Annotated in this window: 49 protein-coding genes (2 of these 49 cut by a window edge); 24 read left to right on the top strand and 25 right to left on the bottom strand. The window is 73.3% G+C overall.

Annotated features, from left to right (window positions below; translation table 11 throughout):
- Positions 1–507, top strand: the 3' portion of a protein-coding gene (locus ACZ47G_RS06480) for a cysteine dioxygenase family protein (protein ID WP_465740331.1). It extends 81 nt beyond the left edge of the window; only the last 507 of its 588 coding nucleotides appear in the window; the start codon falls outside the window, past its left edge; its stop codon occupies positions 505–507.
- A gap of 153 nt (positions 508–660) precedes the next feature.
- Here the strand turns inward: ACZ47G_RS06480 and ACZ47G_RS06475 are convergent, their stop codons facing one another.
- Positions 661–1,473, bottom strand: a complete 813-nt coding sequence (locus tag ACZ47G_RS06475; RefSeq protein ID WP_465740330.1) for a class I SAM-dependent methyltransferase — start codon at positions 1,471–1,473, stop codon at positions 661–663.
- Positions 1,474–1,773: 300 nt separating this feature from the next.
- Between ACZ47G_RS06475 and ACZ47G_RS06470 the strand changes: the two genes are divergently transcribed.
- A complete protein-coding gene (locus ACZ47G_RS06470; protein WP_465740329.1) occupies positions 1,774–2,283 on the top strand; it encodes a DinB family protein in 510 nt (169 codons plus the stop codon).
- Positions 2,284–2,302: 19 nt separating this feature from the next.
- Here ACZ47G_RS06470 and ACZ47G_RS06465 read toward each other — a convergent pair whose 3' ends face one another.
- Together ACZ47G_RS06465 and ACZ47G_RS06460 are read right to left on the bottom strand one after the other, a co-directional pair.
- A complete protein-coding gene (locus ACZ47G_RS06465) occupies positions 2,303–2,806 on the bottom strand; it encodes a hypothetical protein (RefSeq protein ID WP_465740328.1) in 504 nt (167 codons plus the stop codon).
- Positions 2,807–3,015: 209 nt separating this feature from the next.
- A complete protein-coding gene (locus tag ACZ47G_RS06460) occupies positions 3,016–4,749 on the bottom strand; it encodes a CehA/McbA family metallohydrolase (protein WP_465740327.1) in 1,734 nt (577 codons plus the stop codon).
- A gap of 210 nt (positions 4,750–4,959) precedes the next feature.
- Here ACZ47G_RS06460 and ACZ47G_RS06455 point away from each other — a divergent pair, with 210 nt between their 5' ends.
- Positions 4,960–5,898: a polysaccharide deacetylase family protein gene (locus tag ACZ47G_RS06455; RefSeq protein ID WP_465740326.1), complete on the top strand. Its 939-nt coding sequence runs from the start codon at positions 4,960–4,962 to the stop codon at positions 5,896–5,898.
- Positions 5,899–6,018: 120 nt separating this feature from the next.
- Here the strand turns inward: ACZ47G_RS06455 and ACZ47G_RS06450 are convergent, their stop codons facing one another.
- From ACZ47G_RS06450 to ACZ47G_RS06440, 3 genes are all read right to left on the bottom strand, one after another.
- Positions 6,019–6,402, bottom strand: a complete 384-nt coding sequence (locus tag ACZ47G_RS06450; RefSeq protein WP_465740325.1) for a barstar family protein — start codon at positions 6,400–6,402, stop codon at positions 6,019–6,021.
- 153 nt (positions 6,403–6,555) lie between these two features.
- Positions 6,556–7,209, bottom strand: coding sequence for a 4'-phosphopantetheinyl transferase family protein (locus tag ACZ47G_RS06445; protein ID WP_465740324.1), 654 nt, complete (start codon positions 7,207–7,209; stop codon positions 6,556–6,558).
- A gap of 111 nt (positions 7,210–7,320) precedes the next feature.
- Entirely contained in the window at positions 7,321–7,545 is a 225-nt protein-coding gene (locus ACZ47G_RS06440; RefSeq protein WP_465740323.1) for a hypothetical protein, read from the bottom strand.
- A 283-nt stretch (positions 7,546–7,828) separates the two neighbouring features.
- On the opposite strand from ACZ47G_RS06440, the gene ACZ47G_RS06435 reads away from it, so the two are divergent.
- The 7 genes from ACZ47G_RS06435 to ACZ47G_RS06405 all read left to right on the top strand — a co-directional run bounded on the left by ACZ47G_RS06435 (position 7,829) and on the right by ACZ47G_RS06405 (position 13,692).
- Complete coding sequence (locus ACZ47G_RS06435) at positions 7,829–8,314, top strand: cysteine/serine endopeptidase inhibitor (RefSeq protein ID WP_465740322.1); 486 nt, start codon at positions 7,829–7,831, stop codon at positions 8,312–8,314.
- A 194-nt stretch (positions 8,315–8,508) separates the two neighbouring features.
- Positions 8,509–9,990: a hypothetical protein gene (locus ACZ47G_RS06430; protein WP_465740321.1), complete on the top strand. Its 1,482-nt coding sequence runs from the start codon at positions 8,509–8,511 to the stop codon at positions 9,988–9,990.
- 244 nt (positions 9,991–10,234) lie between these two features.
- A complete protein-coding gene (locus tag ACZ47G_RS06425; protein ID WP_465740320.1) occupies positions 10,235–10,717 on the top strand; it encodes a flavoprotein in 483 nt (160 codons plus the stop codon).
- Positions 10,718–10,844: 127 nt separating this feature from the next.
- Positions 10,845–11,798 carry a DUF6528 family protein gene (locus tag ACZ47G_RS06420; protein ID WP_465740559.1) on the top strand — a complete coding sequence of 318 codons (954 nt, stop codon included), beginning with the start codon at positions 10,845–10,847 and terminating at the stop codon, positions 11,796–11,798.
- A 266-nt stretch (positions 11,799–12,064) separates the two neighbouring features.
- Positions 12,065–12,376 carry a hypothetical protein gene (locus ACZ47G_RS06415; RefSeq protein WP_465740319.1) on the top strand — a complete coding sequence of 104 codons (312 nt, stop codon included), beginning with the start codon at positions 12,065–12,067 and terminating at the stop codon, positions 12,374–12,376.
- Entirely contained in the window at positions 12,373–12,987 is a 615-nt protein-coding gene (locus ACZ47G_RS06410) for an acyl-CoA thioesterase (RefSeq protein WP_465740318.1), read from the top strand. The genes ACZ47G_RS06415 and ACZ47G_RS06410 overlap by 4 nt, the downstream gene beginning before the upstream one ends.
- Positions 12,988–13,296: 309 nt before the next feature.
- Positions 13,297–13,692 carry a DUF2267 domain-containing protein gene (locus ACZ47G_RS06405; protein ID WP_380460839.1) on the top strand — a complete coding sequence of 132 codons (396 nt, stop codon included), beginning with the start codon at positions 13,297–13,299 and terminating at the stop codon, positions 13,690–13,692.
- Between the two features lie 90 nt (positions 13,693–13,782).
- Here the strand turns inward: ACZ47G_RS06405 and manA are convergent, their stop codons facing one another.
- The 7 genes from manA to ACZ47G_RS06370 form a co-directional block, all read right to left on the bottom strand.
- Complete coding sequence (gene manA / locus ACZ47G_RS06400) at positions 13,783–15,045, bottom strand: mannose-6-phosphate isomerase, class I (RefSeq protein WP_465740317.1); 1,263 nt, start codon at positions 15,043–15,045, stop codon at positions 13,783–13,785.
- A gap of 27 nt (positions 15,046–15,072) precedes the next feature.
- Positions 15,073–15,999: an ROK family protein gene (locus tag ACZ47G_RS06395; protein WP_465740316.1), complete on the bottom strand. Its 927-nt coding sequence runs from the start codon at positions 15,997–15,999 to the stop codon at positions 15,073–15,075.
- Positions 16,000–16,074: 75 nt separating this feature from the next.
- Positions 16,075–19,188, bottom strand: a complete 3,114-nt coding sequence (locus ACZ47G_RS06390; protein ID WP_465740315.1) for an alpha-mannosidase — start codon at positions 19,186–19,188, stop codon at positions 16,075–16,077.
- 75 nt (positions 19,189–19,263) lie between these two features.
- Positions 19,264–20,541 carry a glycoside hydrolase 5 family protein gene (locus ACZ47G_RS06385; RefSeq protein ID WP_465740314.1) on the bottom strand — a complete coding sequence of 426 codons (1,278 nt, stop codon included), beginning with the start codon at positions 20,539–20,541 and terminating at the stop codon, positions 19,264–19,266.
- Positions 20,542–20,597: 56 nt separating this feature from the next.
- The gene (locus tag ACZ47G_RS06380; RefSeq protein ID WP_465740313.1) at positions 20,598–21,461 is read right to left on the bottom strand and encodes a carbohydrate ABC transporter permease; all 864 of its coding nucleotides are present in this window, start codon (positions 21,459–21,461) and stop codon (positions 20,598–20,600) included.
- A 4-nt stretch (positions 21,462–21,465) separates the two neighbouring features.
- Positions 21,466–22,338 carry a carbohydrate ABC transporter permease gene (locus ACZ47G_RS06375; RefSeq protein WP_380460827.1) on the bottom strand — a complete coding sequence of 291 codons (873 nt, stop codon included), beginning with the start codon at positions 22,336–22,338 and terminating at the stop codon, positions 21,466–21,468.
- 194 nt (positions 22,339–22,532) lie between these two features.
- On the bottom strand, positions 22,533–23,822 hold the full coding sequence (locus ACZ47G_RS06370; protein ID WP_465740312.1) for an ABC transporter substrate-binding protein: 1,290 nt from the start codon (positions 23,820–23,822) through the stop codon (positions 22,533–22,535).
- 219 nt (positions 23,823–24,041) lie between these two features.
- On the opposite strand from ACZ47G_RS06370, the gene ACZ47G_RS06365 reads away from it, so the two are divergent.
- The 4 genes from ACZ47G_RS06365 (at position 24,042) to ACZ47G_RS06350 (ending at position 32,805) form a co-directional block, all read left to right on the top strand.
- A complete protein-coding gene (locus tag ACZ47G_RS06365) occupies positions 24,042–25,091 on the top strand; it encodes a LacI family DNA-binding transcriptional regulator (RefSeq protein WP_465740311.1) in 1,050 nt (349 codons plus the stop codon).
- Positions 25,092–25,316: 225 nt separating this feature from the next.
- Positions 25,317–27,839, top strand: a complete 2,523-nt coding sequence (locus tag ACZ47G_RS06360; RefSeq protein ID WP_465740310.1) for an endo-beta-N-acetylglucosaminidase — start codon at positions 25,317–25,319, stop codon at positions 27,837–27,839.
- Between the two features lie 26 nt (positions 27,840–27,865).
- Positions 27,866–32,113, top strand: a complete 4,248-nt coding sequence (locus ACZ47G_RS06355) for a glycoside hydrolase family 38 N-terminal domain-containing protein (protein WP_465740309.1) — start codon at positions 27,866–27,868, stop codon at positions 32,111–32,113.
- The gene (locus ACZ47G_RS06350; protein WP_465740308.1) at positions 32,110–32,805 is read left to right on the top strand and encodes a DUF7158 domain-containing protein; all 696 of its coding nucleotides are present in this window, start codon (positions 32,110–32,112) and stop codon (positions 32,803–32,805) included. The genes ACZ47G_RS06355 and ACZ47G_RS06350 overlap by 4 nt, the downstream gene beginning before the upstream one ends.
- A gap of 71 nt (positions 32,806–32,876) precedes the next feature.
- On the opposite strand, the gene tgmC is transcribed toward ACZ47G_RS06350, so the two are convergent.
- From tgmC to tgmA, 3 genes are read right to left on the bottom strand one after another with little or no spacing between them, the layout of a single operon-like run.
- A complete protein-coding gene (gene tgmC, locus ACZ47G_RS06345; RefSeq protein ID WP_465740307.1) occupies positions 32,877–34,019 on the bottom strand; it encodes an ATP-grasp peptide maturase system methyltransferase in 1,143 nt (380 codons plus the stop codon).
- Positions 34,016–34,978 (bottom strand): ATP-grasp ribosomal peptide maturase, encoded by a 963-nt coding sequence (gene tgmB / locus ACZ47G_RS06340; RefSeq protein ID WP_465740306.1) that lies wholly within the window; start codon positions 34,976–34,978, stop codon positions 34,016–34,018. The genes tgmC and tgmB overlap by 4 nt, the downstream gene beginning before the upstream one ends.
- Entirely contained in the window at positions 34,978–35,304 is a 327-nt protein-coding gene (gene tgmA, locus ACZ47G_RS06335; protein ID WP_465740305.1) for a putative ATP-grasp-modified RiPP, read from the bottom strand. Before tgmA ends, tgmB begins: the two co-directional genes overlap by 1 nt.
- Before the next feature lie 154 nt (positions 35,305–35,458).
- Between tgmA and ACZ47G_RS06330 the strand changes: the two genes are divergently transcribed.
- The gene (locus tag ACZ47G_RS06330) at positions 35,459–36,802 is read left to right on the top strand and encodes a helix-turn-helix transcriptional regulator (protein WP_465740304.1); all 1,344 of its coding nucleotides are present in this window, start codon (positions 35,459–35,461) and stop codon (positions 36,800–36,802) included.
- Between the two features lie 41 nt (positions 36,803–36,843).
- On the top strand, positions 36,844–37,827 hold the full coding sequence (locus ACZ47G_RS06325; RefSeq protein WP_465740303.1) for a serine/threonine dehydratase: 984 nt from the start codon (positions 36,844–36,846) through the stop codon (positions 37,825–37,827).
- Here ACZ47G_RS06325 and ACZ47G_RS06320 read toward each other — a convergent pair.
- The 3 genes from ACZ47G_RS06320 to ACZ47G_RS06310 form a co-directional block, all read right to left on the bottom strand.
- Positions 37,819–38,346 (bottom strand): hypothetical protein, encoded by a 528-nt coding sequence (locus ACZ47G_RS06320; RefSeq protein WP_465740302.1) that lies wholly within the window; start codon positions 38,344–38,346, stop codon positions 37,819–37,821. The genes ACZ47G_RS06325 and ACZ47G_RS06320 overlap by 9 nt on opposite strands.
- Before the next feature lie 78 nt (positions 38,347–38,424).
- A complete protein-coding gene (locus tag ACZ47G_RS06315) occupies positions 38,425–39,099 on the bottom strand; it encodes a LuxR C-terminal-related transcriptional regulator (RefSeq protein WP_465740301.1) in 675 nt (224 codons plus the stop codon).
- Positions 39,087–40,343, bottom strand: coding sequence for a sensor histidine kinase (locus ACZ47G_RS06310; protein WP_465740300.1), 1,257 nt, complete (start codon positions 40,341–40,343; stop codon positions 39,087–39,089). The genes ACZ47G_RS06315 and ACZ47G_RS06310 overlap by 13 nt, the downstream gene beginning before the upstream one ends.
- A gap of 154 nt (positions 40,344–40,497) precedes the next feature.
- Here ACZ47G_RS06310 and ACZ47G_RS06305 point away from each other — a divergent pair, with 154 nt between their 5' ends.
- The gene (locus ACZ47G_RS06305; RefSeq protein ID WP_465740299.1) at positions 40,498–41,394 is read left to right on the top strand and encodes a CPBP family intramembrane glutamic endopeptidase; all 897 of its coding nucleotides are present in this window, start codon (positions 40,498–40,500) and stop codon (positions 41,392–41,394) included.
- Positions 41,395–41,427: 33 nt separating this feature from the next.
- Here the strand turns inward: ACZ47G_RS06305 and ACZ47G_RS06300 are convergent, their stop codons facing one another.
- The 3 genes from ACZ47G_RS06300 to ACZ47G_RS06290 form a co-directional block, all read right to left on the bottom strand.
- Complete coding sequence (locus ACZ47G_RS06300) at positions 41,428–42,495, bottom strand: HEAT repeat domain-containing protein (protein WP_465740298.1); 1,068 nt, start codon at positions 42,493–42,495, stop codon at positions 41,428–41,430.
- Complete coding sequence (locus ACZ47G_RS06295) at positions 42,489–43,160, bottom strand: HEAT repeat domain-containing protein (RefSeq protein ID WP_465740558.1); 672 nt, start codon at positions 43,158–43,160, stop codon at positions 42,489–42,491. Before ACZ47G_RS06295 ends, ACZ47G_RS06300 begins: the two co-directional genes overlap by 7 nt.
- Positions 43,161–43,402: 242 nt before the next feature.
- Positions 43,403–44,410, bottom strand: a complete 1,008-nt coding sequence (locus ACZ47G_RS06290; RefSeq protein WP_465740297.1) for a GlxA family transcriptional regulator — start codon at positions 44,408–44,410, stop codon at positions 43,403–43,405.
- A gap of 52 nt (positions 44,411–44,462) precedes the next feature.
- Between ACZ47G_RS06290 and ACZ47G_RS06285 the strand changes: the two genes are divergently transcribed.
- Complete coding sequence (locus ACZ47G_RS06285) at positions 44,463–44,858, top strand: cupin domain-containing protein (RefSeq protein ID WP_465740296.1); 396 nt, start codon at positions 44,463–44,465, stop codon at positions 44,856–44,858.
- Between the two features lie 20 nt (positions 44,859–44,878).
- Here the strand turns inward: ACZ47G_RS06285 and ACZ47G_RS06280 are convergent, their stop codons facing one another.
- A complete protein-coding gene (locus ACZ47G_RS06280; RefSeq protein ID WP_465740295.1) occupies positions 44,879–45,295 on the bottom strand; it encodes a nuclear transport factor 2 family protein in 417 nt (138 codons plus the stop codon).
- A gap of 453 nt (positions 45,296–45,748) precedes the next feature.
- Here ACZ47G_RS06280 and ACZ47G_RS06275 point away from each other — a divergent pair, with 453 nt between their 5' ends.
- On the top strand, positions 45,749–46,186 hold the full coding sequence (locus tag ACZ47G_RS06275) for an SSI family serine proteinase inhibitor (protein WP_465740294.1): 438 nt from the start codon (positions 45,749–45,751) through the stop codon (positions 46,184–46,186).
- Between the two features lie 55 nt (positions 46,187–46,241).
- Positions 46,242–46,445 carry a hypothetical protein gene (locus ACZ47G_RS06270; protein WP_465740293.1) on the top strand — a complete coding sequence of 68 codons (204 nt, stop codon included), beginning with the start codon at positions 46,242–46,244 and terminating at the stop codon, positions 46,443–46,445.
- A gap of 481 nt (positions 46,446–46,926) precedes the next feature.
- Here the strand turns inward: ACZ47G_RS06270 and ACZ47G_RS06265 are convergent, their stop codons facing one another.
- Complete coding sequence (locus ACZ47G_RS06265; RefSeq protein WP_465740292.1) at positions 46,927–48,171, bottom strand: cytochrome P450; 1,245 nt, start codon at positions 48,169–48,171, stop codon at positions 46,927–46,929.
- Positions 48,172–49,077: 906 nt separating this feature from the next.
- Between ACZ47G_RS06265 and ACZ47G_RS06260 the strand changes: the two genes are divergently transcribed.
- Positions 49,078–49,998, top strand: coding sequence for a hypothetical protein (locus ACZ47G_RS06260; RefSeq protein ID WP_465740291.1), 921 nt, complete (start codon positions 49,078–49,080; stop codon positions 49,996–49,998).
- Positions 49,999–50,085: 87 nt separating this feature from the next.
- On the opposite strand, the gene ACZ47G_RS06255 is transcribed toward ACZ47G_RS06260, so the two are convergent.
- Positions 50,086–53,292, bottom strand: coding sequence for a M28 family peptidase (locus tag ACZ47G_RS06255; RefSeq protein ID WP_465740290.1), 3,207 nt, complete (start codon positions 53,290–53,292; stop codon positions 50,086–50,088).
- A gap of 435 nt (positions 53,293–53,727) precedes the next feature.
- Between ACZ47G_RS06255 and ACZ47G_RS06250 the strand changes: the two genes are divergently transcribed.
- The 3 genes from ACZ47G_RS06250 to ACZ47G_RS06240 form a co-directional block, all read left to right on the top strand.
- Entirely contained in the window at positions 53,728–55,167 is a 1,440-nt protein-coding gene (locus ACZ47G_RS06250) for a helix-turn-helix domain-containing protein (RefSeq protein ID WP_465740289.1), read from the top strand.
- A gap of 217 nt (positions 55,168–55,384) precedes the next feature.
- Positions 55,385–56,284, top strand: coding sequence for a sterol desaturase family protein (locus ACZ47G_RS06245; protein ID WP_465740557.1), 900 nt, complete (start codon positions 55,385–55,387; stop codon positions 56,282–56,284).
- Positions 56,285–56,415: 131 nt separating this feature from the next.
- Positions 56,416–57,671: the beginning of a non-ribosomal peptide synthetase/type I polyketide synthase gene (locus ACZ47G_RS06240; RefSeq protein ID WP_465740288.1), read on the top strand. Its footprint extends 8,056 nt past the window's final position; 1,256 of the gene's 9,312 nt are visible here — the first part of the coding sequence; it begins with the start codon at positions 56,416–56,418; its stop codon lies beyond the right edge, outside the window.

Below are 57,671 nucleotides of genomic sequence, written 5' to 3'. Positions count from 1 at the left end.
ACCGCGGACACCCTGCGCAAGTACCTGCGCGCCGGGCTGATCGTCCCCGCGGACCTGTGCGCCGGTGACACCGCCGGCTACGCCCAGCGGCTGCTGCACGCCGGGCGGACCCACTCCGTGGTGGCCCTGACCTGGCTGCCCGGGCAGGCCACCCCGATCCACGACCACCTCGCCTGGTGCGTCTCCGGCGTGCTGGAGGGCGTGGAGGTGGACGAGGCGTACCGGCTGTGGCGGATGCCCCGCTCCGGCCGCCGGGTGCTGGTGCCGTCCGGCCGGACCACCTGCTCCGCGGGCCGGGTGCAGCTGCTCGTGCCGCCGGACGAGGACATCCACCGGGTGTCCAACGGCGGCACCGGGCGCGCGGTCTCGCTGCACGTCTACGGGGCCGACATCTCGCTGAACGGCGGCACCTCGATCAACCGGGTCTTCGGGCAGGACGTCCTGGACGCCCCGCCGGACGGGGCCCGCCTGGTGAGCTGGCGGCACCCGGACGGCCTGGCACCCTGACGGTCTGGCACGCTGACGGCTTGGCACCCTGACCGACGGCCCACCACGACCTGACCGACCCACCGCGACCTGACGGGCCGCTCACCTCCGGGCGGCCCGTCAGGTCGTGGTCGTCGCGCGCCGGGGCTCGGGCCTGTCCGACGGGTGGCCGGGTCAGGCGCGGGTGGCGGTGACGAGGTGGTAGTCGAGGAGGCCGTCGCGCCAGGCGGGGAGGAAGTTGCGGCTCCAGTGGGCGGGCGGGACGGTGTCGGTGAGGTAGCGGTCGAGGCCGGGCCAGACGTCGGCGCCGATGGAGCGGGTGGTGACGTCGGTGAAGCCGGCGCCGGTGAGGTCGCTGGTGAAGGTGCCGAGGGGGTGGGCGACGTCCAGGCCGTCGGCGAAGCTGGCGAGCAGGATCTTGAGGCGTTCGGCGATCTCGGGGCCGGGGGCGGCGAAGAAGGTGGTGACGGCGAGGCGGCCGCCGGGGCGCAGGACCCGGGCGGACTCGCGGGCGAAGGTGGTGAGTTCGCGGAAGTGCTGGGCGGCTTCGACGGAGTAGAGGCCGTCCAGGTGGCCGTCGGTGAAGGGGAGTCGGTCGGCCGAGCCGAGGGTGTAGGCGAGCCGGTCGGGATAGGTGGCCAGGGCGCGGGCGTTGACGGCGCGGGCGCGTTCGATCTGGTCGGGGTGGATGTCGACGCCGGTGACGGAGGCGAAGCGGAACTCCCGTAGCGCGAGGGCCGCGCCGAGCCCGCGGCCGCAGCCGACCTCGGCCAGGCGCAGCTGCTCGCGCGGCTCGGGGAAGGTGTTCAGCACCCGGCGGTAGAGCTGCTCCTGGCTGTGCACCCGGTCCTCGGGGGACGGGGCGGTGAGGTCGATCCCGTGCCAGTCACCGAAGTTGATGAATCCGCCGGCGAAGCTGGCAGCCTTGGCGAGGTCATCGGCGCCGTACGTCCGGCGGACCGTCGGGGGGATGTGGTTGTGGTCCATGGGTGGTCGGGTCTCCTGCTCGGTGGGCGCCCGGCGGTCGGGCGCGCCGAGGTACGTACCCAAACCGGTGGCGGTCCGAACACGGTACGTGACCGCCCGGGTTCGGGGTTGACGCGACGTGGCGGCGGGCGGTGGCAGCCGGGCGGCGGCCGGCCGGTGGCCGGCGGTCGCGCCGGAAAACGCGGTGTCCGGCCGGGCGCCGGTTCGCTACAGTCCGCCGGGTGTCCGAACCAGCCGGACATCCGAATCAGCCGGGAACCCGAACCAGCTGGGAACCCGAACCAGAGGAGCGACCGACCGATGAGCACCGACGACCGTCCCGTACCGTCACTGACCGGCGGCGAGCGCGACATGCTGCGCCAGTTCCTGGACTACCACCGGGCGACCCTCGCCATGAAGTGCGAGGGCCTCACCGACGAACAGCTGCGCCTGTGCTCCAGCCCGCCGTCCACGCTGAGCCTGCTCGGGCTGGTGCGCCACATGGCCGAGGTGGAGCGCACCTGGTTCCGCCGGGTGATCGACGGCGAGGACGTCCCGCTGGTCTGGTCCGAGGACGGCGACTACCAGGTGGCCTACGACACCACCGGCGCCACCCGCGCCGAGGCCTTCGCCGCCTGGCAGACCGAGGTCGAGCACTCCCGCCGCATCGAGCTGGCCGCCCCGTCGCTCGACGTGACCGGCTACCAGCCCCGCTGGCAGGCCGAGGTCTCGCTGCGCCTGGTGATGCTCCACCTGATCCACGAGTACGCCCGGCACAACGGCCACGCGGACTTCCTCCGCGAGGCCGTCGACGGCGTGGTGGGCGTCTGACACCACCCGCGGCGGCCCGCTACCAGCCGAGAAGGTGGGTGCGGGTGGTGAGGGCGGTGAGGAGGGACTCGGCGGTGGTTTCGGGGGTGAGGGGGGTGGTGTCGAGCTCGTGCGGGGTGGTGGGGGGTGTGGTGGTGAGGACGACGTGGTGGAGGGCGGCGCCGGTGGCGCGGCTCTCGCGGCGGAAGGTGTCGAGGGTGGCCGGGGGCTCGGTGCACTCGACGACGACCTGGTAGCCACCGGTGGCGTAGGCGAAGGCGGCCTGGGCGGTGGCCGCGAGGGCGGTGGCGTGCTGGCGGGCCGTCTCGGGGAGCCCGTCCGGCAGCCGGCCGTTGCGGATGACCTGGAGGAAGTCGTCCGTCCGCAGGTGGACGCTGGGGCGCAGCTCCTGGGCGAGCAGCGCCGCGACCGGGCTGCCGCCCCCTCGTTCGCCGGCGGCCCCGGTGGGGTCGACGAGGACGAGGACGCCCCCGGCCCCCCGGCCGCCCCCGAGCTCCGGCCCACCTACGGTCGTACGGTTCACAGCTGCTGATCCCTTCGCGGGCCGGGGACGGGACGGGTACGGACGGGCAGCCGGGGCGAGGCGGTGGGAGTGCGAAGGAGCCGGTCGGCCCGGATGCGGACAGCCGACCGCCTCGTCCCTACGACTGATGCGTTTCGGGGATCAACCTAGTCCAAACGGGTGCCCCGAGTCGTCCCCCTCCCGGCCCGTGGGCGGGTCGGCGGGCGTGCTCAGTGCTCGTCGGCGCGCAGCACGATCGGGTTGGTGAGGGCCGCCATCGGGCCCCAGGGGAGGTCCGCGCCCATGGTGTTGCCCTTGCCGGGCGTGCCGTCGGCCCTGGGGTGGCGCACCTCGGCACGGACGTAGCCGGCGAGCGAGGCGGTGGTGCGCCAGACGACCGTGCCGGAGCCGTCGGCGGACAGCGACTCCTGGTGCATCTGGCCCTCGTCGGTGATCAGGCGGACGGTGCCGCCGGGCACGCCGGAGACGGTGAGCCGGACGTCCACCGGGGCGTCGGCGGGGACGGTCAGCTCCTCGCCGATGCCCGCCTGGCGGCCGTGGCCGGTGGCGGTGAGGTCGAGCCGGACGGCGGCGGACTCGGCCAGCCAGCTGCGCCCGGCGCGCAGGCCGTCCAGGACGGCGTCCCGGGTGAGGTCCTCGGCGAGGACCACGTTGTGCGGCAGGCCGATGACCTGGGGCGCGCTGTGGGCGTCGCTGTTGCCCATCGCGGGCCGCCAGGAGCGCTCGCCGGATCCGCCGCCTGATCCGCGGCCGGATGCGCCGTTGGATCCGCCGTTGGACCCGCCGCCGGATCCGCCGCCCCGCAGGGCCGCGGCGAGCTGGGAGTCCCAGGTGTCGACGGCCGATTCGTCGTCGTACGTCCAGGGCCCGTTCCACACCTCGACGGCGTCGGCCTGCTCGTAGCCGAACTTCCACTGGCAGGCGACGTACGGGCAGTACGGGTGCGCGGGCACCACCAGGCCGCCGGAGCGGTGGACCTGGCGGACGAAGCGCGGGAACTCCTCGTCGCGGGAGCGGTAGCGCCAGTCGACGAACTGGCCCGCCTCCAGGCCGAGCGCCAGCCAGTGGCCGTTGCGGGTGGTGACCTCCTCGCCGGGGACGATCAGCAGGTCGGGGCCGGCCAGCGGGCCCCAGACGGCGTGCGAGGAACTGGTGTTGTGGTCGGTGGAGACGATGAAGTCCAGGCCGGCCGCGCGGGCCCCGGCGGCCACCTCCTCGGGCAGGCGGCGCCCGTCGGAGTGCACGGTGTGCAGGTGGCAGTCGCCGCGGTACCAGGCCCGGCCGCGGCCGCGGGCCCGCTCCGGCGGGTAGTGCGGGGTGAACTCCGGCCCGGGCTCGCCGAACCGGAGGGTGACCTGGACGCGGTACTCCAGGCCCTGCGGGGCGACCTGGTACGGGCCCAGGACGACGTGCCAGGTGCCGGGGTTGATCGGGCCGGGGAGGTAGCCGGGGGTGGCGGAGTCGCGGGCGAGCGCGAACTCGGTGCGGAAGCCGCCGGACCAGCCGCGGAAGCCGTCCCCGCCGAGGTCGGTGCCGCGCTCGTCGAAGATGCCGATGTCGCAGGAGTTGCCGGGGGTGCCGGCCGGGACCTGCGGCTTGTCGTAGCCGTAGGAGACGGCGATCTCGCGGACGCCCTCGGGGACCTCGACCGGGAGGTGGACGAAGTCGGGGGCGCCGGTGGGGAGGTGGCCGGTGAGGGTGAGGGTGCGGTCGCCGCGGTTCGGGCCCTGGCCTTCGCTGGGGCCTTGGCTGGGGCCTTGGCTCGGGGCGGCCGAGGCGGAGCCGGCGGTGGCGGCGCTCGCGGCCAGGCCGAGGGCGGTGGCGGCGCCGGTGGCGAGGCCCGTGCGGAGCAGGTCGCGGCGGGCGGGGTGCGGTGGCTCGGTGGGGCTCGATGGCTCGGCGGGGCGCTCGGGCTGGACGGGCGGGGTGGGGTCGGCGGGCATCGGGGCCTCCGGGCTGGGGTGGGCGGGTCCGTCGGCACGCCTACCCCGGGGGGTGAACCCGGGGTGAGGCAGGGCCCACCGGGGTGGGGCGGGTCGGTGAAAGGGGACCGGGGCACGGGCGGGGCAAGTTGCGCTGAGTGACGATCGGTCGGTTCATAGTCATGTGCCGATCGGCATGACAGGTGGCGACGGGTCGGTCTGGAGGCTGATGTGGCACTGAGTCGGCGGGTTCTGCTGACGGCGGTGGTGGCCGGGGGCGCGCTGGCGGGGTGCCGGGCGGGGCGGGAGGAGGCGGGGGGCGGGGCGGCCCCGGCGGCCGGGTCGGCCTCGCCGTCGGCCACTCCTTCGGCCAGTCCTTCGGGCACGCCGTCCGGCACGCCGTCAGCCGCGTCGTCGGCGGTGCCCTCCGCCGCCGGGTCCGCCGCCGGGTCCGCCGCCCCTCGGGAACCCGGCCGGGCGGAGCTGGTCCAGCGCTACGGGGCCGTGGCGCCGACCGCGTGGGGTCTGGACCTCCCCGGGGTGGTCACCGGGCTGCCGGAGGGCGAGCAGGCCATGGCGCTCACCTTCGACGCCTGCGGGGGGCCCGGCGGGAGCCGCTACGACGCCGACCTGATCGACTTCCTGCGCGCGCACTCCGTCCCGGCCACGCTGTTCCTGAACGCCCGCTGGATCGACGCCAATCCGCAGATCTTCGAGCAGCTCGCCGCCGACCGGCTGTTCGAGATCGGCAACCACGGCACCGTGCACCGTCCGCTCTCGGTGACCGGCCGCTCGGCGGAGGGGATCGCCGGTACGGGCGGGGTCGGCGAGGTGTACGACGAGGTGGCGGGCAACGCCCACAAGCTGACCGAGCTGCTCGGGCACCCGCCGCGGTTCTTCCGCTCCGGCACCGCGTACTACGACGACGTCGCCGTCCGGGTGGTCGCCGACCTGGGCGAACGCATCGCCGGGTTCACCGTGAACGGGGACGGCGGCGCGACGATGCCGGCCGCCGAGGTGCGGCGGGAGGTGGCGTCGGCGCCGCCGGGGGCGATCGTCATCGGGCACATGAACCAGCCGGGCCGGGGCACCGCCGCCGGGTTCACGGCGGCACTGCCGGGGCTGCTGGCGGCGGGGCGGCGGTTCGTCCGGCTGTCCGACGTGCTGTAGCCCCCGGGAGTCCGCTGGCCCCCGCCCGGCGCGTCACGCCGGGCGGGGGCCACCACGCGGGGTCGCGCCATGTGGGGCCACACCCCGCCCGGTCACACCACGCGGGTCAGAGCAGGCGGGTCAGACCAGGCGGAGGCCGCCCGGGTGCCGCTGCTCGATGATGTCGACCAGCCAGTCGTAGACCGTCGGCCCCTTGCCCGCTTTGGCCGCGGCCAGCTCGGCGGCGACGTACGCGCGGCTCTCGGGGTGGGCGCGGGCGAGCCGGCGCTCCAGCTGGCGGACCGTCTCCGGGTAGCCGAGGCTGCGGCGGGAGGCCTCGTGGTGGCGCCACTCGATGACGTAGTCGTCGTCCTCGGGCGTGCCGAAGCCGCCGCTCAGGCAGTCGGCGAAGGCGTCGAGGTTGCGGCCGAAGTAGCCGTCGACGCCGATCTCCCGCCCGACCACGTCCCAGAAGTCCTCCAGGCTGCCGATCTCGTTGCCGTCGATCACATAGGTCACCGTCACGCGGTCGAGGATATGCCCGGGCGGCGAACCGCCGGGTGACGAACGGTTACGGCGGGATGATCGACGGCTACGGTTCGACGGCTACGGCTACGGCTACGGCTTCGGCTACGGCTTCGGCTCCGCAGCTACGGCTACAGTTCGACGGCTCGACGCTCACGGCTCGACGGCGATCGCGGTGGCGAGCAGTCCGTCGCGCACCGCCCAGCGGCCGTCGAAGCCGTCCAGCCGGCGGCCGCCGACCACCGGGCCGGGGACCAGCAGCCGGGCGGTGAAGGTGCCGTCGGGGCAGAGGTCGAGTTCGGCCTCGTGGAAGTCCAGCCAGAGTTCGGTCAGCGGGAACCAGGCCTTGTAGACGGACTCCTTGGCGCTGAACAGGATGCGGTCCCACGGCGTGGCCGGCTGTGCGGCGGTGAGCGCGGCCAGCCGCTGCTGCTCGACGGGCAGGGCGACGGATTCGAGGACGCCCTCCGGGAGCGGCAGCGCGGGTTCGGCGTCGATGCCGAGCGAGGCCAGGGTGCCGGCCCGGGTGACGGCGGCCGCGCGGAAGCCGTCGCAGTGGGTGAGGCTGCCGACCACGCCCTCCGGCCAGCTCGGTGCGCCGCGCAGGCCCGGGACGAGCGGGCGGTACGGGACGCCGAGGCGGGTCAGGGCGGTGCGGGCGCAGTGGCGGACGGTGGTGAACTCGCGGCGGCGCTTGTCCACGGCCCGGGCGACGGCCGCCTCCTCGGCGGGCTCCAGCCGCGCCTCGGGCGGGTCGTCGTAGGCCACTTCGGTCACCACGACGTCCGGCAGCAGGTCCCCGATCACGCGTTCCCCCCTAGGTCGGCAGCGCGGGCGGCGGGCCGCGCGGGTCGAGCCTAACCCGGGTGGGCGGTCCCGGTCGGTGATCTTCGCCAACCGGGCCGGGGCCGGGGAGGGTTACTGGCCGAGCAGGTGGGCGAAGTCCAGTCCGAGGCTGCCGAGGACGGGCAGCGCGCCGAGGTCGGTGACGCCGCCGACCGGGATGCTGTAGCCCTGGTTCACCTCGCGCTGGGTCGCCTCGCGTCGGGTCGCCTCGCGCTGGGTCGCGGCGGCCGGCGCCGCAGCGGCGAGGGCCGGGGTCAGGACGGCGCCGAGGAGCAGGGCGGCGAGTGCGGTGCGCATGGGGCGGGCCTCCGGAGCGGGCGGGGGTGACGGCCTGTCAACACCCTGCGTGGCGGGACGGTCACGCATCTTCGCCCCTTCGGCCGCATTGGTAAAGATCCTTGACTTGTGTTCATGGCAACACCGAGGAGGTCTGGACCACGCCGAGGTGGAACGCATACGTTCCCTTCACCGGGTGGGCATCGGGTCGGATCGGACCGCCGAACTGCACTGCGGCTCCGGCGACTTCTGCCTGTCATGCCCATGACTATCCCCGGGATCGACGAACCGGAGGGAACGAACCATGCGCGCCATCGGCAAGAACCTCAGGATCCTCGCGGGCGCCCCGCTCGCCGCCGCCGCCCTCATCGCCCTCACGGCCGGCTCCGCCAGCGCCGCGATACCGCTCAACAAGCCGATCACCGGCAAGGCCACCTACTACAACGACGCCGGCTACGGCGCCTGCGGCACCCGGATCAACGCCGCCGACCAGCTGCTGGTCGCCGTCCCGCACTCCTGGTGGACCTCGGCCAACCCCAACAACGACCCGCTGTGCAAGGGCATTTCGGTCAAGGTGAGCTACCAGGGCAAGACCATCACCGTGCCGGTGAAGGACCAGTGTCCGTCCTGCGACTCCACCCACATCGACCTCAGCCAGCCCGCCTTCGCCAAGCTCGCCCCGCTGGACAAGGGCGTGATCAACGGCCTCACCTGGCAGTTCGTCAAGACCGGGGTGAACGGCAAGACCGTCGCGCTGTCCGAGCCGGTCGCCGGCTCGACCATCGGCTGACGCTCCCGACGCCTGCCCGCCCCGCCCGCCCCGCCCGCCCCCGGCCTCGACGCGCGGGGGCGGGCGCGGCGCGTTCGGGCCGGGGCGGGGCGGTCGATCCGACGATTCCTCGTGCGGGGTGCGGTCGGCCCTGACTAGACTCCCGCACCGTCGTTCGGTCATTGTGGACCGAATTCCAGCCCCACGGAGGAGTCTTGGCCTCGATCACCCTCGACGCCGAGCGCCGCGTCCGGGCCGATGCCGGACGTGTCCGGGTCGCCGCCGTGGAGGCGCTGCGCTCGCTCGGCTTCCAGGTCACCGCGGAGCTGGCCACCGTCGTGGAGGCCCGGCGCGGCTCGGCCGTCCGCTCGGCGATGCTGCTGCCCGACGAAGTCCCGCTGGCGGCGCGGCTGCGGTTCGCCGCGGACCCCGACCGCGGCACCACGGTGTCGCTGCACCTGACCGACCGCGCCGTCTCGGTGGTCGCCCTGGGCGTGCAGGCCCCGTACGTGACGGCCTACCAGAGCGCGCTGCTGGCCCTGGACCAGGCACTGACCGGCCTCGACCCCGACGCGGCGGCCGGCTTCCCCCAGCCCCGCTGGTGGGCCCGGGCGCCCCAGGCGGACGCGCTGGCCCGGCACCACCAGACCGGTCAGCGGGTGGTCGGCGGCGTCACCGCCCTCGTCAACGACCGACTCTCCGGCGCGCCCCGGGCCACCGGACCGTCCCTGTGGGGCGGGGTCCAGGGTGTTGTCTTCCACTCCCGGGAGGGCGCCGTCGCCCTGGACCGGGGTGCCCTCGTGGGCCTGCTGGCGATCCCGGTGCTGATGAGTCGCCGACCGGACGGCGTCCCGGAGCAACTCGGCTCCGAGGTGGCGCAGTTGGCCGCTTCGGTCGAGGGGAGCATATCGGCGGTCGGCGGCGGCATGGTGAACGTGCGGGTCGGCAGCGAACAGCGCCCGGCCTTCGAGTTCCTGTACCGGCAGTTCGCGATTCGCTCCCGACTGCCCGTACGGACCCTGTGCACCTGCCGGGACTGCCGACAGACCAAAGTCGTCAACCTGGACCTCCAGCGGATGCGGGAACGGCGACGGCGGCTGAAGATGATCACCTCCGTCATGCACGCGGCGCACGGCAAGGACGGCGAGGTCAGCCCCTTCCAGCTCTTCGGGGCGTTCCTCCAACACCGCAAGGTCGAACCCGACTTCATCTGCTCGCGCTGCGAGAGCACAGAGGCCGACGAGCACCCGGTGACGTTCTGCCCGGGCTGCGGGGAGATGCGGACGGAGGGGGCGCTGATCACCTGCGGGGAGTGCGGGTACGACTTCGAGGCGCTGGTGGCGGGGCTGGCGGTGTGGGGCGCGGTGCCGCCTCCGATGCCTCCGGTGCCGTCCGCGCCGCCGGTTGCGCCCGGGCCGCCCGCGCCGCCGGCCGCCCCGCCGATGCCGGCCATTCCGCCGATGCCGACCATCGCCCTGATGCCCGCGCCACCCGTCGTACCGCCAGGCTTCGGCCCAGCACCAGAGGGCTTCACCCCGCCACCGCCGCCGACCTGCGGGATCTGCGGCGGCAGCTACCCGGTGCTGTGGTCCGTCCAGGTCCTCGACGGCCTCAACCCCCGGCCGCTGACCGTCTGCCGCACCTCCCCGCGCTGCTCACCGTCCTCCGTGGTCACCCCGGCGCGGATACCGACCTGACGCCGCCCGTTCCTACGGGTGCACCGGGCCGTCGGGCCGGGCGATCCAGCACGCCGAACTCCTTCACGGCCAGGCGCACTTGCTCCCCGCCCGCGCCTGCGGTCCCGCAGGCGCGGGCGGTCCGGCGCGGTCAGAGGAGGTGCTCGACGGCCTCGAAGATGTCGGCGTCGGTCTGAGGCGTTCGGGAAGATCGTGCATGCGGCTCTGGTGGTGGGCCGCTGAGTGTAGAAGGGGAGTGCGGACGATGCCGATGCTGTATGTGGTGGTGTGTGCGGCGGGAGTGGCCGGCGGGGTGGGGGAGTTGATCTCGGCCGCGCAGGGGCGGGGGTGGGAGGTCGGTGTGGTGGCGACTCCTCTTGCCGTGGGGTTCCTGGATGTTGAGGCGATCGAGACGCGGACGGGGTATCCGATCCGCTCCGCCTGGCGGAAGCCGGGGGATCCTCGGCCGTTGCCGGATCCGGATGCCCTCGTGGTCTCGCCCGCCACGTTCAACACGATCAACAAGTGGAGCGCGGGGATCTCGGACACGCTCGCGCTGGGGATCCTGTGCGAGTCGTACGGGTGGGGGATCCCGGTGGCCGTTCAGCCGTGCCTGAGTGCGGCCCAGGCGGCGCATCCGGCGTACGAGGAGAGCCTGAACAGGCTGCGGCGGATGGGCGTGCGGATCGCGGAGTTCGTACCGGGGTCGTACGACTGGACGCGGGTGCTGGACCTGTTGGCGGTCTGACCGGGCGGCTGGTCGGTTGCTCGGATCCCGGCAGTGCGCGGGCACTGACGGCCGTACCGGGCGCGGCGCCGTTCGGCCGAGTCGTGGTGCGGGGTGGTGCCGGAGCGGCCACCGTGGGGGCGTGCCGATGCGAATGCTGTCCGCCCTGTGCCTGGCCCTGCTGTGCTGCGTGCCCGCCGGCCGGGCGGAGGCGGGGCGGCCGGGCTGGCAGGTGGTGGTCGCCGACCAGGGCTCCCGGCGGGTGTTCGTGCTGCAGAGTGCCGAGGAGCTGATGGCCTACCAGGGTCCGGACCGGCTTCCGGTGGTGTGGTCCTGGAGCGCGGACCGGGCGCCGGACCTCGCCGATCTCGCCGTGGACCGCAGCTGGTCGCTGGTGGACGAGGCGAAGAGCCGGATCCGGCAGGGCCGCCGCTACCTGCTGACCACGGCCAGTGGCGGGCTCGCCGCCGTGGTGGAGACCGCCACCGGCCGGACGTACTGGGCCGCGGACCTGGGCCCGGGGGTCAACCCGCACAGCATCGAGCTGCTGCCGGACGGCGATGTCGCGGTGGTGGCCGCGGCCGGCTGGGTGCGGCTGTACGCGGCCTCGCGGGGGCCGCGTGCCACGGCGTACGCGGAGTTCGGGCTGCCCGGCGCGCACGGGGTGCTCTGGGACGGCCGGTCCGGGCTGCTCTGGGTGCTCGGTGACGAGGCGCTGGTCGGGCTGCGGGTGGGCGGTTCGCCGGCCGCGCCGACGCTGACCGCGGTCCGCACCGCCCCGCTGCCGGGCCGGGGCGGCCACGACCTCGCGCCGGTGCTGGCGGAGCCGGGCCGGTTCTGGCTGAGCACCCTGCGGGGCCTGTGGCGCTACGACCCGGCCGCCGACCGCTTCACGGCCGTGCGGCTGGCCGATCCCGCCGCCGAGCGGGACGTCAAGAGCATCGGCGACGAGCCCGGGACGGGCCGGCTGCTCACGGTGGCGCCCGATCACTCCGCGGCCTGCGACTGGTGCACCTCGGTGATCCGGCTGCACCGGCCGGAGGGTGCGCGGACGCTGCGCGGCACCCACCTGTACAAGGCGCGCTGGTGGGGCGGCTGGTAGCAGATTCGTGACGGACCGTAGTCGATCTTGCTCGGCGGGTCGGCGATACCACCCGTTCTGCTTACCGCGTTCGGCTGATGGGGCATATTGTGTACCCCGGCAAACTACTCCAATGGAAGTCAGTTTCCCGTCGTGGTCCGAAAACCATCTGCGGACCCGCGCCGACTGGGATAGCGTCGAAGCCGTCGGGGGGCCGACACCGATCAGGGTGTATTCGAACGTCAGTTACCGGGCCGTAATGGCTCGAATTGGTCCTGGAGAAAAGCATGCGGAATTCCCCAGAGGAAAGCCGGTCGGACGTCATCGACGATCTGCAGCTCGCGGTCGACTCGCTGGCGGCCTTTCCGGCCCGGAATGCGGCCGGTGCGGCGGACGTCACCGAACGGCTCGCCGCGGTCGCCGAACTCTGCCGGTCGGTCGACATGATGCTCGACAGCCTGGTCGTCCAGGCGGCCGCCGAGGCCGCCGAGGAGGGTTGGACGGCGGCCCGGATGGCGGCCGAACAGTCCGGCTATTACGCCAGGTTGCAGCGGGCGCTGCTCCCCACCGGCGCCGGCGCCGGGCTGACGCAGCAGTGAGCGCGCTGCACCCGGGCGTGCACGTGCTGTCCTGCCCCACCCGGTGGAGCGACGTCGACGAGAACGGGCACATCAACAACGCCCGGCTGGTCGGCTACATCCAGGAGGGGATTCACGACCTGCTCCGGCACCACGCGACCGCCGTCCGGCAATCGCTGTTCCCGTCCGGATTCATTATCGCCCGGCACGAAATCGATTACCTGGAGCAGTTGCACCACCGCCCCGAGCCATTGTCGGTGCGGCTCACCGTGGAACACCTCGGACGGAGTTCCGCACACGTCGAGGTGAATGTCTGCCGCGATCCGCTGACCTTTATGCGGGCGCGGACCGTGGTGGTCGCGCGGGACCAGGAATCCGGTCGTTCGCGCAAACTCAGCCAGAACGAGCGGCGTTTTCTGTCGGCGTTTATGTCGGTCTCGTCGGTCTCGGAGGCCGGTGCGGCCTCGGACACGGGGCGTGGCGACGGCCGGGCCGTCGGCAGCGCCGCTGCCGCCGCTGCCGGCGCGAGGCCGACGGTGCCGGGGTCGGTGCCGCGCATGCCGGCCGGGTTCGGTGGCGGGGTGGGCTCGCCGCGGGGCCCGCGCCGCCGGTGTCGCACCTCGGCGGGCTGACCGCCCGCCCGTGGGCTCCCGTGCCGGTGACGGCGCGGGCCGGCGGCGTGATCGACAACGGCGTCGATCCGTCGGTCCGGCCTGGGCCCCCCTTTCGTGGTGTCCCCACCCCTTGGCCCCTGCCGTCAAGGTTGTGTTCGGGACCAGGCCCCCGCCCGGATTGCCGGGCATCGCCCCGGCCGGACCGCAGTACCCTGAGCAGCACGGGAGCCGGTACGTCCCCCGGCGGTCACGGGCTGCGATGAGGCGGCCCCTCCGGACCCATCGCCGCCGGCCCGGCCCGGCCCCGCAGGCCGGAAGGAGGACGCGATGACCATCTCCTCGGAGGACTTCCTCGCCCGCGTCGTGGAACGCGGCGAGTACCGGGGCGCGGCGGAGGCGGACCACGCCTCCCGGGTCGTGCTCGGCCTGCTCGGCGAGCACCTGGTGGGCGCGGAGCGGATGGAGATCGCCGACGCGCTGCCCGGGACGTACGCCTCGCTGCTCCGGGCCGCCGGACCCGCCGCGGAACCGCTGACCGCCGAGCGCTTCGTGGAGGCCGTGGTGGGCTGGATCGACGGCGCGACCACGGCGACGGCGCAGTGGGACATCGGGGCAGTGCTGAGCACCGTGGCCGACCTCGTCCCGGGGGACGTGGTCGACCGGGTCGTCGAGCAGCTGCCGGAAGGTTACGACCTGCTGTTCGGCCACCCGCTGCCCGCCTGAGAACGGTCCTCGCCTGAGGACGCTCCTCGCCTGAGGACGCTGCCCGCCTGAAGCTCGGACCGGGCCGCGAATCGGGCCGCGAATCGGGCCTCAGCCGCCCGTGGTGGCGCGGAACAGCTCCGCGCCCGGGCCGGTCAGTTCGACCGGTCCGGCCCCCGGGGGCAGGTAGGCGGAGGCACCCCTGGGCAGGTCCAGGCCGGGGTGGCCGGGGGAGTGCAGCCGGGCGTGGCCCGCGACGCACAGCAGGATCTGCGGGGTGGGCAGTTCGACGCGGTGCGGGGCCGCCGACGGCCGGAGCCGGGAAAGGCGGAACTCCCGTGCGGGGGAGCGGAATTCGGCCTCCACGTCGTTCAGCGGGCGGGCGGTGCGGCGGACCGGCCCGGCAGCGCGGAAGGACGTGACGGCCAGCAGTCCGTCCACGTCGACGTGCTTGTTGGTGAGCCCGCAGCGCAACACGTTGTCCGAGTTGGCCATCAACTCCACACCGGTGCCCCGGAGATAGGCGTGCGGCACCCCGGCGTCCAGGTACAGCGCCTGCCCGGCGCGGAGCCGGACGTGGTTGAGCAGCAGCGCGGCGAGCAGCCCCGGGTCGCCGGGGTGCTCCTCGGCCAGCCGGGCGTAGGCGGCGCAGGCCTTGGCGTAGCGGCCACCGGCGGCCGCCGTACGGTGCAGCGCCGCGGTGACGGCGGCCAGCCGGGGACCGTCGGCGGCGAGCCGGGAACCGTCGGCGGCCAGCTGAGAGCCGTCAGTGGCCAGTCGGGAACCATCGGCGGTCAGTCGGGAGCCGTCGGCGCCCAGCGCCTGCCGGAGCAGGGCGGGCAGCGCCTCGGCGGCGGGCCGCTCGCGCAGGGCGGCGGACCAGGGGGCCAGCACGCCGAGGGCGTCCAGCAGCCGGGCGGTGCCGGCCGCCGGGCGGAAGCCGCAGAGGGCCTCGAAGTCTCCCAGCGCGCACAGCAGTTCGGGCTTGGCGGAGCGGTCCTTGAACACCCGCTCCGGGGCGTCCACGGGGATGCCCCGGGCCTGCTCGTCGGCGTACCCGGCCTCGGCCTGGGCGCGGCTCGGGTGCACCTGGAGGGAGAGCGCCCGGTCGGCGGCCAGCACCTTGAACAGGAACGGCAGCGCCGGGCCGAACCGCCGTACCGTGTCGGGCCCGAGCAGGCCGTCCGGGTCGGCGGCGATCAGCGCGTCGAGCGGCCGTCCGTCCACCCGGGATGGCGCGGAGGGATGGGCGCCCATCCACAGTTCGGCCTGCGGGGTGCCGTCGGGTGCGGTACCGGTGAGGGCGGGGAGGGCGGTGCGGGAGCCCCAGTCGTAGCGGCGGACCGGGTTGTCGAGCAGGGCGTAGGGCGGCATGCCGGGGTCTCCGGGGGGGGGCAGGTGTCAGCGGCAGAGCGCGGCGGCGCCGATCAGCCCGGCGTCGGTGCCGAGTTCGGCGCGGCGCACGTCCAGGCCGCGGAGGTAGGACAGGGCGGCGTAGCGGTCCAGGTGGCGGGCGAGCGGGTCGAACAGCACTGCTCCGGCGGTGGCCACGCCGCCGCCGACGACCACCCTCTGGAGGTCGACCAGGGCGGCGGTGGCGGCGATCCCGGCGGCCAGCGCCTGGGCGGCCCGGTCGAAGGAGGCCAGCGCGACCGGGTCGCCCGCGGCGGCGGAGACGGCCACGGCGCGGGCCGTGCGGTCGGCGCCGGGCGGGCGCCAGCCATCGGCGAGGGCCCGGCGGGCGATCGCGGTGCCGCTGGCCAGGCCCTCCAGACAGCCGCGGGAGCCGCACGGGCAGGGATCGCCGTCCAGTTCGACGGTGATGTGGCCGAGGTGTCCGGCGTTGCCGCTGGGGCCGGGCCGGACGGCGCCGTCCAGCACCAGTCCGGCGCCGACGCCGGTGGACACCACCAGGCAGAGCGCGTTGTCGGCGCCCCGGGCCGCGCCCTGCCAGTGCTCGGCGGCGGCCATCGCGACGCCGTCCCCCGCCAGGCGGACCGGACGGCCGGCCACCGCCGGGTGCCCGGCCACCTCGGCGACCAGCGGGAAGCCGCGCCAGCCGGGGATGTTGACCGGGCTGACGGTGCCGTCGGCGAGGTCGACCGGGCCGGCGCTGCCGATGCCGACGGCCGTCACGGCGGCCCAGTCGGGGGTGCCGGCGAGCTGCTCCAGCACCTTGTGGACGACGGCGAGCACGGCCGCGCCCGGCTCCCGCGCCGGGGTGGGCAACTGGAGCCGGTGCCGCAGCCGCCCGGCGCCGTCGACCAGCGCCCCGGCGATCTTGGTGCCGCCGATGTCGACGGCGGCGAACAGCGGGGTGAACGGCATGGCGGGCTCCACGGGGGTCGGCGGCGCCCCGGCCGGGCGGGGCCGGGGCGCTCTCACGGTACGCGGGACGGTCGGTCAGCGGGCCGCGCTGAGCCGCAGGGTGACCAGCTCGAACGGCCGCAGTGCCAGCCGGACCGCGCCGTCCGCCACCGTCACCTCGCCGCGGGTACCGTCCCAGGGCCGCTCCAGCAGGTCGCAGGGGACGGCGCCGGCCAGCGGGAAGGAGGTGCTCAGCCGGCCGCGGACCCGGCCGCCGCCCGCCTCGTAGACCCGCACGATCAGGTCGCCGCTGCGGTCGTCGGCGAGCTTGACGGCGCTGACCACCAGGGCGTCGTCGTCCACCTCGACCAGCGGTGCCACCCGCTCGGCGCTGCCGGTGACCCGCCGCTCGGGCAGGCCGATCCGGTAGCCCTCGCGGACGGCGTCGCCGATCGCCGCGCCCGGGACGAGCGCGTGCCGGAAGCGGTGCAGGCCCTGGTCGGTCTTCGGGTCGGGGAAGCGCGGGGCGCGCAGCAGCGAGAAGCGGACGGTCGTGGTGGTGCCGCCGTCGGCCGGGCGCACGGTGCGGGTGACGTCGTGGCCGTAGGTGGAGGCGGTCACCAGGGCGACGCCCCAGCCGGGTTCGTCCAGGTGGACGAAGCGGTGGTTGCAGGCCTCGAACTTGGCGGCGTCCCAGCTGGTGTTGGTGTGGGTGGGCCGGTAGAGGTGGCCGAACTGGGTCTCGGCGGCGTAGCGCTCGGTGTGGACGTCCAGCGGGAAGGCGGCCTTGAGGAACTTCTCGGTCTCGTGCCAGTCGACCTCGGTGTCGATGTCGAGCCGCTGCTCGCCCGCGCGCAGGGTGAGGGTCTGGACGACGGTGGAGGAGCCGAAGGAGCGGGCGATCCGGACCTCGGCCCGGTCGTCGCCGGCCGAGGCGGTGAGCGAGTCCACGCCGGTCAGGTCGGTGACGGTGTTGCGGTAGAACTGGTCGACGTCCCAAGCGTCCCACATGTTGGGGAAGTCGGGGTGCAACTGCAGCAGGTTGGCCCGACTGCCGGGGGCGACGGTCTCCCGGCCGCTCGCCGTCTCCACCACCGAGGTGATCAGGCCGTCGGCGTCGACCACCACCTCCAGCAGGCCGTTGCGCAGGGTGAAGCCGCCGCCGTCGAGCGGGGTCGCCGTGCAGGCCGGACCGGCCGTGACGGCGACGGCCGCGCCGCCCGCCGGGACGGCCGAGCGCGGGTGCGGCGCGGCGTTGAACACCAGCTCGCGCCCGCCCTCCGCCGGACCGGCCAGTGCCTGCTGGGCCGCGCCGATCAGGGCCTCCAGCTCCCGGGCCAGCGCCGCGTAGGTGGCCTCGGCCTCGCGGTGCACCCAGGCGATCGAGGAGCCGGGCAGGATGTCGTGGAACTGGTGCAGCAGCACCGTCTTCCAGATCCGGTCCAGCTGCTCGTACGGGTACTCGTACGGCTCCTCGGTGCCGGTGCCGGTGCCGGTGCCGGTGGCGGTGCCGGTGGCGGTTGCGGTGCCGGTGGCGGTCCCGGTGCGCAACGCGGCGGTGGCGCACCAGAGTTCGGCCTCGCGCAGCAGGTTCTCGCTGCGCCGGTTGCCCTGCTTGGTCCTGGCCTGGCTGGTCAGGGTGGCCCGGTGCAGCTCCAGGTAGAGCTCGCCGACCCAGACCGGCGGGTTCGGGTACTCGGCCTCGGCCTTGGCGAAGAACTCGGCGGGGTTCTCCCAGCGGACGGTGGCCGAGCCCTCCAAGTCCCGCAGCCGGGCCGCCTTGGCGACCATCTCGCGGGTCGTGCCGCCGCCGCCGTCGCCCCAGCCGGTCGGGGCGATCGAGTGCCGGGCCACCCCCTTGTCCTTGAAGTTCCTTGCCGCGTGGGCGATTTCGCTGCCCTTCATGGAGCAGTTGTAGGTGTCCACGGGCGGGAAGTGGGTGAAGATGCGGGTCCCGTCGATGCCCTCCCAGAGGAAGGTGTGGTGCGGGAACTTATTGACCTGGCTCCAGGAGATCTTCTGGGTCAGCAGCCACTTGGATCCGGCGTTGCGGATGATCTGCGGCAGGCCGCCGGTGAAGCCGAAGGTGTCCGGCAGCCAGGCCTCGTGGTTCTCGATCCCGAACTCCTCCAGGAAGAACCGCTTGCCGTGCACGAACTGCCGGGCCATCGCCTCCGAGCTGGGCATGTTGGTGTCGGACTCGACCCACATGCCGCCGGCCGGGATGAACCGGCCCTCGGCCACCGCCTTGCGCACCCGGGCGTACACCTCGGGCCGGTGCTCCTTGATCCAGGCGTACTGCTGCGCCTGGGACATGGTGTAGCGGAACTCCGGCTCGTCCTCCAGCAGCGCGGTCATGTTGGCGGTGGTGCGGGCCACCTTGCGCACCGTCTCGCGCAGCGGCCACAGCCAGGCGGAGTCGATGTGGGCGTGGCCGATCGCGCTGATCCGGTGCGCGGACGGCGCGGCGGGCGCGGCCAGCACCGCCGTCAGCTCCGAACGGGCCCGCGCGGCCGTCCCGTTGACGTCCTGGAGGTCGATCGCGTCCAGGCAGCGCTCGACCGCGCGCAGCACCTCCCAGCGGCGGGCGCCGTCCACCGGCAGCTCGGCCATCAGCTCGCCGAGCACCTCCAGGTCCAGCGCCAGCTGCCAGACGGTGTCGTCGAAGACCGCGAGGTCCAGCCGGGCCAGCTTGTACTGGGGCTGGTCGCCGGCCGTCTCCTTGTCGCCCAACTCGGTGGGCAGGAAGGGGTGGTAGTCCAGGATGACCGGGTTGGCGGCGGCCTCGACGTGCAGCAGCACCTGCTCGCCGCCGGCCGCCGGGGCGGCGATCCGCACCCACTGGTTGCGCGGGTTGAGGCCCTTCACCGGGCTGCCGTCCGAGCGGTAGACCAGGCCCTCGCACTGGAAGCCGGGCATGTTGGCGTCGAAGCCGAGGTCGATCAGCGCCTCGACCGTCCGGCCGGCCCAGGCCTCGGGCACGGTGCCGGACACGGTCAGCCAACTGGTGCCCCAGGGCGCGCCCCAGGCGTCGCCGGCCGCGATCGGGGTGCGCGGCGCGGCCAGCCCCTCGGCCACCGGCACGGGCTCGCCCGGGGCGGTCCAGATGCCGGCCTCCAGCGGGACGGACTCGGGGTAGACGGCGGGGAGGATGCGCTCCTCCAGGACGCGCTTGAGGCGGGACTCGACGAGGGTGCGGTCATCGTGCATGTCGGCAGGCTCCGTTGCGTGCTGGGGTACTGATAGCTGGGGTACTGACAGCTGGGGTACTGACGGCTGGGGTGCTTACAGGGGACGTACGTCGGAGGGGTGGACCACCTCGGTGATGCCGCGCGCGGCCAGGTGCGGCGCGTCCTCCGCGCGTTCGGCGAGCACGGTGGTCGGCCGGGCGCCGGCCTCGGCGAGGCGCATGAAGGCCTCGTACACCGGGCCGCCGGGGCCGCAGTCCGCGCGGCGGGGGGAGGTGACCTCGTCGCCGGTGGCGACCACCACGGCGGTGCTGCGCGGCTCGGGCGGCTGCCAGCTCCGGCGGGCCTCGGCGGCGGCCTCGGCGAGCCGGGCGCCGGCCGGTTTGACCCTCCGCTCGGTGGTCAACAGGCCGAGGCTGTACTCGAGTTCGGGGAAGTCGGCGAGCGAGCGGTCCACGTCGTGGGAGCACCACCAGGTGACACCCCAGACGTCCGGGCAGTCCAGTACGGCCTCGACGGTGGCGCCGGTGAACCGGGCCGCGTCCGCGGCGGTGATGTGCGGGGCGGGCGCGCCGACCTCTTGCAGCCAGACCGGGCGGGCCGGGTCGTCGGCCCAGGCCTTGGACAGCTCGACCAGGTAGGCGGCGTGCTGGGCGGTGGCGGTGGAGTGGGCGCCGTAGCGCTGGGCGGTGCCGTTGAACACCCAGGAGTGCACAGCGGTGGCGGCGCCGAGGCGGGCCGAGTGCCAGGGCGTGAACGGGTGTTCGTCCAGGTACCACGCGGCGTCGTAGGAGGCGTGCAGGTGCAGCCGGCCGGGCGCGCCCTGCTCGCAGGCGGCGAGCATCCGGCGCAGCCAGGCCTCCGCCTCGGCGGGGGTGCAGCGGTCCGGATCGGGGTGCGGGGCGCCGGAGAACTGGTTGATCTCGTTGCCGAGCGTCATCCCGAGGAAGTTCGCCCGCTCGCTCAGCGCCCCGGCGAGGGTGCGCAGGTACTCCGCCTGGCCGTCCAGCACCTCGGGGTCGGTGAAGAGGTTGCGGCGGTGCCAGGTCTGGGTCCAGGACGGCAGGAAGTCGAAGCTCGACAGGTGGCCCTGGAGGCCGTCCACCGCGACGTCCAGGCCGCGTTCGCCGGCCGCGTCCACCAGGGCGGTCAGCTGCTCGACGGCGCGCGGGCGGATCAGGGTGCGGTTGGGCTGGAACAGCGGCCACAGCGGGAAGACCCGGACGTGGTCCAGGCCGAGGGCGGCGACGGAGTCGAAGTCGGCGCGCACGGCTTCCAGGTCGAAGTCGAGCCAGTGGTGGAACCAGCCGGAGCTGGGGGTGTAGTTGACGCCGAAGCGCGGGGGCTGCGGGGTGGCGGTCACGGGGGTTGGCACGGGGGCTACCTCAACTGGTTCGGGGCGTACGGACGGTGTTCCCGCCCTTGGAGGGCTCAGCCCTTGACGGCTCCCTCCTCGACGCCCTTGAAGAAGAAGCGCTGGCAGACGGCGAACACCACGACGATCGGCAGGAAGGCGATCATGGTGCCGGCCGCGATCAGCCGGGGGTTGGCGGAGAAGGTGCCGTTGAGGTACTGGAGCCCGACGGTCAGGGTGTACTTCTGCGGGTCGTTGAGCACGATCAGCGGCCAGAGGAAGTCGTCCCAGGCGCCGATGAAGGTGAAGATGACGATCACGCTGAGCATGCCGCGCACGTTCGGCAGACCGATGTACCACAGCCGCTGCCAGACGTTGGCGCCGTCCACCAGCGCGGCCTGGTCCAGTTCCAGTGGTACGGCGGCGAAGGCGGTGCGCATCAGCAGCACGTTGAGCATGGCGATCGCCCCGGGCAGGGCCACGCCGGCCAGGCTGTCGGCCAGGCCGAGACCGCGCACCAGTACGTACTGGGAGACGATGGTGACCTCGCCGGGCAGCACCAGGGTGGCCAGGAAGAGTCCGAGCACCAGCCTGGCGCCGCGGAAGCGCAGCCGGGCCAGGGCGTAGCCGGCCAGGGTGCAGCCGACCACGTTGCCGGTGATGCAGACGGCCGCGACGGTCAGCGAGTTGAGGGCGTACGTCCACACCGGGATGGTGTCGGCGACCTTGCCGAAGTTGCCGAGGGTCGGCTGCTCGGGCAGGAAGGCCGGGGTGCGGGTGTAGACGTCCTCGGTGGGGCCCTTGAGGGCGGTGGACAGCTGCCACAGGAAGGGGCCGATGACCAGCAGCAGGACGAGCAGGAGCAGCAGGTAGCGGGCGGCGGTCCGGGCGGGGGACGACGTGTTGAAGCCGCGGGCCGTCTTCGGGCGGAGGGTGGTCACGGGGTCAGGCCGCCTTCCGGTTCAGCCGCATCAGGAACAGCATCGGGCCGAGGGTGATGACGAACAGCAGCAGGCTCAGCGCGGAGGCGTAGCCCAGGTGGCCGTTGAAGCCGCGGCTGTACATCTGGATCAGCATCACCACCGACATGTCGCGGCCGCCGGGGCCGCCCTGTCCGTTGGAGAGTACGTACAGCTCGGAGAAGACGCGCAGCGAACTCACCGAGATCAGCGCGGAGATCAGCACCATGGTCGGCCGCACCCCGGGCAGGGTGACGTGCCAGAAGCGGCGCAGCGAGCTCGCGCCGTCCACGGCCGCCGCCTCGTGCAGCTCGCGCGGGACGTTGGCGAGGGCGGACAGGTAGATGACCATGTAGTAGCCCAGGCCCTTCCAGACGGTCAGGGCGATCGCGCTGAACAGCAGCAGCCAGCGGTCGGTGAGGAAGGAGACGGGGGAGTCGGCCAGGCCGGTCTGCTGGAGCAGGCCGTTGACCAGGCCCCGGTCGTCCAGCACCCAGCCCCAGATCAGCGCCACCACGACGGCGGAGGCGATCACCGGGGTGTAGAAGGCGGTGCGGAAGAAGGTGATGCCGGGGATCCGGCGCTGGACGAGCAGGGCGAGCAGCAGCGGCAGGACGGTCAGCAGCGGGAGGCAGACCAGCATGAAGACGATGCTGTTCAGCAGGGCGTCGGCGAGCTGGGCGTCGTCCAGCAGGCGGCCGTAGTTCTCCAGGCCGGTGAAGTGCCCGCCGCCGATGGGCTTGGCGTTGGTGAAGGACAGGATCACCGTGTTGACGGCCGGCCAGAGGTTGAAGACGGCCAGCCAGAGTATCGCGGGGCCGGCGAGCAGCCAGGGGGTGAACCAACGCCGGTGGGTCATGCGGGGCCTTCCTGGGGCTGGGCCCTGGGCCTTCCGGGGGCCGGGGCGGTACGGGTCATTCCCGGGGCGGCGGGCGTGGGGGAGGCCCGCCGCTGCGCCGGTACGGGAGTCACCGGGGGGGGTGTGGTGTGGGGTGGGGTGGTGCGGGGTGGTGCCGGTGCGGGGTGGTGCGGGGTGGTGCCGGGGTGGGTGGGTCAGCCCTTGAGCAGCTTGTCGCACTGCTCGACGGCCGTGTCCAGCGCCTGCTTGGAGCTGGCCTGGCCGCCGATGGCGAGGGCGAACTGCTGCTTGACGATGGTGCCCATCGCGTCGTCCACCTCGACCGGCTGGATCAGCTGGGCCTTGGCGAGCGAGTTGAAGGCGATCACCTTCGCGTCGCCCGCGTTGGTGCCGTCGCTCTTGCTGAAGAAGGGGTCGTTCGCGGAGGCCTTGGTGGACGGGAAGACACTGGTCAGGTGGGCGAAGGCGGCCTGGTTCTCCGGGCTGGTCACCCAGCGGGCGAGCGCCACCGCGGCGGCCGGGTTCTTGGTGTTCTTGGGGATGGACAGGCCCTGGACGTACAGCGGCGGGGTGCCCATCGCGGGGGAGGGGACGACCTTCGGCGCCAGCGAGGGGTTGTCGGTGGCGAGGCTGGTGATGAAGTTGCCGCCGCCGGTGGTCCAGGCCGCGGTGCCGGCGCTGAACAGCTTGGAGTTGCCGGCGTAGGTGTCGGTGAGCACCCCGTTCGGCATCAGGCCGTCCTTGAAGGCTGCCCGGTACTTGTCGAGCAGGGCGGCGGCCTCGGGGGTGTTGAAGGTGAAGGACTTGCCGTCGTCGGCCATGATCTTCACGCCGATGTTGTAGAGGTCGCCGAGGCCCGGCTTGCGGCTCATCAGGTAGGTCTGGCCGCCGGACTTCTCCTTCATCACCCGGGCCTGGGCGATGAGTTCGTCCAGGTTGGCCGGGGGCTTCTTCGGGTCCAGTCCGTTCTTGTCGAGGAGGTCCGAACTCCAGTAGTTCACATCGGTGTTGAGGTACCAGGGGTAGCCGAAGGTGCCCTGGTAGCCGTGGTAGCGGTAGGCGTCCACGCCGCCGGCCACGTACTCGTTGGCGAGCTTGGGGTCGGCCTTGGCGACGTCCAGCAGGACGTCCTTCCTGGCCAGCGGGAAGGCGAAGTCCGGCGGGAGGTTGACCACGTCGGGCAAGGTGCCGGAGGCGGCCTGGCTGAGCACCTTGTCGGCGTAGCCCTCGCCGGGCTGGTCCAGCCAGTCGACCTCGACGCCGGGGTACTTCTTCTTGAAGCCGTCGATCACGCCCTGCATGTAGTCGGTGAACTTCGGCTTGAGTGACCAGGTCTGGATCGAGACCTTGCCCTTGACCTCACCGGTGGCGGCCGCACTCGCCACGTTGTCGCTGCTCTTGGTGTCTCCGGAGCCGAGTCCGCAGCCGGTGAGGGCCGCCGCGGTGAGGGCCGTCGTGGTCAGTGCCGCCCAGATTCTTCGCATGAGGGTCTCCCGGTCCTGGGGTGGGTGGGGGATCGCGGCGAGCTCGGGTGGGTGTCCGGGGTGATGCGTCCGGGGTGGGTGCACGTGGACGGTGAGCTCGCGGGTTTGCGCGTTCTTGGGTTGTGTCGAGTTCCAGAAACTGACTAACTAAACCGGTCTAGCTCTGGCAGGGACTATGCTCCCGCCTAAACTTGGCTGTCAAGAGAGGAGTCGGGTTCTGTGGGCAGACCGACGATCGCCGACATCGCGCGCCAGGCCGGTGTCTCCAAGGGCGCGGTCTCCTTCGCGCTCAACGGCCGCCCGGGTGTCAGCGAGGCGACCAGGGACCGGATCCTGCGGGTCGCCGAGGAGATGAACTGGCGCCCGCACAGCGCCGCCCGCGCCCTCGGCGGGGCCCGGTCCGACGCCGTCGGCCTGGTGATCGCCCGCCCCGCCCGCACCATCGGCGTCGAGCCGTTCTTCAGCCAACTGCTGTCCGGCCTGCAGGCGGTGCTCTCGGCCAGCTCGATCGCCCTGCACCTGATGGTGGTCGAGGACACCGCCGCCGAGATCGAGGTCTACCGGCGCTGGGCCTCCGAACACCGGGTGGACGGCTTCATCGTGGTGGACCTCCAGGTCAAGGACCCCCGACTGCCCGTCCTGGACGAACTCGGGCTGCCCGCCGTCGTGCTGGGCGGCCCCGGCAAGGGCGGCAACCAGCTGCGGATCTGGGCCGACGACCGGGAGGCGATGCTCTCCATCGTCGACTACCTCGCCGCCATCGGACACCGCCGGATCGCCCACCTCGCCGGGCTGCCGCACTTCCAGCACACCCAGCGCCGGATCCGCGCGCTGCGCGACGCCTCGCGCCGGCTCGGCCTGGAGGAGGCCCTGTCGGTGCCCACCGACTTCAGCGACGCCGAGGGCGCGGCGGCCACCCGTACCCTGCTCTCCCGGCCCCGGCGGCCCACCGCGATCGTCTACGACAGCGACGTGATGGCCGTCGCCGGGCTCGGCGTGGCCGGGGAGATGGGCGTCGCGGTGCCCGGGGAGCTGTCCATCGTCTCCTTCGACGACTCGGTGCTCGCCCGGATCGTCCACCCGCCGCTGACCGCGCTCAGCCGGGACACCTTCGCGCTCGGCGAGCAGGTCGCCCGCAGCCTGCTGGAGGCGCTGGACGGGGCGGGAGCCGGGCGGGACCTGCAGATGCCGACGCCCCGGCTGACGGTGCGGGAGTCGACCTCGCCGCCGGGGGGCGCGTCGTACGGCGGTCAGCGCGGCGCGTCGTAGCTCCGTGGAGTGGTTGCTGCGCGAGCCGTTGACAGTCGTTCTGAACCGGTTTAGCCTCGCTGCGCCGAGCGGGCTCCGCCCTGGGTGCGTACCGGTCCCGGCCCCCCGGGAGGTCCGCTCGTTGCGACTCCACCGCTCAGTACCGGCACGCCCACATGCAGCCGGGCCCCCGTCCGCGACGGCGGCGGCCCGCCCCCACTCCCTCCGCTCGATCGGAGCCACCGCATGTCACGACGCCTCCCCCTGCTGCTCAGCGCCGCGCTCGCGACGGCCGCGCTGACGGCCGCCCCCTCGGCCGGGGCAGCCCCCTCGGCCGGGGCCGCACCGAGACCGGCCCCGGCGCCCGCCGCCGCGACCGGGCCCGCCGCCGCTCCCGCAGCCGCGACCGCCCCCGCCGCCACGACCGCGACAGCCGGTTCGGGCAGCCAGCCGTACGCCTCCTACTGGTACCCCAGCTCGATCCTCAACTGGGACCCGGCCACCGACCCGGACGCCCGGTTCAACCGCTCCCGCGTCCCGCTCCAGCCCCGCACCAGCGACCCGGCCCTGGCCGCCAACCCCAACGCCAGGGCGGGTGAGGGGAAGATCGCCTCGCTGGTCTCCTTCGGCCCCACCTCCAACAACCCCTCCCAGGGCTCCGCCGACCCCAACTACTACGCCTTCGGCTACTGGCAGTACGTCGACAAGCTGGTGTTCTGGGGCGGCTCGGCCGGCGAGGGCCTGGTCCTCGCGCCGAACCCGACCGTGATCGACGCCGCCCACCGCAACGGCGTCAAGGTCTACGGCACCGTCTTCTTCCCGCCCGCCGCGTACGGCGGCCAGCTCCAGTGGGTGCGCGACTTCGTCCAGAAGTCCGGCGGCCGCTACCCCGTCGCCGACAAGCTCACCCAGGCCGCCCAGTACTACGGCTTCGACGGCTGGTTCATCAACCAGGAGACCAGCGGCGGCGACGCGGGCCTCGCCACCGACCTGCGCGACCTGATGCAGTACACCAAGGCGCAGAGCGGCACCGAGTTCATGTGGTACGACGCGATGACCACCTCGGGCGCGGTGGACTGGCAGAACGCCCTCACCTCCGCCAACTCGCCGTTCCTGCAGGACGGTCCGAAGCGCACCTCGGACTCGATGTTCCTCAACTTCGGCTGGACGTCCGACGGTCTGGACTCCTCCCGCACCCTGGCCCGGAAACTCGGCCGCAGTGAGTACGAGTTGTACTCCGGCATCGACACCGAGGCGAACGGCTACAACACCTCCGTCGACTGGAACACCCTCTTCCCGTCCGGGCAGCCGCACACCACCTCGCTCGGCCTCTACCGCCCCGAGTGGACCTGGAAGTCCGCCACCGACCGGGCCGACTTCTACGCCAAGGACGCCCGCTACTGGGTCGGCGCCAAGAACGACCCGTCGAACACCGACCTCTCCAGCAGCTGGCCCGGTCTGGCCGGCTACGTCGCCGAGTCCTCGCCGATCACCGCCAAACCCTTCGTCACCAACTTCGACACCGGCCAGGGCGACTTCTACAACGCGGCCGGCACCCGGGTCGCCACCGGCGGCTGGAACAACCTCTCACTGCAGGACGTCCCGCCGACCTACCGCTGGGTGGTCGACTCCAGCGGCAGCAAGCTGAGGCCGTCGGTCGACTTCACCGACGCCTACCAGGGCGGCTCCTCGCTGCGGCTGACCGGCACCCTGGACGCCACCAACACCGTACGGCTGTACCAGACCAAGCTGCCGGTCGCCGCGAACACCAAGCTCGACCTGGTGGTCAAGACCCCGGCCGCCGGCCCGACCAGGCTCAAGGCCGCGGTTTCCTTCACCGACGCCCCGGGCAGCTTCACCACCGTGGACGTCGGGGACAACTCCGGGACCGGCTGGGAGCGGCACACCCTCGACCTCTCCCGGTACGCGGGCCGCACCATCTCCCAGCTCGCCCTCCAGGCGGCCGGATCGGATCCCTCGTACGACCTGCGAGTCGGCCAAGTCGCCCTCTACGACGGCGCGGTGGAGACCCCGGCGGCGCCGGGCGGGCTGACCGTGCTCGGCGCGAGCGACGTGACGGCCGGCGCCAGCCAGTCGCTGCGGCTCTCCTGGACGGCGGCGCCCGGCGGCAACGTCCACCACTACGAGGTGTACCGGCGCAACCCGGACGGCACCCGCACCTTCCTGGGGGCCACGCCCAACGACGCGTACTTCGTCGGGAAGCTCGACCGGGCGGGTACAGAGGCCACCACCACGCTGGACGTCGAGGCGGTGTCCACCACCTACGGGCATTCCAACGTCGCTTCCACCACGGTCGGTTGGGACGGCTCGCCGCCCTCGACGTCGACCAACCTGGCGCTGAAGCGCCCCGCCACCGCCTCCGGCCAGTGCAACGCCAACGAGGGCCCGGCCAAGGCCGTCAACGGCAGCGTCAACGGCGGTACCAGCGACAAGTGGTGCACCCTGAGCGGGTCCAAGTGGCTCGAGGTGGACCTCGGTTCGGCGAAGAAGCTGGACAAGTTCGTGGTCAAGCACGCCCAGGCGGGCGGCGAGAGCGCCTCGTACAACACCCGGGACTTCTCCATCCAGACCCGCTCCAGGACCACCGACCCGTGGACGACCGTCGCCACCGTGACCGGCAACACCGCGGGCACCACCACCCACCCGGTGGACACCACCGCCCGCTACGTCCGGCTGGTCGTCACCAAGCCCACCCAGAACAGCGATCCGGCCGCCCGTATCTACGAGTTCGAGGCCTGGGGCCAGTAGGCCTCCGTACCGAAAGGACCACCCCCGTGCCGGTCACCACCATCACCGCCGTCGAGAGCACCGACCTCTTCACCGGTCCCGAGGACGCCCCGCGCCAGCTGCTGCGGGTCACGGTCGAGGGGCCGGCCGCCCGGATCACCGTCAGCGGGGCGGGTGTTCGCGGCGAGGCGACCGGCACGGGGCTGGTCGAAGTCCCGCTGGAGATCACCGGAGCGGCCGTCGGCTCCCAACTGCCCGTCAAGGTGAGGGCGTTGTCCAGTGAGGCTGCCGGTGTGGTGGAGGTCGCGGAGCCCGGCTGGACGATGTTCCTGGTCTCCCACTTCCACTACGACCCGGTCTGGTGGAACACCCAGGCCGCCTACACCTCCCCGTGGGAGCTGCTCTCCGCCGACGCCACCACCCGGCCGCTGTGGGAGCGCAACGGCTTCGCCCTGGTCGACGCCCACCTGGACCTCGCCCTACGGGACCCGGTGTACAAGTTCGTACTCGCCGAAGTCGACTACCTGAAGCCGTACTTCGACCAGCACCCGGAGCGGCGCTCGGTGCTCCGGACGCTGCTGGAGCGCGGGCAGGTCGAACTCGTCGGCGGCACCTACAACGAGCCCAACACCAACCTCACCGGCGCCGAGACCACCATCCGCAACATCGTCTACGGCATCGGCTACCAGCGCGACATCCTCGGAGGCGACCCGCAAACCGCCTGGCAGCTCGACGTGTTCGGGCACGACCCGCAGTTCCCCGGCCACCTCGCCGCGGCCGGGCTCACCGGCAGCGCCTGGGCCCGCGGGCCGTTCCACCAGTGGGGCCCGATCCAGAAGAACTTCCGCCAGGGCAAGGACGACGCCCGGGTGATGCAGTTTCCCAGCGAGTTCGAGTGGATCGCCCCCGGCGGCGAGGGCGTGCTCACCCACTACATGCCGCACCACTACTCGGCCGGCTGGTGGATGGACTCCTCGCCCGACCTCGCCACCGCCGAGCAGGCCGTGTACGAGCTGTACCGGAAGCTCAAGCCGGTCGGGGCGACGAAGAACCTGCTGCTGCCGGTGGGGACGGACTACACCCCGCCGAACAAGTGGGTCACCGCGATCCACCGCTCCTGGGCCGACAAGTACCTGTGGCCGCGCTTCGTCTGCGCCACCCCGCGCGACTTCCTGGACGCCGTCCGGGCCGAACTCGCCGCCACCGGCCGCCGGCCCAGCCCGCAGACCCGCGACATGAACCCGGTGTACACCGGCAAGGACGTCTCCTACATCGACACCAAGCAGGCCCAACGGGCGGGCGAGGTCGCGGCGGTGGACGCGGAGAAGCTCGCCGCGCTGGCCGTCGTCAACGGGCTCGGCAGCTACCCGGCCGCCGCGCTCGACAAAGTGTGGCGCCAACTCGCCTACGGCGCGCACCACGACGCGATCACGGGCAGCGAGTCGGACCAGGTGTACCTCGACCTGCTCGGCGGCTGGCGGGAGGCGTACGACCTCGCCGCGGCCGTCCGGGACGCGGCGCTGGACGCGCTGACGGCCCGGATCTCCACGGTGGGGATGTCCGCGGTGGGGGGCTCCACGGCCGGCCCCGGTTCGGCGGTGGGCCCCGGTTCGGTGGTGGGCGTGGGTGCGGCGGTGGTGGTGACCAACACGCTGTCCTTCGACCGGACGGGCCTGGTCACGGTTGAACTGCCGTCCGGCGTCGAGTCGGTGCGCGTGCTGGACGAGACGGGCGCGCCGGTGCCGAGCGCCGTCGACCGGGGGATGCTGCGGTTCCTGGCGGCGGACGTGCCCGCGCTCGGGTGGCGCACCTGGCGGCTGGTTCCCGGGGAGCCCGAGCCGGCCTGGGTCGAGGCGCCCGGTGGGGTGATCACCAACGGCCGGTACCGGGTGACGGCCGACCCGGCGCGGGGCGGCGGGCTGTCCTCCGTCTACGACCTGCTGCACGGACGGGAGTTGATCCAGGACGGCCTGATCGGCAACGAACTGCGGGTGTACCAGGAGTACCCCCAGCACCCCGACTTCGGCGAGGGCCCGTGGCACCTGGTGCCGAGCGGGCCGGTGGCCGGCTCCGGGGCCGCCGCCGGCTCCGTCCGCCGCGAGACCGGCCCGCTCGGCGAGCGGCTGGTGATCGGCGGCACGGTCGACGGCCTCCGCTACGAGCAGACGGTGACGCTCTGGCGCGGCCTGGACCGGGTCGACTGCCGGACCAGGGTCCTCGACTACTCCGGCGCCGACCGGCTGCTGCGGCTGCGCTTCCCGGTGGACGTCCCCGGCGGGCTGCCGGTCAGCGAGGTCGCCGGGGCGGTCGTCGGGCGCGGCTTCGCGATGCCCGACGTCGACTCGGCGGAGGCGCCGTGGACGCTGGACAACCCGGCCAACACCTGGTTCGGCCTCGGCGCCACAGCGCGCGCCGTGCTCACCTCCGCCACCGGCGAGGTCACCGGCGCACGGGCACTCGGCGTGGCCGAGGTGGTGGTCCCCGCGCTGGACGACGCCGCCGACGCCCGCCCGCTGGTGGTCGCCCTCGCCCGGGTCGGCGTCACCGCCACCACCTCGGGGGCGGACTGGGCGCGGTACGGCTGGCTGGACGTCGACTCCAACCTGCCGGACTTCCGGATCGTCGTCGGCGGCTCGGAAGTCAACGACGCGGCACGGGAGTTGATCGATCAGGCGGGAGAGGAGTACGCGGCCGCGCTGAAGGCGCACGGCGCGGTGTGGGTGCCCGCGCTCACCCCGCTCGCCGAGGTCTGGCGGCCGGACGCCGACCTGCGCGACCTGCGCGCCCTGCCGGCCCTGGTGGTCGCCGATGTGCCGGCCCTGGTGGACGACCTCGCGGACGCCCGGATCACCGCCGTCTGCCCGGCGGTCGTGACCGATCAACTCGCCGACCACACCGTGGCGTTGCTCAGCTTCGGGCTGCCCGGCTTCGCCGTGGACACCACCGGCGCGCTGCACCTGTCGCTGATGCGCTCCTGCACCGGCTGGCCGTCCGGCGTCTGGATCGACCCGCCCCGGCGCACCCTGCCGGACGGCGCCTCCTTCCAACTCCAGCACTGGACCCATGAGTTCAGCTATGCGCTGGTCGGTGGTGACGGCGACTGGCGGGCCCAGACGCTGCCTGCGCAGGGGCAGGAGTTCAACCACCCGCTGTACGCGCGGTTCGTGTCCGCGCCGCAGGACGGGCCGCTGCCCGGGACCCTCTCCTGGCTGCGGGTCGAGCCGCAGCGCGAGGTGCTGCTCGGCGCGCTCAAGCCGGTGGGGAACCCGATCGCCCACGGCTCGGCGTCCCCCGGGGGCGACGACCTCACCGTCCGGCTGGTCGAGTCGACCGGCCTCGGACGGACGGCACGGCTCGGCGGCGCGCTCGGCCTGACCGACCTGCGCTCCGCCGACCTGCTGGAACGCCCCCAGGGCCCGGCCGACTTGGACCTGGCCGGCTCGCAGATCGTCACCCTGCTCGGGGTTCCCGGCGTCGTGGCCCGTTCCGAGGGTCCGGTACTCGGCCCGGTGGCCGAACCCGCCCAGCCCGTCCACGCCCGCTACTGGCTGCACAACCGGGGCCCGGCACCGCTCGGCTACCTGCCGGTGTCGGTCGGTGCCTCGCCCGGGCTGCTGCGGACGGCGGGGGAGACGGTGACGCTCTCGGTCGCGCTCTCCTCGCAGCTGCGGGACGCCGCCGTCGAGGGCACGGCGGTGGTGCTGCCGCCGGAGGGCTGGGCGAGCAGCGTCGGCAGCCGCCCGTACCGGCTGACGGCCGGCGGTCACCTGCGGTTCCCGGTGACCCTGACGCCGCCGTCGGACGTCGAACCCGGGCTGCACTTCGCCGCTGTCCGGATCGAGCACGACGGGCAGCAGATCGAGGACGTGGTGTCGATCGCCGTCGGCGAGCTGCCCGGGCTGCTGCCCGTCGTCGGGGACGCCCCCGAGGACTGGACGGCCGCCCAGGGCACCAAGGCGACGACCGGACGGGACACCGGACTGTCCGTGGACGTCTCCGACGAGCTCCTGCGGGTCGCCCCCGGCGGGCGTGCCGTTCTCAGCCTCACCCTCACCAACCGCACGCGCGGGGAGATCCGCGGTGAGCTGCAACTGGTGTCCCCGTGGGGCACCTGGGAGGCGATCGCCGACCCGGTGCGCGGCTTCGCCGTCCCGGCCGGTTCCGCCGTCACCGTCGACTTCGCGGTCACCGCCCCCGAGTCCGCCGACCCCGGCGCGTACTGGGCCCTGGCCAAGGTGATGTGGTTCGGCCGCTGCCAGTACGCCCCGACCGTCGCCCTGGTGGTGGAGGCATGACCCTCGGCCTGCTCGACGGGCGCCCGATCCCGCGCACCGCCCTCGACGTGCGCCTCGCCGCCCTGCGGACCGGCCCGCGCTCCACCGCCCTGCCGCAGCCCGGCAGTTCGGAGGATCGGCAACTCACGCGGTGGGTCGCGCAGGTGCTGCTGACCGAGGCCCTCTGTGAGGTGGTCGCCGCCGAGCGGGGGCTGCCGGTCGCGTCTTCCGGCCCCGCCCGCCTGGACCAACAAGCGGCCGTCGAGCTCGGCTCCATCACGGCGGCGGCCTACGAGGGCAGCGCGGCCGTCCGGGCCGTCTATCAATCCGTGACCGCCGACATCGAGCCCGCACCCGAGGACATCGCCCACTACCGGGGCATGACCGCCCGCCCACCGGCCACCCGCTGGCACCTCGCCCTCCCCGACGGCGGCTTCGAAGCCGACCCCGACACCCTCCCGGAGGCCCTCGCCGAGGCCCTCCGCGAGGCCCCGCCGGGCGAGTGGGTCACCGTAGGCCCCTGGACGGCGATGCTCCTCGCCACCCTCACCATCCCGCAGAACCCCGACCCCACCCCGGTCCTTCGGGAGGCTGCCCGCAGAGCGGAGTTCGTCCGCTGGCTCGACCACCAACGCGCCCAACGCCTCACCCTGGTCGAGGGATTGGAACACCCCGGCGACCCGGCCCAGCCCGACAACCAGCACCGCCACTGAGCAGCCCGGCACTCCGCCCGCCGCGCCCGGCCCCCGGGCGCGGCGGGCAGAGTGGCCAGGACCGCTGTGCGTCAGATCGGCAGGTTCCAGCCGGGCCCGTCCTCGGTACGGAGCCACACCCGCTGTCCGGCGGCGGAGACCGTGATGCCGAACTCCTGCTGGTGGGGTTCGCCGGCGGCCTGCCAGTGCTGCATCGCCCGCTCGACCTGATCCCACAGACGGACGGGACCGCGCTGCACGACGGTCCACCCGCCCTTCGGGTCGGGTGCCGTCCGGGCCTGCGAGCCGGTGGACACGTCCAAGAGGATCTGTTCCGCTCCCGCTCCCATGCGTTCCGCCGAGGGCGCCGCGAGCTGCGCGACCCAGCTGCCGGTCCAGTCGTCGAGCTTCGCGGGGTCGATCCGGCTCAGGCTCTCCTCTCCCGGCAGCAGGGCCAGCGTCGATCGGGGCGGCCGGTCATGGGGCCGGGCGATCATGAAGCTGGTGTAGCCGGGCAGGAAACGGCCGGTGGCCTCACCGGGGCCGGTCACATCGAGCAGTGCGAGGGCGTTGGCGTAGCCCCACCCGGACAGGGTGGCCAGGATCTTGCCTCCCGGCCTCACCTGGTGCAGCCACGGGAGCGGGACGTACCGGACCGAGCAGGTGGCGATGAGGCGGTCGTACTGCCCGCCGTCCGGATCCCCGCGCAGCCCGTCCCCGATGATCAGCCGTGGCGCGAGCCCGGCTGCCTTGAGTGCTGCCGCCGCTGCCGCGCCCACCACCGGGTCGTACTCGATGCTGGTGAGACGGGTGTCCCCGAGGCGGTGGGTGCCGAGCGCGGTCGAATAGCCGGTTCCGGTGCCGATCTCCAGCACCCGGTGTCCGGCTTCGACGTCGAGCTGATGCCACATGCGCAGCACCAGCGAGGGCAGGGTGGACGAGGACGACGGGGAGCCGGGCACGGTGCCCTCGGTCACGTCGTCGGGCCGGGTGCGGCCGTCGAGTTGAGTGATCAGCGTTTCGTCGGAGTAGACCCCCTCCAGCCAGCCGGGCTCGCCCTCCCGGACGGGGCGGTAGCGGGTGGGGACGCTGCCTGCCACCGGCCGGAAGTAGGACCGCGTGAACAGCTCGCGGGGCACCGCCCTGGCAGCGCTGCTCCACTCGGGATCCGTGAGGATGCCGTCCTCGGTGAGTCCGTCCGCCAGGGCAGCGCGGAGCTGAGTTGCCGTGCTCACGTGTCGGGGCCTTTCTCCAGTTGGTCGGCGATGGCGTGGGCGATCGCGGCAGTGGTCTGGGCAGGCTGCCACGCCCACTGGCCGTTCGGGTTGCACTCAAGGAAGTACCACTCGCCGGCGGCGGTTACGGCGAAGTCGAACGCACCGTGGACCAAAAGGAGTTCAGCGAGGTAGGCGACGACCGAACGGGCGATCGGCTCCGGTACCTCGACCGGTGTGCACGTCATGAGGTCCTGGCGGTGACGCCAGTCCAGATCAGGGCTGTCGATCCGGACCCCGAACGCCCGACCGCCCACGACGGTCACCCGTGCGTCGAACGCCTTGTCCACCTTGGCCTGGAACATGTGCGGGCAGACGGACACGGCGTCGGTGATCTCGTCCGCCCGCACATCCCGGACCCACACGCTGTGCGGCTGGTCGTCCACGAGGTAGGGCGTGTTCCACAGCGGTTTGTAGACCACGCCACCGTGCTGACGAGCGGCGAACCTCCGTGCCTCGTGCGGCTCGTTGGTGATCACGGTGTCGGGCGCCAGGAGTCCGCAGCGTCGTGCGGTCGAGAGTTGCACGGGTTTGAACTCGGCGGCCCGGTTCCGCCACGGATGGTTGACGTAGTGCGCGCCGGGCAGGGACGCGAGGATGCCTCCCGTGCCCCAGAGCGCTTGCTCTGCGGCGAACCGGCGATCCTGGTGACTCAACCCGGGCGGTCCCTCGTACGGGGACGGCCTGCGGACCCAGACGGAGCGGATCCGGGTGGTGTCGAGCTCCCGGCTCGCCGTGCGCAGGATGCCCCGCTGCTCGCCAGTGCGGTACCTGGCGGTCAGCGAGGCACCCGCGTGCAGGTCGGTGCCGGGATCGAGGCGGACCACGGGAACCCGGCGTTCGGCGAGCAGCCGCAACACCACGTCCGCCGTCACGTCATGGGGGTTGGTCAGTACCAGCACCGACCTGCTGTCACCCATCAGCCGGAACTCTGGTCCTGGTCGTACGACTCGGTGCTGTCCGCGTCGGTCGCACCGCCCGGACCGGCCCCGTCACCGGGGGTGGTCGTGGTGGGCGTCAGGCCACTCGTGCTGGTGCCGTGGCTGCCCAGCTCGACCGAGCGGCCGTGCTCGTCCACGATGACCGCGATCTGGGTTTCGGGGTCGATCACGGGCGTGAACCGGGGGACCGTGGTGGTGGCCGAGTACGGTCCCATGCGCCGGGTGCCCCACGGCACGGGCGTCGTCGTCTCTTCTTCTTCGGCGGCCTGATGCCCGGGGCCGGTGATTGCGGCGCATCGCTTCATGCGCGGACTCCTTCCATTCGTGGAGGAAGTTCTTCGGTGTAGTGCGAGTACAGCCCAACTTGTCGTCGCCGAACAGGCATTGTCGGTGGTCCCGGGGTTGTCCCGCCCTTGTCGGCGGTAGGCTCGCGGGCACTGTCGATGATGGGATTGGCCCGTGGACGACCCGATCCGGCACCCCCTCGCCTACGCGCGTGAACTGCGCGGTTGGTCGCAGGGCGAACTCGCCGCCCTGATGGACCGGGCCGCTCGTGGGCACGGGCTGCGCTCGGGGGCCGACAAGGCGGCCGTGAGCCGGTGGGAGAACGGGCGCAAGACGCCGAACCTCGACTCCCAGTTGCTGATCGCCGAGGTCTTCGGCGTCACGGTGTCGGAACTGGAGGCGTACGGCTGGCCGTACTGGCTGCCCGGGCGGGACGAGCCGCTGCCGCTGGGCTCCGCCCATACCGTTCGAACACTCCACGACGCACAGAGGGCTCTCATGGACCGTCGCAGCTTCATGACGTACAGCGCCGTCGCACTGGCAGGGCTCGCCGCGCAGTGGGCCGCGATCGAGCCCGACCGGCTCGGGTCGGCGCTCGGCGGGAGGCAGGTGGACTCCGGGCTGGTGGACTGGTTGGAGGAGACCAGCCGGCAGTTGACGGCCATGCCGACCGAACGGCGGCAGCACACCATCAAGTTGATGGACGCTCAGTTGACCACGGTGACCGACCTGATGGCGGAGGGCCGTTACGGTGACACCATCGGTCGACGGCTCCACCTGCTGGCGGCCGCGCTCGCGACCGCCTGCGGCTGGTACCGCTTCGACCACGGGCGGCACTGGGCCGCCGGCAAGCTCTGGGGTGCCGCCCTGCACTCCGCCCATGCGGCGGGCGACCGCGACCACGGCGCCGGGGTGCTCTCCGACTTCGCCTACCAGTCGAACTGGCTGGGCGAGCCGAAGGTGTCCGTCGACCAGCTCGGGTACGCCCTGTCCGGGACGCGGCACCCGACCGCCAGGTCGCTCCTGCTGCTGCGCCGCGCCAGGGCGCACGCCGCCCTCGGGGACCGTGCCGCCTGCTACCGCGATCTGGCGGAGGCCGAGGCCGCGCTCGGGGCGGGGTCCGTCGACCCGGCGCCGGACTGGTGTGCGTGGATGGGCCCGGCGGACCTGGCCGTGGACTCGGGCCGGTGCCTGCTCGACCTCGGCCGCACCGGCGAGGCCCACGCCCGCATCGCCGAGGGGGTGGCCCTCCTGCCCCGGGCCCGGGACAAGACGCGCGGGGTGTTCCTGACCTACCAGGCCAACGGGTACCTGCAGTCCGGGGACGTCGAGCAGGCGCTCGCCGTCACCCGGGAGTCGCTGGACCTGGCCACCCGGATCGGTGCCCCGCGGTGCGTCGCCCTGGTGCGCGATCTCGGGCCGGCGTTCGCGCCGTACCGTCGGGTCGACGGCGTCCGGGAGTTCTTGGACCGGCTCGAACCGGCGGCCCTTTCCCCGGCCCGGCCGGCCCGGGCATGATCGTCGCCTGGTCGTGATCCCCCATCGGCAGGAGCAGCGAAGTGCACCACCTCACGTACGGCGACATCGAGGCCGCCACCGAGCGGATCGCGGGGCGCGTCCGCCCGGTCGCCCTGACGGCGGTCGATCCGTCTCCCGAGCGGTCCGGCGAGCTGTGGCTGGCGTTGGAGTTCATGCAGCACACCGGGTCGTTCAAGGCCCGTGGTGCGCAGAACTTCCTCCAGGCGCACCGTGAGGCCGGAACCCTGCCCGCTGTGGGGGTGACCATCGCCTCCGGGGGGAACGCCGGGCTGGCGTGCGCCTGGGCGGCGCGGCAACAGGACGTGCGGGCAACGGTGTTCGTGCCGGCCACGGCGCCGGCGGTGAAGGTGTCCAAGCTCCGCGGCCTCGGCGCCGACGTGCGGCTGGTGGGCACGGAGTACGCCGAGGCGCTGGCCGCGTGCGAGGAGTTCGCGGCCGAGGCCGGGGCTCTCGCGGCGCACGCGTACGACCATCCGCTGATCGCGGCCGGGGCGGGCACGCTGCTGGAGGAGATCCACCACCGCATCCCGGACCTGGACACCGTGGTGGTCGCGGTCGGCGGCGGCGGGCTGTTCGCGGGCGTAGCCACCGCCGCCCGGGAGCACGGCGTCCGGACGGTGGCGGTGGAGCCGGAGCACAGCCGCGCGCTGAATGCCGCCCTGGCGGCGGGCCGCCCGGTCGATGTGACGGTGGACTCGGTCGCGGGCGACTCGCTCGGCGCCCGACGGGTCTCCGCCACGGCCCTGGGCGTCGCCCAACTGGACGGTGTCCATTCGGTGTTGGTGCCGGACGCGGAGATCGTCCGCGCGCGCCGGGACCTCTGGGACGACCGCCGGGTGGTCGTCGAGCACGGCGCCGCCACCGCCCTGGCGGCGCTGAACGGCACGTCCGGTCAGCCGGGCGGCTACCGGCCCGAGCCCGGGGAGAAGGTCTGCGTGGTGCTCTGCGGCGCCAACACCGACCCGTCCGACCTGGTCGAGGAGGTTCGCGGCCGGTCAGTCTGACGTGGAGTGGCCGACGCCGGCCGCACCTTGCGCCACGAAGGCGCGGGCGGCTTCGACGATCTCACCTTTGATCTGCTCCAGCGGGATGTTCCAGTTCTCGTTCCAGTCGTCGCCGTTGATGGCCCCGTGGACGAGGCTCTGGAGCTCCTCGGGATATCCCAGTTCCATCGCGACACGCCACCAGATCAGATCGGCGCCCGTCAGTGGATCGAGCTTCCCGTCCACGATCAGGCCGGCCCACCAACGGGCCATCGCCCAGAGCGCCTGATCACGGTCGGTGGGCAGGTCGGGCAGGAGGCCGAGCTCTTCGAGGACCTTGGCGAACAGCTCAGGGGCCTCCGGTTCCTCGTTGCGCCCGAGACCGGCCAGCAGCGCCAGCGAGGGCGAGTCCACCCCACGGAGAAGGGCGTCGAGGCCGGCTGCGATCAGGCGGTCCGACCCGGCGGGATTGCCGGAAGCGCGCTCGATGGCCAGCCAGCGCAAGCTGCTCAGTACGTCCTCGGGGTCGGTCTCGGTCACAGCCACCTGCCTTTCACCTGCAGCATGCCGCATCCGCCGCACCCGGCGCCAAGTGATTCCGGGGCGGACAGGTGCCGGCTAGTCACCGTCCGGTCCCGTCTGCCGGGGGCGGCGCTGGGGGGCTCCGAGATGGGTGAGGACGGCGAGGACGCGGCGGTCGCCGCTGTCCTCGGGTGGGAGGTCGAGCTTCACGAAGATGTTTCCGATGTGCTTGTGCACGGCCCGCTCGGTGACCACGAGGCGGTCGGCGATCTCGGTGTTCCCGTAGCCCTGGGCCATCATCGCGAGGACTTCGCGTTCGCGTTCGGTGAGTCGTGACAGCGGGTTGCCGCGCATCGCGAGCAGCTGCCGGACCACGTCCGGGTCCAGTGCGGTGCCGCCGGCCGCGACGCGGTGGAGGGCGTCGAGGAAGTCGTCGACGCGGGCGACCCGGTCCTTGAGCAGGTAGCCGACGCCGGTGCCGTCGGCGAGGAGTTCTCGGGCGTAGGTGTCCTCGACGTACTGGGAGAGGACGAGGATCGGCAGGCCGGGGACGTGTTCCCGGGCGCGCAGTGCGGCCCTGATGCCCTCGTCGGTGAAGGACGGCGGGAGGCGGACGTCCACCACGGCCACGTCCGGCCGGTGGGTGACGGCGGCCGTCACGAAGGATTCGGCGTCCTCGGTGGTGGCGAGCACCTGGTTGCCCAGGGCCTCCAGCAGTGCGGTGAGTCCCTGCGCGAGCAGGGCGTTGTCCTCGGCGATCACGATCCGCACGGGCACTCCACGGTGATCACGGTGGGTCCGCCGGGCGGGCTCTGGATCCGCAGCGCTCCGTCGACCGCCTCGATGCGCTGCCGCATGCCGCGCAGTCCGGTGCCGCCGCCCTCGGCCGCCCCGCCGCGGCCGTCGTCGGTGATCTCCGCGCGGAGGGAGCCGCCGGTCCTGGCCAGGGTGACCGCCACGGAGCCGGCGTGGGCGTGCTTGGCCGCGTTGGTGAGCGCCTCGGTGATGGCGAAGTACACGGCGACCTCGATGCGCGCCGGTACGTCGCCGAGTTCGCCGAGTTCGCTGGGTCTGCCGGGTTCGCCGAGTTCCAGGGTGGCCGGCACCGGGCAGCGGGCGACGACCGCCGAGACCGCGCCGGCGAGGCCCCGGTCGGCGAGGATCGGCGGGTAGACGGAGCGCAGCACGTCGCGCAGCTCGGCCATCGCCTCCTCGGCGCCCTCCCGTGCCCGGGTCAGCAGCGGGCCGACCGCAGCGGGGTCGGAGCCGAATGTCCGCTCGGCGAGCCCGAGTTGCATGGCAAGGGACACGAGCCGGGCCTGGGTGCCGTCGTGCAGGTCCCGTTCGATGCGGCGCAGCTCGTCGCCGTGCGCGTCGATCGCCCCGGTGCGGGTCCGGTCCAGCGTCGACACGCGTTCGGCGAGCACCGTGGCGGCCGAGGGGGCGAGCAGCCACCTGCTCAGGGACGCCGCCAGCCTGGCGACCAGCGGCGGGCCGAACTGGGCGAGCAGCACGCTCAGCAGGAACTGGGGCAGCCCGGCGTAGACCGCCGACCCCCAGCTGTCGATCGGGATGTTCAGGATCAGCCTGATCGGATCGTCCGTGGGGAACAGCCACCACAGGCCGACGAGTACGAGCACGGCCGCCGGGAACAGGAACAGGGCCGCGCCGATCAGCCCGAGCGCGGGGCCGGCGACCGCCATGGCGGCCGCCCACCGCAGGTCGCGGCCGGTCGCCGGGTCCGACAGCACCGCCATCAGTCGCCGTCGTGCGTGCGGTCCGGCCGGCGCCGTGGAGCTCGCCGCCCACTGTCCCAGCCGGTCGCGCTCGCGGTCGGCCAGCCGGCGCAGCAGCCGGAGCTCGTGCGGCAGGACGAGCAGACCCACGCCGACCAGGCAGAGCACGGCCGAGTAGAGGAGGACGGGCACCAGGACGACCAGGGCCAAGCCGCGGGCGAACACCGCCGTGCAGTACCCGGCGGCACGGGCCGAGCGTGCCGCGCCCGCTCGTGTCATCGATACGTCTTTCACGGCGGACAGTCTTCCGTTCCTCGTCCTCCCGGCGCAGTGGAGCCTGCTACACCATCGGCCGACGAGCCTGCACGATCGCCCGGGCCACCCCACGATTCGTAGCGTCACCGCCATGAAACTCATGAATCGCACGAAACGCATGAAACGAACGGACACTTCGGGCGGCTCGCGCTCCGATCTCGTCCTCTTCCTGTCGATCAGTTTCGTCGGCGCGTGGATCACCATGATCCCGCTCTGGGTGGACGGCCTCCGCCGGACGAGCGCCGCGCAGGGGACGCCGCGGCTCGCGGCGCTGTGCATGATCCTGATGATGCTGGTGCCGGCGCTGACCGCCTTCGGACTGACCGCGCGCCGCCGGGGGCCGCGCCAGGCGCTACGGGTCCTCGGGCTCGCCAGGGCCACCCCGTGGCGGCGTGAAGTCCGGTCCGTCGCGGTCGCGTTGACGATCCCGCTCGGCCTCACCGCGGCCGGCCTGACGCTGGCCACACTGGTCGGCTGGTACACCCCCGCGCACCTGCCCGGGCCCGCCACCGTCCTGCCGCTCGTGCTGAGCGCGCTGCTGTCCGTGCCGCTGTACTTCGGCGAGGAACTCGGCTGGCAGGGCTACCTGTTGCCCCGGCTGCTGCGTTACGGCAGGACCCGCGGCCTGCTGATCGGCGGCGCGATCTGGGGGGCGTGGCACGTCCCGATGACCGCGCTCGGGGGGAGCTACCCGGGCCATTCGGTCCTGCTGGGCGTACCCGTCGCCGTGGTGACCGCCATGCTGCTCGGAACGGTGATCGCCACCGTCCGGTTGTCCACCGGGTCGGTGTGGGCGGCCGTCGCGGCGCACCTGTCGCTCAACGAGTTCACGCTGCCGCTGACCCGCGAGGTCTCGGGCCGTCTCGTCGATCCGCTGCTCGCCGGCCCGTTGAGCATCTCCACCTGGCCGGTGACCGCGCTGGCCGTGCTGGGTAGCTGGCTCGCCTACCGAGGGCGTGCCGGGCGGGACCAGTCCCTGCCGGTGGCGGAGGAGCGGCTGACGGCGTCCCGGTAGCGGCCCCCGGGGGGGTGCCGCCGGCGGGGGACCTCAGGGGCCGTCGCCGTCACCGTCACCGCCCACGGGGGAGTGCTCTTCGGGGACTCCTTCGGGGACTCCTTCGAGGACTCCGAGGAAGGCCGAGGCGACGAGGGCGACGGTGTGGTCCTCGTCCCGCGCCAGTCGGTGCAGGAGGGCGTGCGCGGTCGGTCCCGGCAGTTCGACCAGGGCCTGGGTGAGGCGGATCCGGGCCGCGGAATCCACGGTGTGGGCGGCGAGTCGGTCGGCCAGCGCGGTGGTGATCCGGTCCTCGGCGTCACCGTCCCGGGCCAGGGCTCCCAGGACCTCCGCCGCGTCGACGTCGTGGGAGCCCTCGACCACCATGGCGACCAGCGTCGGTACGGCCGCGGGCACGCCGCGCCGGCCCAGCGCCAGCGCGGCGTGCTCGCGCACCGTCGGGTCCTCGTCCCCGAGGGCGTCCGCGAGGGCCGTGGCCGCGCCCGGGGCCTCGGGCATCCCGGCGAGCGCCCGTGCCGCGCGCCGCCGGACGTCGACGTCCTCCGAGCGCAGGCCGGCGGCCAGTTCCGGCACGCCGTCGCCGCCGGCCCGGGCGAGCGCCCAGCGCAGGGCGCCCGCGACGTTGGGGTCGGATTCGGACAGGACCGCCCCGGCCAGCAGCTCGGCCGGAACGGGCACGCCCTCCGGCCGGGCCAGTACGGCCTGCTGCCGGCGCGCGGCGCTGGTGGAGCCGAGCCCCTGGAGCAGCTCGACGATGCGCAGCACGTCCTGCCAGCCGGTGGGCGCCGAGGCGTCGACCGCGCGGAGCCGCCCGAGCAGCTCCTGGTCCTGCGCCAGGCGGTCCTCCGTCCACCGGATCAGGTCGCCGACCAGCTCGGACGGCGTGAAGGCGGGATCCTCCAGCGCGCGGCCGATCTGCTTGAGCGAGAGTCCGAGGGAGCGTAGGCACTCCACGTGGAAGATCCGGCGGACGTCCTCGTCGGAGTACTCGCGGTAGCCGCCGACGGTGCGGCCGGTCGGCCGGACCAGGCCGAGGGCGTCGTAGTGCCGGAGCATCCGGGTGCTCACGCCCGAGCGGCGGGCGACATCACCGATCAGCACTCCGGGGCCTCCGGGCCTCCCACCGCAGCCTCGACGGCAGCCGCTCGTTCCGGGCCCAGCGCGGTGAGCCGCTGCGCCTCGAAGACGGCCGCGTCGAACCCGGTCTCCGGGTCCCGCAGGAGCAGCACGGTGGCGCGGGCGTGTGCCGCCACGGCCGGGTCGGGGTCGGCCGCTGCCTTCTCCAGGGCGGTCTCGGTCACCGGGCCGAGGTCGACGAAGGCCCGGCTCAGGCTCAGCCGTACGGTGCGGTCGCCGCGGCCGAGCTGTCGGACCAGTTCGTCGGCGAGGTCCTCCCTCCCGTCCTCCGGGACGAGGACGACCGCGACACGCCAAGCGGTGCGTGCCACCTCGTCGTCGGCGTCCCGGAGCAGGTCGCGGGTGATCCAGGGCCAGGCGCTCCGGTCGCCGATCTTGGAGAGCGTGTGCAGCGCCTGACTGCGGGCCTGGGGGCGCTCGGAGTCGAGTTCCCGGCGGATCCGGGGCAGGGTGAGTTCCGACGGTAGGCGGGTCAGCGCCCAGGACAGCATGTCCCGTACGAAGAAGTCCGGCTCGACCGAGCACCGCTGGACCAGCGGCTCCACCAACCCGGGGTCGGGGTTCGAGCCGACCGCCAGGGCGGCCTGGAGCCGGACCGACGCGTCCTCCGCGCCCAGGGCGCTGATCATGCGGGTGTGCTGCTCGTTCTCGTTCTCGTTCGCGATCGCGTTCGTGGCGTTGATCGGGACCACCTCCTGCACCCAAGTGGACACCTTGTCACGGTGACAAGGTCAAAACCATTTGGGTGCCCCGGTGCCTGCTGAGGCGGGGCAGATGATCCGAAGAACGGGAAGGAGGTCTCGCGGCGCCGAGCCGCTGCGCCCGCTGTCAGCTCACCTCCCCCGGCGATCAGCTCACCCCCGTCGTCGGCTCATCCCGCCGTCAGCTCGCCCCCCGGCCCGAACCGCTGCCGGTACGCCGACGGGGAGATGCCCGTCTCGCGCTGCATCAGCGCGCGCAGGTTGGTCGCCGTGCCGAGCCCGCTGCGCCGGGCGACCGCCTCCAGTCGGGGCTCGCCGCGCTCGATCAACCGGCAGGCCAGGGCGAGCCGTTCGCCGGTGAGCCAGGCCAGCGGGGTGGTGCCCAACTGGGCGCGGAAGCGGCGGTGCAGGGTCGCCGGGCTGACGGCCCCGTGCGCCGCGAGGTCGGCGACGGTGAGGGGCGCGTCCAGCCGTTCCTGGGCCCAGGCCAGCAGTGGGGCCAGCGACTCGTCGGGCCGCTCGGGCACCGGACGTTCCACGAACTGCCGCTGGCCGCCGTCCCGGTGGGCCGCGAACACCAGCCGCCGGCTCACCGCGTTGGCCACCTCGGCGCCGTGGTCGCGGCGCACCAGGTGCAGTCCGAGGTCGAGCGCGGCCGCACTGCCCGCAGCGGTCAGGATGTCGCCGTCGTCCACGAACAGCACGTCCGGTTCGAGCCGGACGGACGGGAACCGGGCCCGGAAGGAATCCGCCCACTGCCAGTGCGCGGTGGCCCGGCGCCCGTCCAGGACCCCGGCCTCGGCCAGGGTGAACGCGCCGCTGCAGAAGCCGACCAGGCGCGCGCCGCGCGCGTGCGCCCGACGGACGGCGTCCAGTACGGCGGGCCGGCGGGGCACCTCGACGTCGGGGCGGTTGGGCACGATGAGGGTGTCGGCGGTGTCGGCCGCCTCCAGTCCGGCGACCCCGGTCAGGGTGAAGAACCCGTCCCGCATCAGGACGCCCGGCTCGGGGGAGCAGAGCCGGAAGTCGTAGAGGTCCCGGCCGACCTCCGGCCTGCGCAGCCCGAACACCTCGGTGGCACAGCCGAGTTCGAACGGGTTCGAGTTCTCGTCGACGATCACGACGACCCGGTGCACGCCACCCGCCGGGCGCGCGGACTGCGAGGATCCTTGCGACATGTGCCATTTCTAGCACTCACCCCGAGCGCCCGCGACGGCCCAGGATGGGTCCATGAGCAACCGACCCATCGCCCTCGACCAGGCCCTGGCCACCTTCGACGCCCTGTGGAGCCCCCGCATCGTCACCCGTGTCAACGACTACGACGTCCGCATCGCCAAGGTCGAGGGCGAGTACCTCTGGCACGCCCACGACGACACCGACGAGTTCTTCCTCGTCCTCGACGGCGAACTGCGCATCTCCCTGCGCGAACCCGCCGGCGAACGCACCGTGGTGCTCCCGAAGGGCGCCGTCTTCACCGTCCCGCGCGGTACGGAGCACAAGCCGCACGCCCCGACCGGCGCCGCGATCCTCATGTTCGAACCCACCGGCACCCCGAGCGTCGGTGACCGCCACGACCCCGTCCCGTCCCACGTCGACGCGACGACCGGGCACGCCCTGAACCCCTGACGGCCCTCCACCGCCCGCGATCAGTCGGACCGGGTCATCCCGCCCAGGGGAGCGCGCCGTGCCGACACCGTGCGGTGGCCGATCCGCCAGCCCTCCGCCGTGCGCACCACGATGTCGTCGTAGGAGACGGACCCGCAGGAGCCGTCCGCCCGGATGCCGAGCCCCTTCGACCGGACGTGCACCCGGCCGTCGTCCGCCTCCGTGACGACGACATTGGTGACGTGGTGCGCGACGGGGTTGGCCGCCCCCAGCGCCCACGCCGCCTCCCGGACGGCCGGGAGCCCGTTCAGCGGCTCCTGGCCGAAGTCGGTGAGGTCGTAGACGACATCGGAGGTGAACACCTCCGCCAACCGGTCGAGGCTCCCGTCGTCGACCACGTGGCCGTGCAGGGACACCAACTCGGTGATGGCCAGCCGGTCTTCCAGGGCGAGTGACACGCGCGTCCTCTCCGGCCGGCCGTGGAAGGCCGAGCCGAGCATCGATCCCCCGTGACGGGTTCGGCGGAGCCGAGCGCAGCAAGGGCCGTACCCCGCGATCCTTCCGCACCACCGGGCGCTCTGTCACCGATTTCCCCGGGAGCGAAGGCCCGCTGCCGCGACAGCGACGGCAGTAGCGTCGGGTGGATGAGTGAACTCAGCGACTGGACGTACGTGGTGACGGACATCGAGGTCGACGGCCCGTGGGCGGGGGTCGTCCTCGATCCGCTCCTCGGGGCTGTGCAGGTGATCTCCTCGGGTGAGTGAGTCCGGTGGTGGAAGCGTGGTGTTGACGTGAGCCTGACATGAATGTTCATGTGAGCGTAACGCATCGCTCGCTTTCAGTTGATTGCGTGGCGCACACAGCTGCCCGGACACACAAGGTCCGGGCAACGCGGAGGAAAGGCATCACAAATGCGACGCATGACGATGGCGGTCACCAGCCTCCTGGCGACCGGCGCGGCCTCGATGATCCTCATGGCCGGCACCGCCCAGGCCGCCACCACGGTCACCACCCAGCTCGGCTCGATCCACCTGACCAAGACCGATCAGGCGGGCAACACCACCTCGGCGGACCTGTCCTGTTCCGCCACCCACGACGGCTCCGGCTTAACCACCGTCACCGGCACCGGAACCGTCACCAACCCGAACGCCGCCTGCACCGAACTGGCCGCCGTCAACGGTGACTTCAGCAGGCTGCTGGTGCACCCGACCTGGATGGTCATGGCCCTCCAGGCGCCGATCGCCGCCACCGCCCAGGGCAACTGGGGCGCGGCCTCCGCCGACTGGTCGCACACCTACGTCAACGGCAGCGAGCTGACCAAGTTCACCGGCGACGTCCTCGGCTTCTGAGGCCCCTGCGGCCTCGGAGGCCCCTGAGGTCGACGCCGACCCTCGCACACAGGGCGTGGCCGCTCCCGGCGCCGGGAGCGGCCACGCCCGCGTGGTCACCCGCCGGGCGGGCGGTCAGGCCTTGGTGGTGCCGTGGCTGCACAGCGAATCGTTCGACCGGACGGTCACGCAGAACCAGTACTCGGGGAGCTTCTACTTCGACAAGCAGAACAGCCGGGTCTACTTCTGTACGGTGAATCCGAAGATACGCACCGACTGACCGGCGCGGCCGTGGCGCGGGGCGCCGGTGTGGAGTCGGTTGGCCTACCGACTCCACACCGCCGACGGGATGGCCCACCGCCCAAGCCCTCACCACGGACACGACGCAGTTTCGAGTCGGTCCACCTGCCGAGGGCCGACAGGACCGGCTGCTGCCGGCCGCCGTGCGGGGGATTGTCTTCAGCTTCCCCGACTTGCCGAATCACCGGAACAAGGACTCCAGCGAGGAGCCGGATTCCCGGTCCTGCCTGTGCATGGGCCTGGAGCGGGTCGAGCAGAACGGGGTCATCGCCTGGGGCAAGACCGGCTCCCGCCCGGCTGCATCACCGAGGTGTTCACCACCCGGGACCTGAGCCGTTCGGTGGTGTCCTCGGTGAACCCGACCGGTGGCCAGCGGGCGGAGATCTCGTATGCCGGCCGGCTGGTCGTCACCTTCGGGTCCGTCCGGCAGGTCGGCGGGCGCCGCCGCGGGTGGGGCTCGCTCAGCGCAGCACCGCCGGGGTCGGGCCGTCGGGGCGGACGGTGATGCTGTAGGCCGCGCCGGTCGGGCGGGAGCGGAACTCCACGCGGCCCAGCGGGAGCAGGAGTTCCAGCAGCGCGGTGGTCTCCCGGAGGGCGAACTGGGTGCCCAGGCACGCGCGGGCGCCGAGGCCGAAGGGGAAGTAGGCGCCGAGGTGGGCGGGGCGGGTGGCGCCGGGGGCGAAGCGACCGGGGTCGAAGCGGTCCGGGTCGGGCCACAGGGCCGGGTCGCGGTGGGTGAGGTAGGGGCAGACCAGGACGTCGGTGCCGGCGGCGATGTGGTGCCCGGCGATCACGTCGTCCTCGATGGCGTGGCGGGGGAGCATCCAGGCGGAGGGGTAGAGCCGGAGGGTCTCGCTGACCAGGGCCTGCGGGGCGGCGCCGCGCGCCCCGGGGTTGCGGTCGAGGAGCAGGAACAGCCAGGTGAGGGTGGTGGCGGTGGTCTCGTGGCCGGCGACCAGCAGGGTGACCAGCTCGTCGCGGATCAACCGGTCGGTGTACTCGGGGTGTTGGTCGGCCGCGTCGAGCAGGACGCGCAGCACACCCGGTTCCGGGACGTCGGAGGCGGTGCGCGCCACGTCGATCGCGGCCTGGGCGACGGCGTCGATCCGGGCGAGGTCCTCGGCGACGGCGTCCCGGGCGTCGGCGGCGTTCGTCGGCAGGGTGGGCATGGCGGCCACTACCCGTTCCACCGAGCGCAGTTCGGCGTCGGTCCGGTCGTCCAGGGCCAGCCCGGTGAGCGCCCGCCAGACGGTGTCCAGGGCGAAACCGCGCATCTCCTCGGCCACGTCGAAGGGCTCCCCGCTGCGCCGGTACCCCTCCCAGCGGTCGGCGGTGCGGCGCGCGGCGGCGGCGATCCGCTGCTCGTAGCGGCGCATGCCGGTGCCGGTGAACTGGGACTGCAACAGCCGCCGTTGGCGCTTCCAGGCGTCGCCGGTGGCGGACAGCACGCCGTCGCCGACCAGCATCCGGGCCCGGTGCGAGCGCTTGACGTACCGGTCGGGGTGGCGGCCCAGCACGTGCTGGACGGCGGCCGGGTCGGTCACCAGCACGGTCGGCATCGGGGCGCCGGCGAGCCGGAAGGCGGCGATGCCGCCGATACCGCGCTGCGCCCGGGCGAGCAGGTCGACCAGCTGGGCCTCCTCGGCCCGCCACTGCTCGACGGCCTCCGCCGCCAGCTCGGGGACGGGGTGCGTTTGCGTGGTCACGGGTATCTCCTCGGGTCGACGGCCGGAGGGGGCCTGGGAACAGCTCGGCTGACTGTACGCCGGACGGGTGGGGTCGAGTGGCGGTGTGATGACTTTCGGTGGGCCCCGCCCGGCCAGGCCCACCCGGGCGGAGGACAGTCTCGGCGTGCACGAACGGGTACGGTTCGGCGGGGTCGGTCCCGCCCCGTCCTTCGTCCCGCCCGACATGGGAGACCACATGCCCAGGACCGCTCGCCGTGACTCCCGTCCGACCGTCGCCGGGAGCGCCCGCTGTTTGGCCGCCGCTGCGCTGCTGGTAGCTGCTCTGACGGCCTGCGGTGGTGGCGGCGGGTCCGCCCCCGGGGCCCCCGTCGGCCCGGCGGGGGGAGCCGGCCAGGAGTCGCCCTCGGCCGGGCAGGGGTCGCCCTCGGCCGGGCAGCAGCCCGAGGAACCCAGGACCCATGCAGGGGGCGACTCGGGGTCGTTCGCGACCGCGGGCCAGCCGAAGGCACAGGCCGAGGTGAAGGGCAGACAGGTGGCGATGTCGCTGGCGCCCACGACCGAGCCTTCGCCGGAGGCTTCGTCCTCCCCGGTCCTCGCCGAGATCAGCGCGGTTCACGTCTGCTCGGACAGCACAGCCGTCGCAACCCCTGCACGCCAGGAGGTCACACTGGTCAACGGCGCAAGCCCGCCGGTGGAGTTCACCCTCCCGGGGACGCCGTCCGGAGGCGGTCAGCCCGCGATCTGCTACACGCTTACCATCGGCGACACCAGCAAGAACGACCAGGCTGAGGTCTCCCCGACGAGCGGGCCGTCCGACCAGAGCGGTGCCCCGAGCGGTGCCCCGAGCGGTGCCCCGAGCGGTGCCCCGAGCGGTGCCCCGAGCGAGGCCAGTCCCACCGACGGGAGTACGAGCGGCGGAACCCCTTGAGCCCGGCGAGGGAGACGGCCGCCGCCGGTGCGACGAGCGCCTCGATCACCCGGCTCGCCACCTGGATCGCCCCGACGACACTGATCACCGCGCTGCTGTTCTTCTTCGGCTACGTCCACACCAGCGCCTACTACGGCTACTTCGGCGTCGACAGTTCGACGCTCGGCTTCGCCACCCGGGAAGTGCTGGTGGACAGTGAGAGCGCGCTCTACCTGCCGGCCGGAGTCGCGGCCTTCACGGCCTTGGCAGCCGCGCTGGTCTTCCACGCCGCGAGCAAGCTCATCCGGCGGGGGCGGGGCAGCGCACGGATGGTCCGCCGAACCTGCCAGGTCGTCACCGTGCTGGCCGTGGTGCTCCTGGTCCTCGGCTTTCTCGCGGGCTTCCAGATGATCCGACCCGGTGGCCTGAGCACTCCGCTGATGATCGGTGGTGCGCTACTGCTGATCGTGCTGGCGCGGGTCCTGATCAAGCGCAGCACCGGCAGCGACCGTTGGCTGTCCGGGGAGCGGGCGGCGATCGGTATCGCGGTGGCGATCACCGCGCTCTGCGCGTTCTGGGCGGGCACCATCTATGCCTCCGACCGGGGGAGCGATCACGCGGAGTGGGTCGGGAAGAACCTGTACACGCGCCCCGCGGTCATCCTCGACACCGCTGAACGACTTCACCTGGACCTCTCCGCGTGCGCCCGGCCGGACACCGCGGCGTGCCGCGACTCCGAATGGCCCGGCCTGACGGAGTCGACGCCGCCGGACGTCGGGCTCCAGGACCGGTTCCGCTACCGCTACCGCGGTCTTCGCCTGCTCGCGCAGTCCGGCGATCGGATGTTCCTCCTGCCGCGCCACTGGACCTGGGAGCACGGCAACCTGCTGATCCTGCCGATGACCGCGGACGTCCGGGTCGCCGTCCATCCCGGCTGAGCACCCGGCTCGCGGACGGCTGCGCCGCGGTCCGTCCCCCTCGACGGATCGCGGCGCAGCGGTTCAGGGGGTGTCAGGCAGTGCTGGTCACACGGCCTCCCAGAGGGCGGGGACGATCGGCGGCTCCCAGCCGACCTGGGCGGTGTGGCCCTGGACGCAGCGGTAGCTGACGCCGTTGTAGGTGACGATGTCGCCGGCCTGGTAGGTGGTGCCGGGGGTCCAGGCGTTGCCGGGGTTGGGCGTTCCGCTGCCGACGACCAGGGTGAAGCTGGTGGTGTGGGTGGCCGAGCCGGTTCCGGTGACGGTGATGCTGTAGGTGCCGGCCGCGGTGGACGCCGCGGTGGCGACGGTCATCGTGGCGGAGGCGCCGGACTGCACCGAGGCCGGGTTGAAGGTGACGGTGACCCCGGCCGGGGCGCCGGTGGCGGTCAGGTTGACCGTCTGGGCGGAGCCGGAGGTGGTCGCGGTGGCGACGGTGGCGGTGGCGGAGGTGCCGGGCTTGACGGTGGCGGTGGCCGGGTTCACCGAGAGGGAGAAGTCGTTGGCGGGGGTGGTGCCGCCGACGGAGGTCTTCCAGATGGTGGAGGCCACGCCGTTGGCGTTGCGCTTGAGGACGGTGGCGTCGACGTTGGCGGTGGTGTCGCAGGACTGGTGGTAGCAGGAGTCGTAGGACTGCCCGGCCGAGCCGCCCCACTTGGCGGCCTGCGCCGAGGTCTTGACGGCGCTGGCGCCGGCCGCGTATCCGGAGGTCGGGATGCCGGCCTGCTGGAAGGAGTAGTCGTCGGAGCGGCCCTGGCCCTCGACGTTCTCCTCGGGCTGGAGGTTGAGCGAGTCCCAGTAGGCCTTCATCGGCGCGGAGGCCGCGGAGGTGAGGTTGTTGATGAAGTAGCCGGCGTTGGGCGAGCCGACCATGTCGAAGTTGTAGTAGGCCTTGATCGCCGAGCGCTGGGTGGAGCCGAGCTGGCCGACGTAGTACTGGGAGCCCTGGAGGCCCTGCTCCTCGCCGGTCCACCAGGCGAACCGGACGTGTCGGGTCAGGGTGGGGTTCTGCTGGGCGAGCGCGAGGGCGTTCTCCAGCAGGACGGCGGAGCCGGAGCCGTTGTCGTTGATGCCGGGGCCGGCCGAGACGCTGTCGAGGTGGGCGCCGAGCATGGTGATCTGGTCGGACGGGCCGCCGGGCCAGTCGGCGATCAGGTTGTTGGACTGGTAGGTGCAGGAGGTGCAGGTCTGCTCGCTGACGGTGAAGCCGGCCGCCTGGAGCTTGCCCTTGAGGTACGCCACGGACTGGCTGTGCCCGGCGCTGCCGGCCCGGCGGTTGCCGCCGTTCTGGTTGGCGATGCTGTTCAGCTGGGCGAGGTCGGCCTGGATCTTGGCCACGTCGATGTCCGGCGCGGGCCCGCCGGGCGTGCCGCCGCCGCCGACGGTCAGGGTGTACTGGGCGGTGTGGGTGGCCGCGCCGGCGGTGCCGGTCACGGTGATCACGTAGGTGCCGGCGGGGGCGCCGGAGACGGCCGAGAGGGTCAGCGTCGCGGACGAACCGGCCTGTACGGAGCCGGGGTTGAGCGTCGCGGTGACCCCGGTCGGGGCGCCGGTGGCGGTCAGGTTGACGGTCTGCGCGGTGCCGGAGGTGACGGCGGTGGAGACGGTCGCGGTGGTCGAGGCGCCGGGCTGGACGGAGCCGGCGGCCGGGCCGAGCGCGAGCGAGAAGTCGTTGTTGCCGGACGGCGTGCAGCTCGGGTCGCCGCTCTGCGCGGGCACGCTGATGGCGTCCCAGGCGGCCTTGGTGCGGTTGTAGAAGGTGCAGCTGGGGTCGAGGTTCTTGGCGGCGGTCAGGGTGGTGGTGCGGTACCGCTTGTAGGTCATGCCGCTGGTCTTGAGCAGCATGCCGCCGTACCAGACCTGGCCGGCCTGCTTGACGCCGATGCCGGTGACGCTGGAGTTGTTGCAGGTCGGGCTGGTGGGCTTGCCGCCGCCCGGGTTGGAGCCGTTGGACAGCAGGTAGAACCAGTGGTTGAGGGGGCCGGCGGCCGCGTGCACCTCGGTGCTCGGTATCGAGGAGGAGTAGCAGTCGGGGTCGTTGTTGACCAGCGAGGGCTGGTAGAGGTTGCGGATCGGGCCCTGGCCGACCAGGTTGATCTGGCGGCCGACCTGGTAGTCCGGGTAGTCGTAGGGCGCGGGCTCGTTGTTGTACTCCTTCGTGAGCGCGCCGAAGATGTCGCCGGTGCCCTCGCCGAGGCCGTTCTCGTTGTTGGCGCCGCCTGGGGTGTACTGGTCGATGCCGTGGCCGAACTCGTGGCCGACGACGTCCTGGGCGCCGATCCACTGGCCGGCCTGGTTGTGGCCGATGGACACCGAGCTGCCGTCCCAGTAGGCGTTGACGTCGTTGAGGCCCATCTTGATCGGCCAGCTGCCGCCGTTGCCGTCGTGGCCGTTGCGGCCGAGCCAGTCGCGGAGCATGTCCCATTCCTTCTGGGCCGCCCACATGGCGTCGCCGCAGCCGGTCTCCCGGCTGGAGGGGTTGCCGTTGCCCCAGGAGTCGGAGGACTTGGTGAACACCTGGCCGGTGTCGTTGTCGGAGCAGGACAGGCCGGGCCGGTTCGGGTCGCGCAGCGCGTACGAGCCGCCGGAGTTGGTGGTGCTGATGGTGAGCGGGCCGGGGCCGTTCCACTTGCTGTTGACGGTGCCGGCCTCGACGTCGTCGTAGCTGTCCACCACCTCGCCGGTGGCGGCGTCGACGAAGACGTGCAGCCGGCTGGGGGCGTGCTCGGTACGGCCGTTGAGCACCGTCTCCCAGGCGAGCCGGCCGGCGCCGTCCTTGACCCGGACGACCAGGCGGCGGGACTCCACCTTGTCCACGGTCGGCAGCTCGATGCGCGCGGTCTTCTCCGCCTGGGCGGCGCTGATCTGCGGGGTGGTGGAGCCGCCGACCGGCCCGGTGGCGGCCGACTGGAGGCCGCGGACGGCGCCCTTGCCGTCGGCGAGCACCACGGCGTCGCCGCCGACCACCGGCAGGCCGCGGTAACTGCGTTCGTAGGAGACGGAGTAGAGGCCGTTCAGCCAGGGGGTGACGGTCTTCCGCTCGTAGGTCTCGCCCGGCCCCTTGGCCAGGGCGTCGGTGCCGGCCGCGGCGGCCGCGTCGGCGGCGCTGACGGCGGCGGCCAGGGCGCTGGGCGGCGCGGGGGAGGGGGCGGGCGCGGCGGCGGCCGTTCCGGCGGTGGCGCCGATCAGGCCGGCCAGTACGGTCAGGGTGGTCGCCGTGGTGAGCAACCGGCCTGGGGAAACTCTGCGTTGCATCGAGGCTCCTCGCACGTGGGGGTCCTCGACCGCGGACGGCAAGGCTGGTGGCGCACCGCAGGCCGCGTCTGGGGGACGGCCGCTGCGGGCCGTCCGCGCTCGGGTGCCCGAACACTCACATGGCGTCATGCTCGGGTCAATGGCTGGTGCGGGCTCGGCATAGGGTTGGCAAATTCCGTCAAGGTGCGGGCGCCGTTTCGCGTCAAGCTGGGCTTTCTCGGCAGTGGTTGAGACCACCTCATGTACGGGGCGGAGGTCATCGAGTACCGTCCTCCTCGTCGGAACCGCAGGACTCGTCGTCGGGGCCCGTCGTCGGGGCCCGTCGTCGAGGTTCGTCAAACGCGTCGGACGCGCAGGCCTCGCCATCGGGCTCGTCGGGCCCGTCGGACTCGTCCCAGGGCCCCGCGTCAGGGGCCCGTCCCCGGGGAGGCAGCCGTGCACCGGAACCGTGTGGCCCCCGCCGCCTCGGCCCCGCCGCCGGCCAGGCCCCAGGACCCGGGCGCCTGGCGGGAGTTCGGCGCCCGGCTGCGGCACTGGCGGCGCCGGGCCGGGCTCACCCAGGCGCAGCTGGGCGCCGGGATCGGCTACGACCACACCGCGGTCAGCAAGATCGAGCACGGCGCCCGCCGGGTCACCCCGAGGGTCGCCGGGCGGATCGACGAACTCCTCGATGCCGGAGGAGAGTTGGTCGCGGCCTGTCTGCGCGCCGAGACCGCCGAGCTGCCCCTGCCGGCCCCCTTCGCCCCCGGTCTGCTCCGGCCGCCACTGCCCGGCGGCACACCGGACGGCCCCGCCCCCGGCGATCCGGCCCTGCTCGCACCGGCCGTGCTCGCACCGGCCCGGCTGCCGGACTACGGACTGCTCTGCCCGCTGCACGACGCCGAGGGCTGCGAGGTGCCGCCGCCCGGCGAACTGGCGGCCGTGTACGCCGAGTTCTGCGCCGCCGAGCCCGCCGTCGCCCCGCCGCTGGACGCCGTCACCGCGCACGCCCTGGCCGGGCTGCTCGCCGCCCAGCTGCGCGCCGCGGAGACCGGCGCTCACCCGGGGCTGGTCGCCGCCGTCGAACGCACCCTGGCGGTGGTGCTGGCCCGGCTGGCCGTCGCGCCCGCCGCCCAGCGCCGCCCGCTGGCCCGGCTGGCGGCCGAACACGCCCACGCGGCGGGCGCGTTGCGGATGCAGGACGGCCGCAACGCCACCGCGATGGCCTGCTTCGACCGCGCCCTCACCTGGGCCGGACTGGCCGGCGACCGGGCCACCCAGGTGGGCACGCTCAGCGACCTCAGCATCCTGGCCCGGCTGGACGGCGATCCGGTGGCCGCGCTCGGCTACGCCCGGGAGATCGACCTGGTGGCCCCCGGGCGGCCGTGGGCCGGGGCGATGGGCCGGATCAGCCGGGCCCGCGCCCGGGCGCTGACCGGGGACGTGCGCGGCACCGTGCGGCAGATCGGCCTGGCCCGGGCGGACGTGGAGCGGATCGGCGCCCGGGACGAAGCGGACGTGCCGTGGCTGTCCATCGCCTCGATGCGGCTGCGGGTGGAGTCCGCCGCGGCCGCCGCGCTGCGCGACCTCGCCGCCGCGGTGGACGATCCGCGGCTGGCCCGGCGGGCGCTGGCCGCCACCGAGACGGCGCTCGGCCTGCTCGGTCCGACCCAGCTGCCGTCCAGCCGCCTGCTGTTCACCGTCCGGGCCGCCGACTGCCACGTCTGCGCGCACGATCCGCGGACGGCCGTCGAACTGCTGGGGCCGGCGCTGGAGTCCGTCCCGGCGGCCGCCCTGCCCGCGCTGGTCGGGCACGAGCTGCGCGGTCTGCGGGAGCGCCTCGCGGCGCACGAGCCGCAGGTGGCCCGGCGGTTGGCGGAGCTGGCCGGCCCCTGAGGCGGGCCGGTCCGGGCGGATCCCGAACGGGGGCGCGGGTGGTGGGCCTTCCGAGCGCTCCTCCTGCCGCACGCCGCTGCCCTGTGGGCGGGGGTCGAGCGCGCCCCATTCACGCCGCCTTTTCGTCAACTTCGTGTGCGTAGCTTCCGCCGATCGGGTTATTCATGGCGTTAACACGTCGAATGACTGACCGTTCCGGCGGCTCCCGCTAGAGTCTCTGACGTTTCCATTCGTTGGTCCGCGAAGAACTAGGGGGAGCGTGCTGTCCGCCATCGCACGCCGGCTCGCCCATCCGCTGCTGCTCCTGGGGGTGCTGTGCACTGCCGTCGCGACACTGCGCTTCCACTGGGCGCCCGACCGGGTCTCCCCGCTCGTGCTGATCGCCGTCGTCTGCTACCTGGCGGCGCTGGAGAGGCTGATCCCCCACCGGGCCGACTGGCACCCGAGCGGTCGTGAACTCCGCTGGTACGGGGTGTACTTCGTGCTGAGCATGCTCGGCGGCGGACTGGCCCAGGGGCTGGTGACCGCGCTGGTGGGGGTGGTCGGACCGAGTCGTCCGGCGCTGCCGTTCGCGGTGGAGATCCCGCTCGCCCTGTTGATCGGCTCGCTCGGCGACTACCTGGTGCACCGCTGGTCACACCGGAACCGCTGGCTCTGGCGGCTGCACGGCGTTCACCACGTGCCGGACAAGGTGAACGTCGCCAACAACGGCGTGAACCATTTCCTGGACGTGCTGTTCGCACAGTCCGTGGTCCAACTCCTGCTGGCGATCATCGGATTCTCGGCGGATTCAGTGTTCGTGGTCGGAATATTCGTGATGGCGCAGGGGTATTTCGTTCACGCGAACATCGACGTCCGCATCGGCTGGCTCGGTCACGTTCTGGCCGGCCCGGAACTCCACCGCCTGCACCACAGCACCGACCTCGCCGAAGCCGGCCACTACGCCTCCGACCTGTCGCTGTGGGACCACGTCTTCGGGAGCTTCACCTGGCGGCCCGGACGGATCCCGGAAACCGTCGGTCTCACCGACCCGACCGCGTTCCCGGCCACCGGCGAGCTCGGCGCCACCCTGCTGCACCCCTGGCGCCGGATGAAGACCACCGAGCAGTCCGTCTGACCCCTCGCCGGCCCGCCGGGCCGACGGCCGACGGCCGACCCGACGAGTCCCGCCGGGCCCGAGTCCCCCACCCACCCCCACGCCACCCCGCCCGCGCCCGCGCCGCCCCGCCACCACCCTCGGAATGGACCATGACCACCTCGCCCTTCGCCGTGCCCTGCGAACGGATCGCGATCACCGGCATCGGCTGCCGCCTGCCGGGACACGCCAACGACCACCGGACCTACTGGCGCAACCTGATCGAGGGCCGGGACTGTCTCACCGACACCCCCGCCGACCGGTACGACACCGGCACCCTGGGCAGCCGGGACCGGGCCAAGCCGGGGCGGCTGATCGGCGGCCGGGGCGGCTACATCGACGGCTTCGACACCTTCGACCCGGCCTTCTTCGGGATCAGCCCGCGCGAGGCCGAACACATGGACCCGCAGCAGCGCAAGCTCCTGGAGGTGAGCTGGGAGGCGCTGGAGGACGGCGGGCTGCGCCCCGGCGAACTGGCCGGACGGGACGTCGGCGTCTACATGGGCGCCTTCACCCTGGACTGGAAGATCCTCCAGTTCGCCGACCTCGACTTCGCCACCATCGCCGCGCACACCGCCACCGGGACCATGATGACGATGGTGTCCAACCGGATCTCGCACTGCTTCGACTTCCGCGGCCCCAGCGTCTCGATCGACACCGCCTGCAGCTCCTCCCTGGTCGCGGTCCACCTGGCCTGCCAGAGCCTGGTCCGCGGCGAGACCGAACTCGCCCTGGCCGGCGGTGCGTTGCTGCACATGGCGCCGCAGTACACGATCGCCGAGACCAAGGGCGGCTTCCTCTCCGCCGACGGCCGCTCGCGCGCCTTCGACGCCGCCGCGGACGGTTACGTCCGGGCCGAGGGGGTCGGCGTGGTGGTGCTCAAGCGGCTCGCCGACGCGCTGCGCGACGGGGACCAGGTGCACGCGGTGATCCTCGGCAGCGGCGTCAACCAGGACGGCCGCACCAACGGCATCACCGTCCCCAGCGCGGACGCCCAGGCGGCCCTGATCGAGCGGGTCTGCGCCGGGGCCGGGGTGACGCCCGGCAGCCTGCAGTACGTCGAGGCGCACGGCACCTCCACCCCGGTCGGCGACCCGATCGAGGCGGCCGCGCTCGGCCGGGTGCTGGGCATCGGCCGCCGCGCGGGGGAGCGCTGCTACGTCGGCTCGGTGAAGACCAACATCGGGCACACCGAGGCCGCCGCCGGCGTCGCCGGGCTGATCAAGACCGCGCTGGCGCTCAAGCACCGCCGCATCCCGCCGCACCTCAACCTGGAGCGGCCCAACCCGGCCATCGACCTGGCCGCGCTGCCCTTCGACATCCCGACCGCCCCCGTCGACTGGCCCGACCACCGGGGCCCGGCCCGGGC

The organism is Kitasatospora sp. NPDC030952 (assembly GCF_055571335.1).
Note: the sequence above shows the minus strand (reverse complement) of the source record. Positions and strands in the feature narration are given on the sequence as shown.

Bases quoted from the DNA above. Each gene is read 5' to 3' on its own strand.
- ACZ47G_RS06295 (WP_465740558.1), bottom strand. From the start codon at position 43,160: ATGATCAGCGCCCTGGGCGCGGAGGACGCGTCGGTCCGGCTCCAGGCC.
- ACZ47G_RS06310 (WP_465740300.1), bottom strand. From the start codon at position 40,343: ATGACACGAGCGGGCGCGGCACGCTCGGCCCGTGCCGCCGGGTACTGC.
- ACZ47G_RS06255 (WP_465740290.1), bottom strand. From the start codon at position 53,292: ATGCAACGCAGAGTTTCCCCAGGCCGGTTGCTCACCACGGCGACCACC.
- ACZ47G_RS06390 (WP_465740315.1), bottom strand. From the start codon at position 19,188: ATGCACGATGACCGCACCCTCGTCGAGTCCCGCCTCAAGCGCGTCCTG.
- ACZ47G_RS06360 (WP_465740310.1), top strand. From the start codon at position 25,317: ATGTCACGACGCCTCCCCCTGCTGCTCAGCGCCGCGCTCGCGACGGCC.
- ACZ47G_RS06470 (WP_465740329.1), top strand. From the start codon at position 1,774: ATGAGCACCGACGACCGTCCCGTACCGTCACTGACCGGCGGCGAGCGC.
- ACZ47G_RS06415 (WP_465740319.1), top strand. From the start codon at position 12,065: ATGCGGAATTCCCCAGAGGAAAGCCGGTCGGACGTCATCGACGATCTG.
- ACZ47G_RS06425 (WP_465740320.1), top strand. From the start codon at position 10,235: ATGCCGATGCTGTATGTGGTGGTGTGTGCGGCGGGAGTGGCCGGCGGG.
- ACZ47G_RS06460 (WP_465740327.1), bottom strand. From the start codon at position 4,749: ATGCCCGCCGACCCCACCCCGCCCGTCCAGCCCGAGCGCCCCGCCGAG.
- tgmB (WP_465740306.1), bottom strand. From the start codon at position 34,978: ATGGGTGACAGCAGGTCGGTGCTGGTACTGACCAACCCCCATGACGTG.
- ACZ47G_RS06290 (WP_465740297.1), bottom strand. From the start codon at position 44,410: ATGTCGCAAGGATCCTCGCAGTCCGCGCGCCCGGCGGGTGGCGTGCAC.
- ACZ47G_RS06370 (WP_465740312.1), bottom strand. From the start codon at position 23,822: ATGCGAAGAATCTGGGCGGCACTGACCACGACGGCCCTCACCGCGGCG.
- ACZ47G_RS06305 (WP_465740299.1), top strand. From the start codon at position 40,498: ATGAAACGAACGGACACTTCGGGCGGCTCGCGCTCCGATCTCGTCCTC.
- ACZ47G_RS06350 (WP_465740308.1), top strand. From the start codon at position 32,110: ATGACCCTCGGCCTGCTCGACGGGCGCCCGATCCCGCGCACCGCCCTC.
- ACZ47G_RS06435 (WP_465740322.1), top strand. From the start codon at position 7,829: ATGCGCGCCATCGGCAAGAACCTCAGGATCCTCGCGGGCGCCCCGCTC.
- tgmA (WP_465740305.1), bottom strand. From the start codon at position 35,304: ATGAAGCGATGCGCCGCAATCACCGGCCCCGGGCATCAGGCCGCCGAA.
- ACZ47G_RS06420 (WP_465740559.1), top strand. From the start codon at position 10,845: ATGCGAATGCTGTCCGCCCTGTGCCTGGCCCTGCTGTGCTGCGTGCCC.
- ACZ47G_RS06475 (WP_465740330.1), bottom strand. From the start codon at position 1,473: ATGGACCACAACCACATCCCCCCGACGGTCCGCCGGACGTACGGCGCC.
- ACZ47G_RS06285 (WP_465740296.1), top strand. From the start codon at position 44,463: ATGAGCAACCGACCCATCGCCCTCGACCAGGCCCTGGCCACCTTCGAC.
- ACZ47G_RS06405 (WP_380460839.1), top strand. From the start codon at position 13,297: ATGACCATCTCCTCGGAGGACTTCCTCGCCCGCGTCGTGGAACGCGGC.
- ACZ47G_RS06375 (WP_380460827.1), bottom strand. From the start codon at position 22,338: ATGACCCACCGGCGTTGGTTCACCCCCTGGCTGCTCGCCGGCCCCGCG.
- ACZ47G_RS06395 (WP_465740316.1), bottom strand. From the start codon at position 15,999: ATGCCGTTCACCCCGCTGTTCGCCGCCGTCGACATCGGCGGCACCAAG.
- ACZ47G_RS06440 (WP_465740323.1), bottom strand. From the start codon at position 7,545: ATGCGCACCGCACTCGCCGCCCTGCTCCTCGGCGCCGTCCTGACCCCG.
- manA (WP_465740317.1), bottom strand. From the start codon at position 15,045: ATGCCGCCCTACGCCCTGCTCGACAACCCGGTCCGCCGCTACGACTGG.
- ACZ47G_RS06275 (WP_465740294.1), top strand. From the start codon at position 45,749: ATGCGACGCATGACGATGGCGGTCACCAGCCTCCTGGCGACCGGCGCG.